Below are 56,236 nucleotides of genomic sequence, written 5' to 3'. Positions count from 1 at the left end.
GGCCGCGTACATGTCAATTAACGGGAATAAACGTTCATGCCGGGGAAGAAGAACGCCACTTCCACAGCGGCGGTCTCAGCGGCGTCAGAGCCGTGCACGGCGTTGGCGTCGATGCTGTCAGCGAAGTCAGCGCGGATCGTGCCCTTGTCAGCCTTCTTAGGGTCGGTAGCGCCCATCAGCTCACGGTTCTTCAGGATGGCGTTTTCGCCTTCCAGAGCCTGGATCATCACAGGACCGGAGATCATGAAGTCCACCAGATCCTTGAAGAAAGGACGGGCAGCGTGCACAGCGTAGAACTGCTCAGCGTCTTGACGCGACAGTTGCACCAGCTTGGCGGCCACGATCTTCAGGCCAGCAGCTTCAAAGCGGGCGTAGATTTGACCGATAACATTCTTAGCCACTGCATCGGGCTTGATGATCGAGAGGGTACGTTCGATTGCCATAATAAATTTCCTGTTGATGGATTTTTTGCTCTAAAAGCAAACCTTTGATTGTACGGTGTCCTGGAAGTCAGCGGCGTGACTACGACCTTCCACCGCGCTTGAATCCGCCACCGCTCTTGCGTTGGCCCTGGCGCTGACGCGTCAGGCTGTCATGACCGATGTAGCCCAGCGAGGTCTTCATAGGATCGGGCTGGGTGTTGCGCTTCTCGGGCGCCTTGCGCAAGCCACCACCCCGGGTGTTCTTGGCCGGGCCCACCGATGGGCGCGGGCCGTTGTGCTGGGGGCGGTTGTCACTGCGGCCACCGCGTCCGGCGGAATTCTGCTCACGCGGCTTGCGTTCAGCAGCGCCACCGGCAGCAATCGTCAGCGCCTGGATATCGTGCTGGTCCAACTCGACCCAGGAGCCACGGCGCAGACCGCGCGGCAGCACCATGGCGCCGTAGCGGATACGGATCAGGCGGCTGACCGCGTGACCCACCGACTCAAACATACGGCGCACTTCGCGGTTGCGGCCTTCGGAGATGGTGACCCGGTACCAGCAGTTGGCGCCTTCGCCACCGCCGTCGTCGATGGAGCCAAAGCTGGCCACACCGTCTTCCAGGTTCACACCGGCCAGCAGCAAGGCCTTTTCTTCATTGGTCAGGGCGCCCAGCACGCGCACCGCGTACTCACGCTCCAGGCCGAAGCGCGGGTGCATCAGGTTGTTGGCCAATTCACCGGAGTTGGTGAACAGCAGCAGACCTTCGGTGTTCAGATCGAGACGGCCAATGGACTGCCACTTGCCATGCGAGACGCGCGGCAGCTTGCGGAACACCGTGGGGCGGTTCTGTGGATCGTCATGCGTCACCACCTCGCCCACGGGCTTGTGGTAGGCCAGCACGCGCGCTGGCGGCTGCTCGATGCGGAAGGTGATCAGCTTGCCGTTCACACGGATCTTGTCACTGTGCAAAATGCGCTGACCGACGTGGGCGGGCTCGTTGTTGACGGAGATGCGGCCTTCCAGAATCAGGCGCTCCATCTCCAGACGCGAACCCATGCCAGCCTGGGCCAGCAGCTTGTGCAGCTTGGGGGCTTCCACATGGGGCTGCAGCACGCGCTTGACCGGTGCGGGTGCATCTGAGTCTTCCGCTGCTTCCAGCGCGCCGGCCACCACGTCTTCGAAGGCATAGCCTTCGGTGTCGGCATCGCGTTGCGGACGGCCTGCAGGACCACGGCCACGGGCGGGAGGCGCGTCGCCTTCTGCGCTCTGCGCATCACGCGGCTGTCCATCACGCTCGCGGAAACGGCGGGCACGGGCCGGGTAGCGGCTCACGCGCTGCTCGCCATCGCGGCGCGCACGCGGCTCGGCGGGCTGGGCATCGCCATCAGACTCGCCGGCATCGGCGCCAGCCGCCTGGGATTCGTCGGCCGCTGCCGCTTGCGCGGGCACGGCACGCTTGCGCGGCGCACGGCGCTTTTCTGACGGGGCAGCACCTTCTTGCAAGGCCTTATCTCCGTCCTGGGGCGCATTCATATCGCTGGTATCACTCATCATCTTTTTGCTTTTCTACCCCGCCTGCTGCGGAATTATGTGCATCGTCATCACGGTCCAAAGGATCCGCATCTTTGTCTTCAACCCCGGCGGTGGCGGCATCTGCCTCGCCACCGGCCTCCAGAGCCTCGGCCGCCCTAGCGGCGGTCGCATCTTCTTCATTAGCAGACCCAGCCTCAGGCAAAGTCTGCGCATCCTCTGCGTCTTGCAACGCATCGCCACCGGCAACCGGCGCTGCCATGGCCATGGACTCACCCACCAGCTCGAAAGCCTCGGCATCCGCTGGCCCTGCCTCCTGCGGCGCGGCCTCGTCTTGCGGCGCTTCCAGCGGCAGGCTGTCAAACATGGTCTGCGACTGGTTGCTGCTGTCCAACTCGGGCAACTGGTCCAGCGATTGCAGGCCCAGGTCATCCAGAAACTGCCGGGTCGTCGCCAGCAGCGCAGGCCGCCCGATGGTCTCCCGGTAGCCAATCACTTCCACCCAACCCCGGTCTTCCAACTGCTTGATGATCAAGCTGTTGACGGTAACCCCCCGGATATCTTCGATATCGCCACGGGTCACCGGCTGCCGATAGGCAATGATGGCCAGGGTCTCCAAGGTCGCACGCGAGTACTTGGGGGGCTTCTCCGGGTGCAGGCGATCGAGGTACTCGCGCATCTCCGGCCGGCTCTGAAAGCGCCAGCCCGATGCCACCTGTACCAGTTCCACCCCGCGGTGCGCCCAGTCCAGCTGCAGCTCCTGCAGCAGCACCTTGAGCGTGTCCGTTCCCAAATCATCCGCAAACAATCCCCGTAGCTCACGCACGGTGATGGGCTGGGGCGCGCAGATCAGCGCAGTCTCCAGCACCCGTTTTGCTTCCAAAGTATGCATGCGATAAATCCCTGTTGGCACGCCAGCGCGCAGCTGCGTGTTGAGACAAAGGAATGCGTATCAAGAGGGCCGCGTTTGCATGGCCAAGATCACGGCGAAGGCATAAGCGCCCATAGCCGTCGGCACTGGGCGCCACCGATGCAGTGTGCAAACCAGGTGTTTGCGCTGGCTGAAAAACCAGACCTGCAGGGGTAGCGCTTAGGCCAATTCCGCCAAATTATACCGAAGATCCCAATTTTCCATCGCCGAGGTGATATCGGCAGGTGGCATGGCGAACCAGGACATGCTCTGCCCGGTGACCGGATGCACAAAGGCCAGCCGCAGCGCATGCAGGGCTTGGCGCTCCATGCCGGCGACTGGTGTGCCGCCGTAAAGCGTATCGGCCAGCAGCGGATGCTGGAGCGAGGCCATGTGCACGCGGATCTGGTGGGTGCGACCGGTGTGCAGGCTGCAGAACACCGCGCAACCTTGCTGGCCATTGACCAGCAGGCGGATATCGGTACGCGCCGGTTTGCCCGGGTGTTGGGCCAGATCGACCGCCGCCATGCGCAGGCGGTTGCGCGGATCGCGGCCAATCGGCAGGCTGACCGAGGTCTGCGCCGCACCCTGCCAGGGCTTGTGGCCCAGTGCCAGGTAGTTGCGGCGCACATCGCGTGCAGCAATCAGCTTGACCAGCGCATCCATGGTCTGGCGCTCGCGCGCCACCACCATCAGGCCACTGGTGTCTTTGTCCAGCCGGTGCACGATGCCCGCGCGCGGCAGCTGGGCCGCCTTGGCGTCATAGGCCAGCAAGGCATTGAGCAAGGTACCGCTCCAGTTGCCTGGTGCGGGATGCACCACCATGCCGGCCGGCTTGTTGATGATGAGCAGGTGCTCATCCTGGTAGACCACATCCAGCGGAATGTCCTGCGGCAAAAAGGCCTGGCTTTGCTGCGTGGGACGCAGCTCAACCACCGCCTGATCCCCGGCCTTGACCTTGGCGCTGGGCTTGAGGCCCGATTTGCCATTGACCAGCACCGCGCCTTGCAGCAGTAAGGCCTGCAGGTAGCTGCGCGAGAACTCCGGCACCCACAGCGCCAGCGCCTTGTCCAGGCGCATGCCGTGTTCATCCACACCGGCCACGACCGTGCGGCTTTCCCAGGTCTGCGACTCGACCTCCGCCGACTCTTCATCCCCTTCTGTCGACACCAAGGCGGTGTCCTCCAAATGGGAAAAGCCGACATCGTCGGCGGGCGGCGATGTCGACTTCGAGGAAGTGCCCGGCATCAGCGGGAAGGCAGGTAGCGCGATGGATCGACCGGCTTGCCCTGGCGGCGCACCTCAAAGTGCAGCTTCACGCGATCAGCGTCGGAGCTGCCCATCTCGGCAATCTTCTGGCCCTTCTTGACCACCTGGTCGTCCTTCACCAGCAAGGTCTGGTTGTGGGCGTAGGCAGTCAGGTAGGTGTTGTTGTGCTTGATCAGAATCAGGTTGCCGTAGCCGCGCAGGCCGGCACCGGAGTAGATCACGCGGCCATCAGCGGCGGCCACCACCGGGTCGCCGGCCTTGCCACCAATGTCCAGGCCCTTGTTGCGCGCATCGTCAAAGCCGGCAATCACGGCGCCCGACGAAGGCCAGATAAAGCCCAGGTTGCCATCGGCTGCGGCGGGTGCAGACGCTGCTGCCGCAGGTGCGGGAGCTGGTGCAGGCGTAGCCGCTGGCGTGTTGGCGCCCGTCACCGCAGGCGCCGTGGCTGCCGGGGCAGCGCTGGCAGTAGTGGTCACCGGTGGCACCACGCGCAGTACCTGGCCCACTTCGATCACGTTTGGATTTTCCAGATTGCTCCAGCGGGCGATGTCGCGCCAATTCTGGCCGTTGTCGGCGGCGATGCGCATCAGGGTCTCGCCGGGCTTGACGGTGTAATAACCGGGCTTGCCAGCGTTTTCTGCGCCAGGCAGGGTTGCGGGATCGATGCGCGGCGGCGTGGCCGAGGTCGAGGTCGGCGCGCGGCCGGCCGAAGAGCCCCGATCTTCCACGGGCGCCTGGTTCAGCGATGTACTACCGCATCCTGCCAGCACCATGGCTGCCACCACACTGGCACCCCACGTCAAAACACCACGTGAATCCAACATACCTATCCTTCTTAACCAAGCCCCGATTTTAGGGGCACGAAATGAACATGCTCCAGAACCGTGCGCTGAAACCCATCAGCGCTGCGGTCCACGACGAGCAAAACCTGTTGCTGGCCCGGCCCCATCACCGGGGCCACGAGCCGGCCGCCTTCAGCCAGTTGGTCACACCAGGCCTGGGGGATCGAATCCCCACCAGCCGCTGCGATGATGCCGGCATAAGGCGCGCCTTTTTCAAAACCCAGCATGCCATCACCGAGGATCAGGTGCACATTGGCCAGCCGCAAAGGCCGCAGGTTGACCCGCGCCTTTTCATGCAACGCACGCAGCCGCTCAATGGTATACACCTCCTTGGCCATCAGGCTCAGAACTGCCGCCTGGTAACCGCAGCCGGTGCCGATTTCCAAAATGCGGCCCAGGCCCATTTTCCCCGCCGGTGATTGCAGCAGCAATTCACACATCCGCGCCACCACGCTGGGTTTGGAGATGGTCTGCCCCAATCCTATAGGCAAACTGGTGTCCTCATAGGCCTGAACCGCCAGCGCACTGTCAACAAACTGGTGGCGCAGCACGGAATTCATCACTTTGAGCACCCGGGTGTGCTCCACCCCCGATGCCGCCAGGCGCTGCACCATGCGCAAGCGCGCCGAGGTGAAATCCACGCTTTCCGGCCCCAGCGACTCGCGCACCGCCATCGGCACGGGCGACAGCTCTGCCGGCAGCCGGGCCCATTGCCGATGCACGTTGCTGGCCTGCGGCTTGGTGCTGACAGGCATGGCACCACGGGCAGGAAAGCCGGGCTTGCGCAAGGTCACCCTGGCACCTCCAGGTCCTTGCGCAGGCTGGTGGCCGTCTGCGCCCAGTAGGCCAGGCTCTCATGGTCGGTCAAGTCCACCTTCAGTGGGGTCACCGCCATATGGCCTGCCGCCGTCGCATGGAAGTCGGTTCCTTCGGCATCGTCCAGTGCCAGACCGGCATTGCCAATCCAGTACATGGTCTCGCCCCGGGGGCTGGTCTGGGTGATGACTTTTTCCGCCGAATGCCTGCGCCCCAGGCGGCAGAGCTTGAGCGGCTTGATCTGCGCAAACGGCAGGTTGGGAATATTGATATTGAGCAGCCAGGGCTTGAGGGTCACGAGCTTGGAGGCTTCAAACTGCTGCACCAGCTCGCAGGCCTTTTTGGCGGCTGATTCCAGCTCGCCCCAGCCCTTGTCGATCTGGGAGAAGGCCATCGCCGGAATGCCGAACAGATAGCCTTCCATCGCCGCGCCCACGGTGCCGGAGTAGATGGTGTCATCGCCCATATTGGCACCGTTATTGATGCCGGAGATGACCAGATCAGGCCGATAACCCAAGAGGCCGGTCAGTGCGATATGCACGCAGTCGGCCGGAGTGCCGTTGACATAGCGAAATCCATTGGCGGCGCGCTGCACATACAGCGGCGAATGCAAGGTCAGCGCATTCGATTTGGCACTGTTGTTGTGTTCTGGTGCCACCACCTCGACATCGGCGACGGCCTGCAATGCAGCATACATCGCCACAATGCCGGGCGCCTGATAACCATCATCGTTACAAAGCAGTATCTTCATGTCATTGAATCAGTTGCACTGCATTGTAGAGGTGCCAACACAGAACCCGAGCGGAGTGTGGCAGCAAAGCGACCTCCGGGCTGCACCTGCGGACGCTGTCCCGCTGAAACGGGTCCATGCACAGGGCTTCCGCATTGTAGTGAGGCCCGCCACCCTGCCCCGGTGCAGCCAGCACATTGCTACACAAAATTACGATGAAACCCAGCCTGGGATGACTCTGCCCTGCCACGGCAGGAACAGCCTAGGCCGATTCGCAGACCTGGGTCGTCAAATGGTGCAGCACGGCGGCGGTACAACGGACCAGCGGCGTGGTTTTGCGTTTCGCGGACTGTGCCAGGCACAGGTTGATCATCACGGCCGGCGCTTCGATCGGTGCCACTGCCAGCTGCGCGCCCAGCTCTTGCCCGTCCAGTGCGCTTTGCGTCAAGGCTGCGTAGCCATAGCCGCCCCGCACCAAATCCAATATGGCGGGCACGCTGGACACCTCCCACACCACATTGAGCTTGACCTGCGACAGCCGAGCCTGGGCCTCCATCAATTTGCGAAAGATCTGGCCGTACTGCGGCATGATCAACGGAAAAGCGGACAGATCTCCAAACGCCAGTGATGAGCGGTCGCCCAGCGCGCAGACTGGCCCGACCAGGCACAAACGCTCCTGAAGCACCGGCGCCGTTTCAATATGCGGCTGGGGTTCGGGCGAGTAGACCAAGCCCAGATCCATACGTCCAGAGGCCAGCCACTCCGCCATCTGTACTGACAGGCCTTCCACGATGGCGACGCGGGCCTTGGGCATCTGACGGCTGAACGCATCGATCAGCGGCAAAGTTAAGCGCCGGGCCAGGCTGGGGGGCAGGCCAACCACGATACGCCCTACCGGTTCATCGCGCTCGCAACCTAGGTCCTCCTTGGCTTGCGCCACATGCTGCAGGATGGCATGGCTGTGCTCCAGCAACCTGCGCCCAGCCTCCGTCAAGGTCACGCCGCGCCCGGTTCGGATCAGCAAAGTCTCCCTCAGCTCCATCTCCAATGCCCGCACTTGGCGACTCAGCGCTGGCTGCGCCGTATTGGACAGCATGGCCGCCTTGCTGAAGCTACCGGTTTCTGCGACCGCAACGAAGGTTTCAATTTGCTGCAAGTTCATAGCTAACCCCTGAAATTAATGGATTTTTAATAATTTTTAACTATTATTATGCCATTTTGCTATAGCTGCTAGCTTTGCTGCCACCTAGATGCCTAGGGTCATCTTCCTCAGAATGAGGCTCTGTTAAACGCACACAAGAGAAGGAGGCCCTCGGATGACACACACCTGGTTCCATGCCCTCAGAGGCAGCACGTTCACCAGCACGAACCCCAAACCCGCCATTCAAACGCCCAAAGCGGGCTGATGCGCGTCCGGCGGACAAGTCACGCGCGCTAGCTCAGTCCCCAAAGCGCAATACCAGGACATCCGGGCGCCACCCCAAGCCGCGCGACTTCATCACGGCAAACGGCTGCACCGCTCTCGCCCCTCAAGGGCAACACAGCAGCCCTAGCAACAGCCCCACCCTTACCCAAGGAGACACCCATGGTCGAAAAAGCCAATACCGAGTTCTGGCAAAGCCTCAGCCCCATCGCCAACCCCTTCATGCCTGACGCACTGCCCGAGGTCTACACCCCGAACGCAGTCCCCGACGACGAACGCCTGTACGTTCCCTTCACCGACACCGTGTTCTCCCGCCCCCTGTGGATTTCGCCCTCACAAAACAAATGGTGCGACATTCTGATGGCCAAGAAAGCCGGACTGGTCAACCGCCACTACCACCCACATGAAGTCTTTGCCTACACCATCTCCGGCAAATGGGGCTACCTGGAGCATGACTGGACAGCCACCAAGGGCGACTTTGTCTATGAGACGCCAGGCGAGGGCCATACCCTGGTCGCCTTTGACCACCCAGAACCCATGCGTGCCTTTTTTATCGTCAAGGGACCACTGATCTGGCTAGACGAGCAAGGCAAACCTGATGGCTACTTTGATGTGCACTCCTATATCGCCATGTGCAAGGCCCACTATGAAAAAGTGGGTCTGGGCGCGGAGGCCGTCGAAAAGCTCTTCCGATGACTGCCCATCTGGAGAACGCCATGCCCCCATCCCCTAACCGCTCTTGGTGGAGCTATGAGAACCGTCTGCTGCTGATCCTCTTCGTGACCTTTGGCTTTGTCTTTTTTGACCGCCTGGCCTTGTCCTTCCTCTTCCCCTTCATGCAGGAAGAGCTGGACCTGAGCCAAACCCAGCTGGGCATGATCTCCTCGGCCCTGGCCCTGACCTGGGCCATCTCCGGAGCGATTGCAGGTGCCTGGGCAGATTCGCGTGCCAAGCGCAAGGCGCTGCTGGTAGTGGCCGTGCTGGCTTTTTCCATCTGCTCAGCCCTGTCCGGGCTGGTGGGGGGCTTTGTCAGCCTGTTGGTGTTCCGTGCACTGATGGGCCTGGCCGAAGGCCCGGTGCTGCCAATAGCGCAGTCGCTGATGATCCAAAGCTCCACCCCATCCCGGCGCGGTCTCAACATGGGCCTGCTGCAGGGCTCATCCGCAGGCCTGATTGGCGCGATGATCGGCCCGCCCGTGGTCATTGGCCTGGCCACGCATTTTGGCTGGCGCATCGCCTTTTATGTCACCGTCATCCCTGGCATCCTGATCGCCCTGTCCATCTGGCGCTGGGTGCATGAGCACCCCGGAAAAGCCCCGGCAGCTGCACAGGCCAAGCCAGCACCCATCGACCGCTGGGCCCTGCTGCGCGAGCGGAACGTGTTGCTGTGCATGCTGATCAGCTGCTTTTTTCTCACCTGGTTCATCATCATCATCTCGTTCGCGCCCACCTTCCTCATCCAGTACCGCGAGTTTTCAGCCGGCGACATGGGCTTTGTGATGAGCTGCCTCGGCGCTGCCTGGGTGTTCTGGGGCTTTGCCGTACCCGCCATCTCCGACCGGATTGGGCGCAAGTCAGCCCTGGCTATCTTTGCGCCCATTGCAGCGCTGTGCCCCATCGCCCTGATCTATGGCGACTCCGTCACCGCGCTGGGCATGGTGGTGTTCGTCACCTATACCGGCTTGGGCTGCTTTACGCTTTTCATGGCCACGATACCGGCCGAAACCGTTCCACCGCAAGTGCTGACCGGTGCACTGGGCCTCATCATGGGCGCGGGAGAACTGGTCGGTGGTTTCCTGGCCCCGACGGTTGCAGGACTGGCGGCAGATCTCTACGGCCTTCCCGCTGCCATGTGGATATCGGCAGGCGGCGCACTCGTTGCAGGTGTGCTCTCCCTGGGCTTGGAAGAAACAGCACCCTTGGTGGTGTCAAAAAGTGCAGCTACAGAAGGCAGGCAATAACGCGCCCCCCGGACGGTGTCGACCCTCCCAGAGTCGTGCATGAACGGGCAGCGCAGCGCTTGAGGGCCATGAGCGTCCGCTCGGCCATACCGCAATAGAAACACGCACAGACCACGATACTGACGTCCCGTCAGCCACCGGATCGATACCAACTGATGCAGGAAACCCATGAACCTACTGTCAAACAAGCCATTCATTCTCGTGACCGGAGGGACCTCCGGGATTGGCGCCAGCACGGCTCTCCACTTCGCCGATGCAGGGGCATCGGTGCTGGCCTTGGGGCTGGATGCACAAGGGCCGCATGCACCATGCCATCCTCGGATTCAATGTCTGGAGCTAGATGTCTGTGACAGCGCGCAGCTGAAACAGACCATTGCCGAGCTGCCCAGACTGGATGCACTCATCAATGCGGCAGGCATCAGCCGGCATGAGCAGGAATACCAGCCAGAGGCTTTCCAGCAAGTGCTGCACATCAACTTGACAGCAGTGATGCAGGCATCCATGGCGGCTGCCACCCATCTGCTGCAAAGCAAGGGCTGCATTGTTAATGTGGCCTCCATGTACAGTTATTTCGGAAGCAAGGACCGCCCGGCCTACAGCGCCAGCAAAGGCGGCATTGTGCAGCTGACACGGTCGCTTGCCCAAACCTGGGCCGAGGCGGGGGTACGTGTCAATGCCGTCGCCCCAGGCTGGATTGCTACCCCATTGAGCGAAGGCTTGATGGCCGATCCCGACGCCTCAGCAAGCATTTTGTCGCGAACCCCTATGCAACGCTGGGGCCAGGCCTCAGAAGTGGCATCGGTGATCGGCTTTCTGTGTTCACCGGCGGCATCCTTCGTCAATGGTGCAGTCATTCCGGTCGATGGAGGCTATCTGACAGCCTAGGCCAGAGCGGTAGAGCTTGGAGGGCCGTTGTATCCGACGCCAAGCTCTAGACCACGCCTTTCCCTCCTGGAGGATCAGCGCTGTTCAAACGCATACTTTTCGGTATCCACCTCGCGCTGCGCAGCCAACGCATAGCGGTCTCCGGTGATGGCCTCTGGCGCGAAAAGCGCATCAAGCTCGGCCAGCAATGCGGCATCCAGCCGAACATGCCCACCTCGCAGATTTTCATGCAGATGGTTGATACTTGTCGTGCCCGGCAGCGCAATCACATGTTCGCCCTGGTGCAAGACCCAGGCGATGGCCAGCTCGGCCAGACTGCAGTCCACGCGCTCGGCAAGCGCTTGCATGGGTGCCAGCAACCGCAGGTTTTTGGCATAAGCTTCGGGCTGAAAACGCGGCATGCCGGCACGGATATCACCCGCCGCCCAGGTGGTGCCAGCGGGCAATTTACCGGAAAGAAAAGCCCGGCCCACAGGGCTGAAGGCCACATAGGCAATGCCTAGCTCGCGGCAGGCCTGTAAGGTGCCCAGCTCTGCATTGCGCGACCACAGCGAGTACTCGCTCTGCAAAGCCGCAATCGGGTAGGTAGCATGGGCGCGCCGCAGGGTATCGCTGCCCACCTCTGACAGACCGATAGCCCTGACCTTGCCCTCTTCCACCAGGCGCGACATCACACCGACCGATTCCTCGATCGGCACCCGAGGATCCCAGCGGTGCAGGTAGTACAGGTCAATGACATCGGTGCCCAGGCGCTGCAGACTGTCTTCGCAATTGCGGCGCAAAGTTTTGGGATGGCCATCAATCACACGGCGCACCACACCATCATCACCTCGGACACCGGCCATACCCCCCTTGCTGGCCAGCGTAATACGGCTGCGATGGGGCTTGAGCACCGGCCCCACCAGCGATTCATTGGCACCAAAGCCATAGAGTGCGGCCGTATCAAACAAGCTGACACCAGCATCCAGCGCCGCATGCAGCAGCGCTTGGGCCTGCGCTGCTGTGGCTGGGTGGCCATAGGCATGGCTCAGATTCATGCACCCCAGGGCGACAGGGTTTACCTGAAAAGGGCCAATTGGACGCTCACTCATCATCTCTCCTCAAAAACCAAAACCGCCCGCTGGAACTGGGGCGGGCGGTCAACAACGCGTCGAGCTGATGTTACTGCAACTGCTGCTCCAGCGCATGCAGAACCTGGTAGCAAGGCAGCACCTGCGTGATGCTCGACCTGGGATGTCGCCCTTCTCGAATCGCAGCAAAAAACTCGCGGTCCTGCAATTCAATGCCGTTCATCGATACATCCACCTCGGATACATCAATCGCTTCGTCCTTGCCATTGACCAGCTCATCGTAGCGCGCAATATAAGTGCCGGTATCGCCGATATAGCGAAAGAAGGTACCCAATGGCCCGTCATTGTTGAAAGACAGACTCAAGGTGCAGATGGCACCGCTTGCTGCCTTGAGCACAATACCGATATCCATCGCAATTCCCAGTTCCGGGTGCTTTGGGCCTTGCACCGCATGGGCTTGCACGATGGGGCTATCCGCCTGGTGGGCAAACAGGTCCACCGTGTGCGCGGCATGGTGCCACAGCAGATGGTCGGTCCAGCTTCGCGGCTGGCCCAGCGCATTCATATTGCTGCGGCGAAAGAAGTAGGTCTGCACATCCATTTGCTGGAGCTTGAACTTGCCCGCCTGCACCCTTTGCTGTATCCACTGGTGGCTAGGGTTGAACCGGCGGGTGTGCCCACACATCGCAACAAGGCCACTGGATTTTTGCAATTCCACCACCGCCAATGCCTCTTCCAGCCGGTCCGCCAGCGGAATCTCTACCTGCACATGCTTGCCGGCCAGCAGACACTGTCGAGCCTGGCTGGCGTGCATCTGCGTGGGCGTACACAGAATCACCGCATCCACCTCCGGCCCCGCCAGGCTGTCCTGCAGGTTGGTGGCGACATGTCCAATGCCATATTGCTCAGCCACCTGGCGCGCTTTGGACAGGTCCGGATCCACCAACGAGACCACCTGGATCCCGGGAATATGCTCGATACCATCCAGATGCTTTAGACCAAAGGCGCCCGCTCCGGCGAGCGCCACTTTGAGGGTGCGAAGTGTCATAACAAGCTCCAAAGGATCTGAGTGCCCAGGTCAGCGCCCGAGCTGTGCATACCGAAAATCGAAGACATCAACATCTCTCAACCGTTCTCTAGAATCAGGTGGCCAACGGCCGTGTTGGAGGCCGGCACATGGTAGAAGCGGTGTTTGACTGTGGGCAGCCTCGCGGGGTCCGCCACATCAGCCATGGCGCCACGGGCAATCAGCCACATCACCAGCTCAATACCCTCCGAGCCCGCCTCGCGCACATAGTCGATATGGGGCACCTTGGCCAAGGTCGCAGGGTGGTGGATGAGCTGGTCGAGAAAGCAGTTGTCCCACTCCTGGTTGATCAGCCCGGCACGTGCACCTTGCAGCTGGTGGCTCATGCCTCCCGTCCCCCAGATCTGTACGTTGAGGTCCTCGTCAAAGCTCTCGACCGCCTTGCGGATCGCACGGCCCAGATTGAAGCAGCGCTGGCCCGAGGGCACGGGGTACTGCACCACATTCACCGCAAAGGGAATCACCGGACAAGGCCAGGCACCCTCCGCGGGTTGCTCTCCGCACATCAATGACAACAGCACCGTCAGCCCATGGTCCACGTCCATCTGGTTGACGATGGTGAGGTCAAAGTCCTGCTGTATCACCGACTGCGCGATATGGGATGCCAGCTCTGGATGGCCGGCCACTGGTGGCACCGGACGTGGCCCCCAGCCTTCATCAGCAGGTTGGTAGCTTGCCGCAGTGCCTATCGCAAAAGTGGGAATCAGGTCCAGACTGAAGGCTGTGGCATGGTCGTTGTAGATCAAAAAGATGACATCAGGTAGGTTGTCACGCATCCACTGGCGCGAGAATTCATAGCCTTTGAAGAGCGGCTTCCAATAGGCTTCCTGGGTCTTGCCCTGGTCAATGGCCACGCCAATGGCGGGGACATGGGAGGTATAGACCGATGCGCTGATACGAGCCATTTCAGATCACCTCCTTGTCGCCACCGATGGATTGGGCAGTTGTGCCAGCGTCCTCGTGCATAAACCGATTTCCCTCCACCGAGCGGCCACCAGCAATCATCATTGCGCGGTATGCGTCTTCACTCATCCCCGTCATCGATCCCGCCATTTGCTGAAAGCTCTTGCCATCGGTGGCGCCGATCTTGACCAAAAAATAGATATTGCCTCCCGTGCGTATGCACCAGTTCAGATCCCGGGCCATTACCGCCTGCCGTTGCTCTTCGGTCATCTCCCATTCGTCAAGATAGGCCCGCTCGTCCGCCTTGAAGCGTTCACGGTTCTCGGCCTTCATCAAGGACATGCAAAACTGGTTGAGCCAGTAACCCATGCGTGACTGGTCCGCATCAAAAATGACAGTGCCGGGCACATCGAGATAGGGTTTTTCCAAAGCCATATTTTTCTTTCCATGTCTGTTATTGGTTCCTGGCCTGCATCTAAGCAGTGGACAGATACGGATTTCGTCAATGACCTCATGCGTCCTCAGGCCAGTACAGGCGCAGCGGGTTGTCCACCAGCAATTGCTGCTGTAGTGCCGGCGTGGGGGCGATTTGGGCGATGAAATCCACCAAAAGTCCGTCATCGGGCATATGGCCCTTCAGATTGGGGTGTGGCCAATCCGTCCCCCAAAGCACGCGGGTGGGAAATGCCTCAACCACCCGGCGCGCGAAAGGGACGACATCCTGGTAAGCGCGCTGCTCGCCTTGCAGAGCCTGTGGGCCGGTCAGCGACAGACGCTCCGGGCAGCTGACCTTGCACCAGATGTTGTCGTGCTCCTGCATCAGCTGCAGAAACAGGCCAAACTCGGGCCCATGCGCGGGTTTGCTGACATCCGGGCGCCCCATGTGGTCAACCACAACAGGGGTCGGCAGGCGGCTGAAGAAGTGCCACAGATCTGGCAAGTCTTCCGCTTCAAAATAGACCACCACATGCCAGCCCAGGTTAGCAATGCGCTCAGCAATCTCCTGCAGCTCATCTTGCGGTGTCACGTCCACCAGCCGTTTGACAAAGTTGAAGCGCACGCCCCGCACGCCGGCCAGATGCAACCCCTGCAGCTCCTGGTCGCTGACATGGCGCGTGACCGTAGCCACGCCCCGGGCCTTGCCGCCAGACGCCTTGCAGGCGTCGACCATGGCCCGGTTGTCCGCACCATGGCAGGTGGCCTGCACAATCACATTGCGCGCAAAGCCCAGATGGTCTCGCAGCGCAAAAAGCTGCTGCTTGCTGGCATCACATGGGGTGTACTTGCGCTCAGGCGCAAAGGGGAACTCAGCCGCCGGGCCAAACACATGGCAATGCGCATCCACCGCGCCGGGCGGCAAGGCCAAACGGGGCTTTTCAGGCCAAGGATGCCAGTCCAACCAGCCGGGGGTTTTGTGGGGAAAGGACATCGTGCCGCCCTCCTCAGTCGATATAGCGCAGGCCGGAGCCTGCCAGCGGGGCGCGCATCTGGTACAGATCCAGACCCAGGACACCCGCCGCCAACTGCACCCGCTTGGCTGCCTCCAGCCGCTCACGTTCCAGTGCGGTCTCCAAGGTCTTCATGGCCCTGGCTGCGGGAACGCAAACCACTCCGTCGTCGTCAGCCACCATCACATCCCCTGGGGTCACCCACATGCCGCCACACACAATGGGGATGTTGACAGACCCCAGCGTGGCCTTGATCGTGCCCTTGGAGGAAACGGTTCGGCTCCAGACCGGGAAACCCATCTCCTGCAAAGTCTTGGTATCACGGACACCGGCATCAATCACCAGGCCACGGGCGCCACGCGCCTGGAAGCTGGTGGCCAGCAGATCACCAAAATAGCCATCGCTGCAGGGCGAAGTCACCGCCGCCACGACGACGTCACCCGGCTGGATTTGCTCGGCAGCCACATGCAGCATCCAGTTGTCGCCCGGCTGCAGCAGCACGGTGACGGCTGTCCCGGAGACCTGCTGACCAGCGGCGATGGGACGCAGCGCCGGCCGCAGCAAGCCCACGCGGCCCATGGCCTCATGCACGGTGGCCGATCCTAAAGATGCCAACCCATCGGCAGCAGCACGATCTGCACGCTGGATGTGGCGGTAAACAACGCCGAGTTCATACATAAGCATTTCCTTGTCCATGGTGGGCGCTCTACCGCCCCTGATTGCGAAGTACGGCATCCAGACGCGGAAACACGCGGCGCGCGTTGCCTTCGTAAACCTGCCGGCGCTCTTCGTGGCTGAGATGGGGCGTTGCCTCGATGTAGCGTTTGGTGTCGTCAAAGTGGTGGCCAGTTTGCGGATCGATGCCGCGCACCGCACCCACCATCTCGCTGGCAAACAGAATGTTCTTGGTAGGCAGAACGCGGGTCAGCAGGTCAATGCCGGCCTGGTGGTAAACGCAGGTGTCAAAAAACACGTTCTGGAGCAGGTGCTCCTCCAGCAACGGCTTGTTCAGCGCCTGTGCCAGGCCCCGGAAACGCCCCCAGTGGTAGGGCACCGCCCCACCGCCATGGGGGATCAGAAAGCGCAAGCTGGGAAAATCCTTGAACAGATCACTGTCCAGACACTGCATGAAGGCCGTCGTGTCCGCATTGAGGTAGTGCGCGCCCGTGGTGTGAAAGCAGGCATTGCAGCTGGTGGAGACATGCACCATGGCGGGAATGTCGTACTCCACCATCTTTTCGTAGATGGGGGACCAGGAGCGGTCGGACAACGGCGGTGCCGTCCAATGCCCGCCGGACGGATCGGGGTTGAGGTTGATGGCCACATTGCCGTACTGCTCCACACAACGGACCAGCTCGGTAATGCAGCTACGGGGATCCACACCCGGGGATTGCGGCAGCATCGCGGCGGGCACAAAGTGCGCGGGGAACAGCTCGCTGACGCGAAAGCAGAGTTCATTGCAAACCTCCGCCCAGGCGCTTGAGGTTTCAAAATCGCCGATGTGGTGGGCCATGAAGCTGGCACGCGGGCTGAACAACGTCAGATCCAGGCCGCGCTCGCGCATCAGCTTGAGCTGGTTGTTCTCGATCGTCTCGCGGATCTCGTCATCGCTGATGCGCAGATCCGCAGCCCGGGGCGTATTACGCGAGTCTTTGATGGCAGCCATTTGCAGGTCACGCCAATGACCCAGGGCCGCTGGAGCGGTCGTGTAATGACCATGGACATCAATGATCATGCGGGTTCACTCCCTGTGTGTTGCAAGCCATCGCGCGGGCTGCGCGGCGGGGCATCGTGTGGCGCCGCATCATGCGGCCCCTTCCCAGACAGCGCTGGGCACCATCACCTCCCCGCGCATCAGCACCCGCGCGGTGCGCAGCAAGGCCACCTGGGGCGGCTCATCGGGCTGCGACGCGCTGCGGCTCAGCGTGACCGACATCAGCCCCGAGGGATGTTCGATGGCGATGGTCTCCACCGCAGCGCCGGCTTGCCGCTGGGCGATGCCTTCGCAAATAGAGCCCGGCAAGTGGATGGCGGTACCGACCGTGACGGCAGCCAAAACGCCGATACTCTCGTGGCAAACATGGGGGATAAAGCTGCGCGTGCAGATCGCGCCGCCTTGCCGGGGCGCCGCCACCATGGTCATCTTGGGATAGTTCTTGGCGGAAACATTGCCCAGACCCATTACTTGCGCTGCCTGCAAGCGCAGCGCCTCTACCCGGCGGCGCAGCTCGGTGTTGGCGTCAAGTTCAGCAACAGACTCATAGCCGCTGGCACCCAGGTCAGCCGCCTTGAAGATCACCAGCGGCATGCCGTTGTCGATGCAGGTCACCTCCAGGCTGAAAGGTTCAAAGCCCTCACCGGTCACGTTGATCCGCTCACGCGAATTGCCGGTGGGCAGCAGGCGCTTGCACACCGATCCAGCCGTTTCCAGAAAGCAGATCTCGATGGCTGCGGCAGTACCCGGTACACCATCGATGCAGGCGTCGCCGCCATCGATCAGCTGGCCGGCGGACAGCGGCAACGTGATGTCGGCCAGCATGCCGGTATTGCGTGCAAGTACGCGGAAGGTGGCCGTGTGGCCTTGGGCCTGGAGCATGCCCGTGGCCAGCGCAAAAGGTACTGCAGCGGCCAACATATTGCCGCAGTTGGGGCGGGTGTCGACCGTGTCCCGATCGGGCTGCACCTGGGCAAACAGAAATTCCAGATGCACCCCTGCTTGCGCCGATTTGCTGACAATGCCAATCTTGCTGGTCAGCGGATGCCCGCCGCCGATGCCATCAATCTGACGGCGGTCGGGGGACCCCATGGCCGCCAGCAGTACCCGGTCACGCGTGGCCACATCCTGGGGCAGATGGACGGCGTTGAAGAAGGCCCCCTTGGAGGTGCCGCCCCGCATCAGCAGGCAAGGAATCGCTGTTGGCATGGATGGTTCCCTCAGTGTTCTGTTGGCATCCATTCTGGAGACACAGACCGCAAAGAGCCACCGGTATAGCGGCCTAGCAGCTATAACCTGCGGGCATATCTCTGGCGTCATGGCACAGCAGTGGGCGCGACTCGTCCTACGGCAGATGGCTGATGCTGCCGTCAGGCTTGCGCCCGCCTTTCTCCTAGCATGGACGCATGCTGATAACGAAGGTAAACACCTCTTTTTTGCCCAAAGTCGCGCTGGCGCTGGTGAGCCTGTGGGCCGCTGCCACCGTGTCTGCAATGAGCAATGAGGAAATCCGTGCAGAAACGGACCGCATCGCCGCCCAATACGCCGCCGCCATGGCCCATTGCCAGACCTTGCAGGGCAACGACAGAGATATCTGCAGTGAGGATGCCAAGGGCATCCAGCGGGTCGCCCAGGCTGAGCGCGACGCCAAGCTACTGGGCGATGCCGACCACAACTACCAGGTGCGCGTAGCCAGGGCTGAGGCGGACTACCGCGTGGCCAAGGAGCGCTGCAATGAGATGCGCGGTGATGCCATCGGCATCTGCAAGAAGGATGCCGAGGCTGCCTACCGCAAGGCCCAGCAGGATGCGCAGGTCAAACGGGTGGAAGCGCCCCCTGCTACATCAACCGACCAGCCCTTGACCCCGATCGCGCCAGCGCGCAGCGAGATCCCGCTCGCCAACCCCGGCCGTTGATGCTGCATCCTTGAAGCCAGTTACAGAGCCGCAAAAAAAACTGCCGTGACTATATTCGGTCACGGCAGTTTTTTGCGTTCATCAAGGGGGCGGCATCGCCCGCCCCCTGCATTCGGCGATCAACGACGGCAGGCCGCGTAGCCCAGCACCACACCAATGGCCAGCGCCGCCCCGGCGATGTGCCAGGGCTCGTCATGCGCGTACTTGTCGGTGCATGCGGCGGTGTGCTTAGTTTGTTCGATGGCACGGGCAGCGGAGTCACGGGCGATACCCATGCCTTCATCCATGCGCTCACGGATGCGCTTGATTTCGGGGATCGCGTCGAACTCCTTGACGGAGAGCAGTGCGCGCACATCGCCCACCAGCTGGTCGACATCGCCCTTCACGTCGGAGAGGCTGACGGGTCGCTTCTTGAAAAACATACTTGTTCCTTTCTTGTAGGGAAGCCCAAAATGTGCTCTGGCTATTACCTTATAGAAAGACAAACTAGCGCCATGTAGGAAAGCGGCCCGGATCTGCGTGCAAGGGTCTTGGTAATGGCAGCCGTAATGGCAGCCGCTGCGCAAGACCATGCATTGGCGCACAGCCGCTGCCCCCGGTTTTCCTACACGCACCTGTCCTGGCCTGGGCGACCATGCATCCTGAGTTCCACGAACCTGGAGGATCCATGCCAGACCAAGCCCCCGACAAAACCAACCCGCCTGCCAGCGAGGAAACCAAGATCAACACCACCCGCAAGCAGCAGCCCCATGACCCGGGCAGCCAGGCCAAGATGCCGCATGAAAAGGACCAGTCGGTGGGAGAGACCAGCAAGCAGCCTTCACCCGAAATTGCCCAAGCCCATGCCGATTTGAAGCGGGGCCTCGTCGATACCGATGCGCGCGCCACGGATGGCCGCCCAAAGGGCAGCAAACACCCGGCCAACTAGATCAATTTGGCGCGTATTGCCCCTCACTACCTAATGTTCCAATCCGTAACATCATCGGATATTCAAATGCATCTATAGGATAAATCTTGCTTTCGTACTAAGCTGTCCATGTTGGAGCCCGTTTATGTGGCCCTGACAGGAAGGTATGCCGTGTCGCAACGAAAGCAGGAGGTTGCTGCCAAAGACGATTACCTCGAACAGCTCAAAGCCGAAGGTGCCAGTCTATTGATGCAGAACCCACAGGAAGGAACGCCCGAGCACGCCAAGATGATGCTGATCGACGCCAAGATTGACCAACTCACCAGCCCCATCACCGTCCCCAATTGGAAGGACTCCAGCTTGTGAAAAACAGCCCGCTATCAAAATAAGCGGGCTTTTTGTTGCCCGGCGCAGCCCCCGCATCGGGGCCGGCCGGGGCGGCTTGTCAGCCGCGCTTATGGCTGGGTCTCCAGCGCCTGCTGCTCTTCGGCACTCGGCAAGGTGACCCAGCGGGCCAGCTTGGGCCGCAACCAATTCTCGAAATCATCCATCACCGCATAGACCACCGGCACCAGCACCAGCGACAGCGCCGTGGACGACACCAGCCCGCCGATGACGGCGACGGCCAGCGGCTGACGAAACTCCGAGCCGCTGCTCACGCCCAGCGCCGTCGGCAGCATGCCCATGGCCATCGCAATCGTCGTCATGATGATGGGCCGGGTCCGCTCATGCGCGGCTTCCAGCAGGGCCTCCGTCTGGCTCTTGCCCATGCGCTCGGCCTCTACCGCATGCTCCACCAGCAGGATGGAATTCTTGGCCGCCAGGCCCATCAGCATCAGCAAGCCAATCAGCACCGGCAGGTTCAGCTCCCCACCCGTCGCCAGCAAGGCCAGAAAGGCGCCCGCCAAGGACAGCGGCAGCGCCGCCAGAATGACCACCGGTTTGACAAAGCTGCGGAACAGCAGAATCAGCACGCCAAAGATCAGCCCCACCCCCGCCATGATGGCCAGGCCAAAGCTGGCAAACAGCTCCTGCATGCCTTCGGCATCGCCATAGAGCGGGCGCGATACACCCTCGGGCAGGTGCTTCAAGAACGGCAGCGCATCCACGGCCGCATTGGCCTGGCCCAGCGACACGCCATTCACCTCGGCCTCCAAAGTGATGCGGCGCTCGCGGTCAAAGCGGTCGATATGCGATTCACCCACCTGGAAATGCATGTCCGCCACCGCCGACAAAGGCACCGTGCCGCCCTGCCCCGTGGGCACCCGCAGCGCGCCAATGGCGTCCAGGTCGCGCAAGGCATCCTGCGGCAAGCGCACCCGCACTGACAGGCGCTGGCGCCCAGTGTTGAACTTGGAGGCCGTCGCATCCAGATCACCCATGCTGGCCATGCGTGCCACCTCGGCTACCACATCAGGGGTAACGCCCAGGCGCGCGGCGGCATCGGGCTTGAGCCGTATCACCAGCTCGGGGCCCGGGTTGGGCGCCACCTGGTGCACATTGGCCAGCATCGGCAGGCTGCGCAGCTCGCGCTCGGCATCGGCGGCCGTGCGCCGCAGCAGGTCGCCATCATGGCCACCCAGGATCACCTGCAGGTTCTGCGTGCCACCGCCCTCGCTTTCGCTGTAGCTCAGCCGCACATCCGGCACCTGCAGCAGCAGCGGCCGCATATGGTCCTGGAAGGCCTTGGTCGTCATCGAGCGCGGCGATTTCAGCTGCACAATCACGCTGCCCTTGCGCGGGTCGCCATCGCGCTGGCTGCTGCCCACGCTGACAAACACATCCTGCACATCGCCTTGCTGGCGCAGCAAACGCGTCAGGCTGGCGGCCGAGGCGCGCATGTCTTCCGTGGTGGCGCCCGGCGCGCCTTGCAGGCTGATCTGCACCGTGCCGCCATCGCCCTTGGGCGCAAAGCCGGTGGGCAGTAGCGAGGCCAGCATCAGCGAGCCGACAAAAATCAGCACCCCGGCCGTCAGCGACAGCCAGCGGTGCGCCAGCGCCCATTCCAGCAGCCGGCGGTAGCGGCCCACAAAGGGCTTGTGCGGATGGGGCTGCGCCGAGGGCTTGAGCAAATAGGCGCACATCAGCGGCGACAAGAGGCGCGCCACCAGCAGCGAGAACATCACCGACACGGCCACCGTCACCCCAAACTCGCGGAAATATGGCCCGGCATAGCCGCCCATAAAGGCGACCGGCAAAAACACCACCGCAATGGCCAGGGTCGTGGCCACCACCGCCAGGCCAATCGCGTCCGCCCCCTCCATCGATGCACGCCAGGGCGATGCCCCCGCCTGCACCCGCTTCTGGATGTTCTCCACCTCGACGATGGCGTCATCGACCAGCACGCCAATCACCAAGGTCAGCGCCAGCAAGGACAGCATATTGAGCGAATAGCCCAGCCAGTGGATCACCGCAAACGTGGGGATCAGAGAGATCGGCATGGCCACGGCGGCAATCACCGTCGCGCGCCAGTCGCGCAGGAACATGAAGACGACCACCGCCGCCAGCAGCATGCCTTCAAGCAAGGTCGCCACCGTGGCATCAAAGCTCTCGCGCGTGTTCTTCGCACCCGATGACACCAGCTGGAAGGAGACACCCGGCTGCTCCTTGGCCAGGGTCGCCACCGCCTTGGCCACCGCCGTTTCCACATCCACGTCCGACGCGGCCTTGGTCTTCATCACCTGAAAGCCCACCACCGCCTCGCCATTCAAGGCCGCAAAACCGCGCCGGTCGCTGGCGCCGCTGGCCACGGTGGCCACATCGCCCAGCCGCAAATGGCGGCCGTCGCGCGTAGCAATCACCAGCTGCTCCAGCTCCTGTACCGAGGGGGCTGCAGCGAGGATACGCACCTGCTGCTCCTGCGCGCCAATCTGCGTACGGCCGCCCGATGCATCCAGGTTGTGGGCACGCAGCGCATCGTTCACGGCCACGGCCGTCAGGCCCAATGCCTGCAAGCGGGCAGGGTCCAGGGTCACGGTGATATCGCGCGCCACGCCGCCGACCTGGGTCACCTGGCCCACCCCCGGCTGCGCCACCAGCTTGCGCGCCACCACGTCCTCGATGAACCAGTTCAGCTCCACATCGTCCATGCCCGGCGCCGATACTGCATAGGTCAGCAAGGGCAGCGCATCAAAATCCAGGCGCTCCACAATCGGCGGCTCAATGCTGGCCGGCAGATTGGCACGCACCCGGTCAATGGCGGCCCGCACCTCGTCCACGGCCCGCTGCGGGTCCAGCCCGATCTCGAACTCCACCAAGGTCAGCGACATACCCTGGGTAACGGTAGAGATCACATGCTTGACCCGGGCCACATTGGCCACGCCGTCCTCCACCACGCGGGTGACCTGGGTTTCCACCTCGGTCGCTGCCGCGCTGGGCAAGGCCACTGCCACCTGCACGATGGGAAAGGACACATCCGGGTAGAGCTTGATCGGCATGACCCGGTAGGCCATCAGGCCGGCCACCATGATGGCGATGAACAGCACCACCACGGGGATCGGGTTCTGGATGGACCAGGCGGAGATACGCAGCTTCATGGCTGGCCTCCGGCCGCTGCAGCATTGTCTGCCGCCTTAGCAGGCTCTACCGCCGGTTTGACCGCCGTGCTGACCTGTACCCGGTCCCCATCCAGCACAAAGGCGCCACCGCCCAAGGCCAGGCGGGTGCCCACCGGCGGGCCATCGCGCAAGGCCACCCAGCCCTGGGCGCGGGCACCCAGGCTCACCGGCAGCTTGCGGATGCGGCTGTCGGCATCGATGGTGGCCAGTTGCGGGCCACCGGCTTCAAAGTGGATGGCTTTTTCCGGCACGGCGGCCACCGGTGCAGCGGCCTGCGCAAAACGCGCCTGGGCAAAACCGCCCGGGCGCAGATCGGCCCGCACCGGCAGCACCACGCGCACCTGGGCCAGCTTGGTCTTGTCGTCCACCCGGCGCGACAGCAGGCGCACCTGGCCCTCCAGCTCAACGCCCGAAGCCAGGGTCACGGCCACCTTGTTCCCGGGCTGGATGCGGTCCACCTGGTCCTCGGGCACCTCGGCGGCCAGCTCCACCATGCCGTCCCGCGCCAGGCGGAACATCGCTTCGCCGCCCGAGCTGGCCACATCGCCCCGGCGCACATTGCGCTGCAGCACCACGCCGGCCACAGGCGCGCGCAGCACCATGCGCTCGGCCTCCACCCGCAGCCCGGCCAGGTTGGCAGCGGCCACATCAGCATTTGCATTGGCGCTGGCTGCGGCCGTGCGCCGCTGCTGGATCTGCTCGTCCGACAGCACGCCCTGGCCGTCCAGTCCTTCGACCCGCGCCGATTCGGCCTGGGCCTGCTTGGCCTGGGCCCGGGCCTGCACCAGGCTGGCCTGGGCCTGGGCAATCTTGGCTTGCAGCAAGCCATCGTCCAGCCGCGCCAGTGGCTGGCCGGCACGCACCGTGTCGCCCTCATCGGCCAGCAATGCTGCGACCCGGTAGCCACCCAGCTCAGGGCCAATCGCAATTTCTTCGCGCGCCACCAAGAGGCCCGATGCCTGTTGTACCCCGCCCATGGGCCGCAGCTCCACCTGGGCCACGCTCACCGTGCGCACCACCTCGGCCACGGCTTTGGGGGCCTTGTTGGCCGTGCCTTCCGAGCAGGCCAGCAGCCCCAGCAGCGCCACCGATCCCAGGCCCAGCCCTAGGCCCACACGCCATCCGCTTGTCATTGATTGCAGCATTGCATCCCTCTCAATTCGTCTTCTGTGTTTCGGCGCCCAGCGCATCCCGGGGCCAACCGCCGCCCAGCGCCTGGAACACCTGCACCGCATGCGCCAGCGCCTCGGCGCGCGCCTGGGTCAGGCCTCCGCGCGAATCGCGGTAGACCTGCTCGGCATCCAGCACCACGACCAGGTCAAAAAAACCGGCCTCATAACCTTTGCGTGCCGCTTCATAAGCGGTCTGCGCGCGCGCCTCGGCCTGCGCCAGCACCTGCAGCCTTTGCTGATCCGGCGCCATGCGCAGCAGCGCCTGGTCCGTTTCGGAGAACGCGCGCTGCACCACCTGCTCGTAGGCAATCACCGCCTGCTCGGCGCGGGCGCCCTGGGCGCGGGCATTGGCCAGCAAGCGCGGCCGGTCCAGCACCGGCATGGCCAGGTTGCCTGCCAGCGACCACAGCCCGGTGCTGAGCGACGCGCCCTGCTTTTGCCAGTTCAGCCCCAGCCCGGGGGTCAGGGTGATGCTGGGCAGCAGCGCCAGGCGCGACAGCTCCAACCCACCAGCGGCCGCATCCATCTGCGCCTGGGCCTGCAGCACATCGGGGCGCCGCGCCAGCAAATCCGCCGGCAAGGCTTGCGGCAGCGCCGGCGCCTGGGTCTGGCTGTCGTCCAGCACCAGGGCGGACAAGGGCTGGTCGCCCTGCCCCACCAGCACCAGCAAGGCGCGGCGCGCGGCATCCAGTTGCGATTGCAGCACCAGCGCATTGGCCTGGGCCGCCAGCAAGCTGGCATCGACCCGCGCCACATCGGCCAGCGCCACCAGGCCACGCTCCAGCTTGCGCGCCAGCACCTGCTGCAGCCGCGTCTGAATGGTGATCGTCGCCTGCGCATCGGCCAGCGCGGCGGTCAGGCGCTGGGCCTCAAACATGCTGCGCGCCACTTCGGCCACCAAGGTGGCCCGCTCGCCATAGGCGCCATAGAGTGCAGCACCATAGTCGCCATCGGCCTGGCGCGAAAGCGCATCGCCCCGGCCCAGCACATCCAGCTCCCAGGACACCTGCAAGTCCAGCCCGGCGCTGCTTTGCCGGCCCAGGCCAACGCCGCCCGTCGATGCACCGCCCAGGCGCTGCACCTTGCGGTGGTCGCCGCTGGCGCGCAGCCCCCCTTGGGGTTGGTACTGCGTCAGCGCGGCTTCGCGCAGCGCCCGGGCCTCGCGCACCCGCGCCAGGCCCATGCGTACTTCCGTGCTGGCCGCCAAGGCCTGGTCCACCAGGCGGTTAAGCAGTGGCTGCTCAAACAAGGTCCACCAGGTATCCAGCTGCGGCGTGGCCTGCGCCGCCTGAGGGTCAGCCGCAGCAGGCGCGACCGAAAACTGCGCGGCCACCACCGGCGACGGCGCACGCGCATCCGGCACCGAGGAGCAACCCGACAAAGCCGCCAGGCACAGCGGCGCTGCGGCCCATAGAACATGTTTCATCGCGGGGACCTCAGTCTTTGCTGCTGCGGCGGGCTGCCGTGCTGCGCGCTGTGCGGGCTTTCGGTGCAGCCGCAGGGGCCGGGGCCGCAGCGCCGGCCTTCCGCTTGGCCGGCACCGCCTGGGCGGCCGTCTGTTTTTGCCGCTCGGCCAGCTTGGCCAGCAGCTCCTGCAAGGTTTGGGCCGTCACCGCATGGAAATCCTGCGCCTGCTGCAGGCGCGCAGTGGCGTCGGCGGGCAGCGGGCTGGCTGCCAGCAACTCGTCCACATAGGTCGTGAAGCGCTGGCAATCGGCAATGCTCTGCTCCAGCACGATCAAGAAGGGATTGGCCCGCAGGCTGAAAAAATCCTGGCGCTCGCCGCGCATTGCCACCCGCTCAATGATGCCCAGGCGCTCCAGCAAACGGGTATTGGTGCTCACGCTGGCCCGGCTGGCCTGCATGCGATCGGCCAGTTCGGCAAAGCTGATGGGCCCGCCGTCGAGCAAGAAAATGCCGATCAGGCGCCCTGCAATACGGGGCAAACCTCCCGTTTCCGCCTGGATCGCATTGCGCTCGATAAACAGCTCGCGCGCCTCCAATGCCGCTTTTGCCTTGTCCTGCTGGGTCACAGCCACCGCCCTTCATTCATATTGTTCAGTCACCGCTGAACAATATAAACGAATTCGGGTTGACCCTAGTTATTAGACGTAACGCGCGCTCAAAAAGAAAAAGGGCCGTGGTGTACGGCCCTTGGGTTGTGGTGCTTTGAACAGGTTCTTAGGACTGCCGCAAGGCCAGCCGCGCGGTCAGCAGGGTGCGCCCCGGCTCGGAGTCGATCTCCAGCACACCGCCGACGCGGCCGATACGCACGGCCATCGAGCGCATGCCAATGCCCAGGCCCGAGGCGTCCACGGCGGCCACATCAAAGCCCACGCCATCGTCCTCGATCTCCAGCACCAGGTCATCGGCCCCGGGCTGCAGGAAGGACAGGCGCACATTTCGCGCCTGGCTGTGCTTGATCACATTGGTGAGGGCTTCTTCGACCAGGCGCGTCATCGCCAGGTACTGCAGCGCATCGGGCGGCGTGCGCCAGGCGGGCGCATACTGCCAGTCGCAGCGAATGTCGAGCGCATCGAACAGATTGGCAAAGCGGTGGCGCAACGGTGCCAGCCACTCCTGCGGAGAGGCAGGCACGCGCACCTGGGCGGAGGAGTTGCTGTCGATGGTCTGGCGCAGGTCATCGCGGATGTGCTTGAGCATGGACAGCACCTGGGGCCGCGTCAGGCCGCCATCGCCGCCCTGCTCCACGGCGGCAATCATGTGCACCAAGGAGCCACCCAGCCCGTCATGCAGGTCATGGGTCAGGTTCAGGCGCTCCTGCAGGCGTGCATTCGACACCTTCTGCGCATCCAGCTCGGCGCGCAGCTGCTCGGCTTTCTTCTGCTCGGTGATGTCAAAGGTGAAACCGATCAACCCCGTGGTCTCGCCCTGCGCATCGCAAAGCACATGCACCACCTCGCGCACCCAGACAAAGTTGCCATCGCTGGTCAGCGCGCGGTATTCGGCCTCGTGGTCCACGCCAGCCAGGCACAGCCCCACGCAGCGGTTGACGGTCGTGTCGCGCTCGTCGGGGTGGATACGCTCGGCCCAGTCGTTCACCGTCTGCCAGCTGTCCGGCGTCCAGCCCAGCAGCGCCTCGATCTGCGGCCCCACATAGGTGTACTTCTTGCTCGCCCAATCGATGCGGAAGGGAATCGCCAAGGTGGATTCCAGCAGCGTTTGGTAAAGACCGTTGTTGGTGTCTGGCTCCAGAGTGCGTAGGCGGGGCTGCGTATCGAGCATAGAGGTATCAGGGTTACGTCAACATAGGATGAACCGTCGGCAACGCATTCCAGAACCAGTAGAAGTACCCGCTGTCTTTGGGCAGCAAGGTCAGGGTCTGCACGCTTCTTTGCGTGCCACCGCGCCAACAGGCCAGGGCTGAATTGCGATTGCCGTGCAGATCGATATAGGCCGCATAGGGATTTTTGGGCCTTGGCGGAATGTACAAGGCCACGCCTTGCGGCACCCAAAGATCGGCGAGAAAGATTTTAGCCCGCTGCGGCCAATAGCGCCCCACGGAAATCACCAGCGGAAGCTGGGGATCTACCGAGGAGAACACATGCGGAAAATCATGGTGCTCCAGATCGGTGCACACCGTGGGCTGCAGCTGGTTGCGGTGCGCATCGTCCAGATAGGGGCATTGCTGGCCGGCAAACATGCCGTACTTGAACGGGGTGTTCTCCAGATGGCGGATCGGGCTTTGCATGCGCAGGCCCTGGCCCGGCTCGATCAAGGTGATGCCAAACGCAGCCGCTGCGTCCCGCGTGGCCCAAAGAGGTTCATAGACAACCTCGCGGGCATCAAACGCCATCTGGGTCTCTTCACCATTGGGCGTTGGCGGCAGCGTATGCGCCCCTTTGACCTGGTAACCGCGCCCCCAAGACGGCTCAAGAGTCCCGGCCGGCGGAGTGACGGCCACCGGCTGCAGTTCCTTCACCCCTGCAGGAAGCGTTTTCTTGAATTCGGGCATCCCTCCGATGTTGCAGACATACGGCGTTGTCTGCGTATCGACCTCGGTACCAAGGCTCTCTCGAATCAGCAAAGGCGCATCAAAAAAAGTGTGGGGCACGGTCAATCACTCCAGATCGGATGGGTAGACGATTTCGGGAAAAGCGAGAAAGGGCTGAGCGCTGCGCGGATCAATCCACCAGGCGGCGCCGGCGCGCTTCCTGCGCTGCCTGGGTGCGCGAGGAAACCGACAGCTTGCGGTAGACATTCTTGATGTGCGATTCGACCGTGTAGCGCGACAAAAACAGCCGCTCGGCAATCTCGCGGTTGCTCAGGCCCTCGACCACCAGGTGCAGGATGGTGTGTTCGCGGGCGCTCAAGCCGGGGTCGTCCGCCGCCTGCACGGCAGGCGGGGCTTGCAGCGGCAGCTCCTCAATGATGCGCCGCGCAATAAAGGGGTCGATGGGCGCGCCGCCGCGCAGCACGCTGCGCAAGGCCATGGCCATCTCCATGTCGTCGCGCTCCTTGAGCACATAGCCCACGGCGCCGGCGCGCAACGCGGCCCAGATCATCTCCTGCGTGCTCCAGGCCGATACCACCAGCATCGGCAGGTTGGGCGCCTGGGCATGCAGCTCTTCAATCAGCTCCACACCGCTGCCATCGGGCAGGCCCAGGTCGACCAGCACCAGCGATACCGTGTGCGCCTCGCCCGCCAGGTAAGCGCGCGCTTCGGCCAGCGAGCCGGCCATCACCAGCGCATCGCTGCTATAGCCCAGCTGCTGCAGCAGGCCCTGCAGCCGGTTGCGCACCAGCGGGTTGTCCTCCACCACCAGTACGGGTGCGGGCAGTGCGAGATCGGCGGTGAGCATCTGGGTGGGCATGGGGTCCGTTCAAATTCCAAGTGCTGCAATTATTCCGCAAGCCCAGGCCCTTGCCCCTCACTGAAACTGGTGAATTTCAGCGCCATGACAGTTTCATGACCACCGCATGGCGGCGGCCAGCACGGAACTATCAGCTAAAGCGCTTCTCCAGCGCATCCCAAGCCGGCTTGCCCACCAGGCGCTGGCGCTCGGCAAAGGTCGCCACCAAACCGCTGGACTCCTGCACCGCCTTCTCGTCGCGCAGCACAGTCAAGGTTTTCTGCATGCCGGCCACGGCGCCCTGCAGCGCCGCATTGGCATAGAGCACGATGCCGTAGCCCAGTTCGCCCAGCTGCTCTGCATCAAAAATGGGGGTCTTGCCGCCAATCACCATGTTCATCAGCTGCGGGGCGGCCAGCCGGGTCGGCAGCGCACGGATCTCTTCGGCCGTGGTAACGGCCTCCACAAACAGAATGTCGGCCCCGGCTTCAGCAAAGCGCTGGGCACGCTCCACGGCCGCCTCAAAGCCATGGGTGGCCGCCGCATCGGTACGGGCCATGATCAGCAGGTTGGGGTCGCGCCGGGCATCGACGGCAGCCTTGATCTTGCTCACCGCCTCTTCGGTGGAGATCACCTCCTTGCCGTTGAAATGCCCGCAGCGCTTGGGCGCCACCTGGTCCTCCAGCTGGATGCAGTCGGCGCCGGCGCGCTCCAGGGTGCGCACCGTGTGGTAGACATTGAGCGCATTGCCAAAGCCGGTATCGGCATCCACCAGCAAGGGCACACTGACCGTATCGCGAATGCGCGCCGTGTGGTCGGCAATCTCGGCCAGCCCCATAAAGCCCTGGTCTGGCATGCCAAACCACATATTGGTCACGCCCGCGCCCGTGACATAGATGGCCTCAAAGCCCAGGTCCTCGATCACCTTGGCCGACAGCGCATTGAAGGCCCCCGGCACCAGCACGCCCCGGCGTGCCGCCACCATGTCTTTCAGCAGTTTCTTGGTATCCATTCCACAGTCCCCTGTTCAAAAACAATCGCCCGGCACCCGCACGGCGCCTTCCATCAAAATGCGTGCGCTGCGGCTCATCAGCGCCTTGGCCACCATCCACTGGCCATCCTGCAGACATGCCTCCGCCCCCACCCGCAGGCTGCCCGAGGGGTGGCCAAAGCGCACCGCGCTGCGCTCGCCCCCGCCGGCGGCCAGGTTGACCAGGGTGCCCGGCACTGCTGCTGCCGTGCCAATCGCCACCGCTGCCGTACCCATCATCGCGTGGTGCAGCAGGCCCATCGACAGTGCCCGCACCAGCAGGTCCACGTCCTGCGCCTCTACCGCCTTGCCGCTGGATGCCGTGTAGCTGGCCGGCGGCGCCACAAAGGCAAGTTTGGGCGTGTGCTGGCGGCTGGCGGCCTCGCTCAGGTCCTGGATCAGGCCCATCTTCAGCGCGCCATGGGCACGAATGGTCTCCAGCCGCGCCAAGGCCTGGGCGTCGCCATTGATGTCGCCCTGCAGCTCGCGGCCGGTGTAGCCCAGGTCTTGTGCGTTCAGAAAGATCGTCGGGATGCCCGCATTGATCAAGGTGGCGGCAAAGCTGCCTACCCCTGGCACATCGAGCTGATCCACCAGCTGGCCGGTGGGGAACATCGCACCACCATCCTCGCCCTCGTCGGCAGGATCCATAAAGGCCAGCTGCACCTCGGCGGCAGGAAAACTCACGCCATCCAGCTCAAAGTCTCCAGTCTCCTGCACCTCTCCGTTGCGGATGGGTACCTGGGCAATGATGGTCTTCCCAATATTGGCCTGCCAGATGCGCACCGTGCACAGGCCGTCCTGCGGGATGCGGGCCGGGTCGATCAGGCCCATCGCGATGGCGCAAGGGCCCACCGCTGCCGACAGGTTGCCGCAGTTGCCGCTCCAGTCCACAAAGGGCTTGTCGATAGCGACCTGGCCAAAGAGGTAGTCCACATCATGGTCCGGCTGCGTGCTCCTGGCCAGCAGCACCGCCTTGCTGGTGCTGGACGACGCATTGCCCATGCCATCGATCTGCTTGCCATAGGGGTCGGGGCTGCCCAGGGTGCGCAGCAGGATGGCGTCGCGCGCCGCGCCGGGCTGCTGCGCGGGCAGCGGCAAATCCGGCACATGGAAGAACACCCCCTTGCTGGTGCCACCACGCATATAGATGGCGGGGATCTTGATCTGGGGAGGATGGGCGGTCAGGGTTGTCATGGTCGTTCAGAAAAAAACTGGGCATTCACACCGGGGCGACTTGCGCAGCGCGGGATGCCAGAAAATCCTGCGCAAAGCGCTGCAGCACACCGCCTGCCTCGTAGACAGACAGCTCCTCGCCGGTATCCAGGCGGCAGGTCACCGGCACGCGGTCGATCTGGCCGTTGCGGCGCCGGACCACCAGGCTCAGCGTGGCCAGCGGTGTGCGTTCACCTTCCACATCATAGGTCTCCGTGCCGTCCAGCTGCAGCGTCTTGCGCGTGGTGCCGGGCTTGAACTCCAAGGGCAGCACGCCCATGCCGATCAGGTTGGTGCGGTGGATGCGCTCAAAGCCCTCCGCCACCACCGTCTCCACCCCGGCCAGGCGCACGCCCTTGGCGGCCCAGTCGCGGCTGGAGCCCTGGCCGTAGTCGGCGCCGGCAATGATGATCAGCGGCTGGCGGCGCGCCAGATAGGTCTCCATCGCCTCCCACATGCGCACCACCCGGCCCTCAGGCTCGATGCGGGCCAGCGAGCCCTTTTGCACCTGGCCATCGACCACGGCCATCTCGTTGACGAGCTGGGGGTTGGCAAAGGTAGCGCGCATCGCCGTCAGGTGGTCGCCCCGGTGGGTGGCGTAGGAGTTGAAGTCCTCCTCGGGCAGGCCCATCTTGGCCAGGTACTCCCCGGCGGCCGAGCTGGCCAGAATGGCATTGGACGGCGAGAGGTGGTCGGTGGTGATGTTGTCCGGCAGCAGCGCCAGCGGCCGCATGCCCTGCAGGCTGCGCGGGTGGGCGGCCAGCGCGCCCACGCCTTCGGTATCCCAGTACGGTGGTCGGCGGATATAGGTGGACTCGGGGCGCCAGGCATACTGCGCCTCGGCCTGCTCGCCATCGTCCACGCGCAGCGCAAACATGGGCTCATACACGGCGCGGTACTGCGCTGGCTTCACAGCCTGGGCCACAACAGCATCGATCTCTGCATCGCTGGGCCAGAGGTCTTGCAGACGGATCTCCCGCCCATCGACGATGCCCAGCACATCCTTCTCGATATCGAAGCGCACCGTGCCTGCAATCGCATAGGCCACCACCAGCGGGGGCGAGGCCAGAAACGCCTGCTTGGCATAGGGGTGGATGCGGCCATCGAAATTGCGGTTGCCCGAGAGCACGGCCGTTGCATACAGGTCGCGATCGATGATCTCCTGCTGGATGCGGGGATCTAGCGCGCCGCTCATGCCATTGCAGGTGGTGCAGGCAAAGGCGACGATGCCAAAGCCCAGCGCCTCCAGGTCCTCAAGCAGCCCCGCCTCTTGCAGGTACAGCTCCACCGCCTTGGAGCCAGGCGCGAGCGAGGTTTTCACCCAGGGCTTGCGCACCAGGCCCAGGCGCCGGGCATTGCGCGCCAGCAGCGCCGCAGCCATCACATTGCGCGGATTGCTGGTGTTGGTGCAGCTGGTGATGGCGGCGATGATGACGGCGCCATCGGGCAGCAGGCCCTGCGCCTCCTGCGCGCGCGCCAGCGCCAGGGGCTCGGTGCCGGCAATGCCGCGCTCGGCCAGCTGCGAGGTCGGCAGGCGGCGGTGCGGGTTGGAGGGGCCGGCCATATTGCGCACCACGGTGGACAGGTCAAACTGCAGCACCCGCTCGTAGCTCACCTGGGCCAGGCTGTCGGCCCAGAAACCGGCGGTCTTGGCATAGGTCTCCACCAGCTGCACCTGCTTTTCATCGCGGCCGGTCAGCCGCAGGTAGGCCAAGGTCTGCTCATCCACCGCAAACAGCGCGGCAGTGGCGCCATACTCCGGGCACATATTGGCAATGGTGGCGCGGTCGCCAATCGAGAGGCTGCGCGCACCCTCGCCATAAAACTCCACATAGGCGCCCACCACCTTTTGCTGGCGCAAAAACTCCGTCAGCGCCAGCACAATGTCGGTCGCGGTAATGCCCGGCTGGGGCCGTCCGCTCAGGGCCACGCCGACAATGTCGGGCAGCCGCATCCACGAGGCCCGGCCCAGCATCACGTTCTCGGCCTCCAGGCCGCCCACGCCCACTGCAATCACGCCCAGCGCATCCACATGCGGGGTATGGCTGTCCGTGCCCACGCAGGTATCGGGAAAGGCGACGCCATCTTGCACATAGACCACCGGGGACATCTTCTCCAGATTGATTTGGTGCATGATGCCGTTGCCCGCCGGGATCACGTCCACGTTCGCAAAGGCCTTCTTGCTCCATTCGATGAAATGGAAGCGGTCCTCGTTCCGGCGGTCTTCGATCGCGCGGTTCTTCTCAAAGGCTTGGGGGTCAAACCCGCCGCATTCCACGGCCAGCGAATGGTCCACGATCAGCTGCACCGGCACAACAGGGTTGACGGCGGCCGGGTCACCGCCCGCCTGGGCAATCGCATCGCGCAGGCCCGCCAGGTCCACCAAGGCGGTCTGGCCCAGGATGTCATGGCAGACCACGCGCACGGGGAACCAGGGAAAGTCGATATCGCGCCTGCGCTCGATGAGCTGGCGCAGGTAATCCGGCAACTGGGCCGGGTCGGCGCGGCGCACCAGGTTTTCGGCATGCACCCGCGCCGTGTACGGCAGCCGGGTCCAGGCGCCGGGCGCCAGCGCATCGACTGCCGCCTGCGCATCAAAATAATCCAGGCCGCTGCCGGCCAGTGCTTGTCTGTAATCGGTGTTCATGGGGCAGTGCAAACCGGCGGGCAGGCCACCCGCACGGTGTCGCTATTTCTATAGGGATCGGGAGAAAGTCGGGTCGGCCGGCAGCCGCTCAGCCGCGCTGTTCGATGGGCTGGAACACCTGGTCTTCCGGCCCCGTGTAATGCGCGCTGGGGCGGATGATCTTGTTGTCCACGCGCTGCTCGATCACATGCGCCGCCCAGCCGCTGGTGCGCGCAATCACAAACAGCGGCGTGAACATGGCAGTGGGCACGCCCATCATGTGGTAGCTCACGGCGCTGAACCAGTCGAGGTTGGGGAACATCTTCTTGACCTCCCACATTACCGTCTCCAGGCGCTCGGCAATGTCGTACATCTTGGTGGAGCCGGCCTCCAGCGACAGCTCCTTGGCCACGCCCTTGATGACGACATTGCGCGGGTCGCTGACGGTGTAGACGGGGTGGCCAAAACCAATCACCACTTCCTTGTTCTCCACCCGGCGGCGTATATCGGCCTCGGCGGCATCGGCGCTGTCGTAGCGCTTCTGGATCTCGAAGGCCACCTCGTTGGCGCCGCCGTGCTTGGGGCCACGCAGCGCGCCAATCGCGCCGGTGATCGACGAATACATGTCGCTGCCGGTGCCAGCCACCACGCGGGCGGTGAAGGTCGAGGCGTTGAACTCATGCTCGGCATACAGGTTGAGCGAGGTGTGCATGGCCCGCTCCCACAGCGCACTGGGCTTCTTGCCATGCAGCAGGTGCAGAAAATGCGCGCCGATGGAGTCGTCATCGGTCTCCACATCGATGCATTTGCCCGAGGTGCTGAAGTGGTACCAGTACAGCAGCATCGAGCCCAGCGAGGCCATCAGGCGGTCGGCAATATCGCGAGCGCCGGGCAGGTTGTGGTCGTCCTTCTCGGGCAGGGTGCAGCCCAGCACCGATACGCCCGTGCGCATCACATCCATCGGGTGGCTGGCCGCAGGCAGCTGCTCCAGCGCCTGCTTGACGCTGGCGGGCAGGCCGCGCAGCGCCTTGAGCTTGTCCTTGTAGGCCCGCAGTTCTGCCCGATTGGGCAGCTTGCCGTGTACCAGCAGGTGGGCAATCTCCTCAAACTCGCAGACCTGGGCCATGTCCAGAATGTCATAGCCCCGGTAGTGCAGGTCATTGCCGCTGCGGCCCACCGTGCACAAAGCGGTGTTGCCCGCCGTCACTCCCGAGAGCGCAACCGATTTCTTGGGTTTGAAGGTCGAAGGTGTGCTGGGCGCAGTGGCCTCGGTGGTCGTGGTGGTCATAGCGGGGTTTCCTGGTTCAAATATGCGCAATCAAGAGAGACTGGCCGGCCTTTGGCATCGACGGCCACCATTTCAAACAAACCTTTGAGAATTTCCTCTGGTGGGGTACCGGGCAGGTCCGCCAGGCCAGTGACGCAGACGGTCATCGAGCTGCGCCCCACCCGGCTGACCCAGGCACGCAGGGTCAGCCCATGGCCTACTGGTGCCGGTGCCACAAAGTCCACCCGGCTGACGGCCGCCATCACCACCTCACGTTGCGCGAGGCTGCGGGCCGCCAGAAACGCGGCCTTGGCCATCAACTGCAGACCTTGGCCCGCAAACAGCGTGCCGTGGTGGTTGGCCAGCGCCGGCAGTACCAGTTCCTGCAGCTCAACAATGCCGATGGGTTTTGTCATGCTTCGCAATTTACGCAAAATGCCATGCGGTGGATAGCACTGAAATGGCGAATTTCTGCGAATGAAAATTGCCATTTTGCGAATTTTGCGAATTGATAGAATCCACAAAATTGGCAAACCCTAGTCGCGGCTACCACCCCCGATGAAACAAGAGACCTGGCTATGAAAAAAACCTTCATGGGCGTGAAGCTGCGCAAGCTGCGTGCCGAGCGCAACCTGTCGCAGATTGCGCTGGCCCATACGCTGGGCCTGTCGCCCAGCTACCTGAACCAGCTGGAGCAAAACCAGCGGCCCTTGACGGTGTCAGTGCTGCTTAAGCTGCACCGCAGCCTGGGGGTGGACATCCAGCAGTTTTCCGAAGACGAAGAGGCACGTCTGGTGGCCGGCCTGCGCGAAGCCCTGGCCGATGCGCCCGAGACCATCGCCCTGCCCGAGCTGCAAGAGGTGGCCGCGCAAATGCCGGCGCTGGGCGCGGCGGTGGTGGCGCTGTACCGCCGCCATCTGGACACCATGGAGCGGCTCGAAGCGCTGTCGCTGCAGTTGGGTGACGACCGCAGCGATGAGCGCGCCCATGCCAAGGGGCCGGCCGCCATGCCGTTCGAGGTGGTGCGCGATTTCTTCTTCTCGCACCAGAACTATTTCGACGCGGTGGACCGCGCAGCCGAAGACCTGTCGATGCAGGCCCAGGCCCAGGGCGGCCCCTTGGTGGACTGGCTGGTGCAGCGCCTGGAGTACGAGCACCAGGTCCAGGTGCAGCAGGTGCAAAGCGCAGGCGCCAGCAAGCGGCAGTTTGACCCGGCCTCGCGCCTGCTGCAGCTGTCACCCACGCTGGCGCCCGCGCAGCAGGCCTTTCAGTTGGCCACGCAGCTGGCACTGCTGGAGATCGGCCCCCAACTCGACAGCCTCATCCGCGTGCCCGCGCTGGCCGGCGACCCTGCCGCGCAGCGACTGGCGCGCCTGGGCCTGGCCAACTACTTTGCCGGTGCGCTGCTGCTGCCCTATGGCCCGTTCTTGCAGGCGGCCCAGGCGCTGCGCTACGACATCGACCTGCTGGGCCAGCGCTTTGCCGTCGGCTTTGAAACCGTCTGCCACCGGCTCAGCACCTTGCAGCGACCGGACAACCCCGGCGTGCCCTTTTTCTTTGTGCGCGTGGACCGGGCCGGCAATATTTCCAAGCGCCAGTCGGCCACGCATTTCCATTTCAGCCGCACCGGCGGCACCTGCCCGCTGTGGAATGTCTACGAGGCCTTTGGCCAGCCCGGCCAGGTACTCGCGCAGCTGGCTGCCATGCCCGATGGCCGGCGCTATCTGTGGATCGCCCGCAGCGTCTCCGGCGGGCAGCGTGGCTATGGCGCGCCTCGCAAAACCTTTTCCATCGGCCTGGGCTGCGACCTGCGCCATGCCCCGCAGCTGGTCTATGCCAAGGGCATCGCCTTGGAAGACCCGGAGGCCGCCACCCCCATCGGCATGGGCTGCAAGGTCTGCGAGCGCACGCAGTGCCCGCAGCGGGCTTTTCCGTATGTGGGCAAGGGGCTGGATGTTGATGAGAACGCCAGCCGCTTCACCCCCTACGGCTCCCACTAGATCGCCGCCAACAACTGGCCGAAGCGCGTCTCCACATACTGTGCTGTCTGGCTGCGCTGCGCGCCCTGTCGCCAGAGCATTCGTACTGACAGCCGGGGCAGTGCCAACGCCGGGCAAGGCACTTCGCGCAGCGCCTGGCGGTTGCCTTCGTAGTGCGCAATATTGACGGGCAGCACCGCCCAGCCCAGGTTGTCGGCCACCATATCTGCAATGTTGTGAAGCTGTCCGAGCGCCAGACGCGTGGGCTATAGGCGCGCTCATGCACATCCTCGGTATGCATCAGCAGCTGGCGGTGCTGGGCCAGCGCCTGCAGGCTCACGGCCTGGCCATCGGCCAGCGGGTGGTCGGCGGCCACAAACACGCCCTGGGGCACGGTGCCCAGGTGGCGCTGCTCAAAATGCTGCTGCACCGGTCCTCGGTCGATCTGCAAGGCCATGCCCGCCCGGCCCTGCGCCACATAGTCGGCCACCTCGGTGGCGGTGCCGTTGAGCAGCAGCAACTCAAGCGCCGGATACTGCTGCGCAATCTCCCGCAACAGGCTGGCCACGGCCGTATAGGGCAGTGCCTCGTCAATGGCCATCGAGAGCTCGGCATCGGCCCCGCCGCTGAGCGCCTGCGCGCGCTGGTCCAGCTGCTCGGCCTGGCGCAGCAGCTCGCGCGCCTCCAGCAGCAGCACCCGCCCCGCATCGGTGAGCTGGGCATTGCGGTGCGAGCGGTCAAACAGCACGACACCCAGGTCCACCTCCAGCATGCCCACAGCAGTGCTGACAGCGGACTGCGCCTTGCCCAAGCTGCGTGCAGCGGCAGAGAAAGAGCCACTGTCGGCGGTGGCCACAAACTGCCGCAATTGTTCAACGGTCCATTCCATAGCCTGGCACTGTAATGCATCCATCTACTTTATTGATGGATTCCAACTTTATCGATCTATTTTTATGGAGCAATATCCCGGCCATGCAATCGATCAACACCACAGCACCCGCCCTGACGATGGCCTGGTGCCATGACCCTGCACAGTCGCCAGCGATCCTGGCGCTGTTCATGGGCCAGCTCATTCCCCATTACATCTCCCATGGCGAGCTGCAGTCCCCGCGCGCCATCGCACCGGGCCAATGGAGCCCCCAGCTGGCCGACCACATGGCCCGGCAGATTGAGACTACCCTGGCCGCGCCCGAGGCTAACGCGATGCAGCGCATCGCCACCGCCTACCAGGGCGACGCGCTGGTCGGCATCGCCTTTGTCTCGCTCGACGAGGAGCAGCGCGCGCCCACCCCGTTTGCCACCTTGGATGACCTGGTCGTCAGCCCCGCCGCACGCGGCCAGGGCCTGGGCCAGGCGCTGTTTGGCTGGGTCTGCACGCAGCTGAAGGCCGAAGGGGTACAACGCCTGTTTCTGGAAAGCGGTATCGGCAACCAGGGCGCGCACCGGCTGTTCGAGCGCCTGGGCTGCCAGCCCGTGTCCGTCACGATGATGAAAGAACTGGGAGTCTGACCATGGCACTGCATTCCAGAAGATGGCTGGTGCTGGCCATCGTATCCATGGCCCTGCTGTTGATCGTCGTCGACATGACGGTGCTCTACACCGCCCTGCCCACGCTCACCCATGACCTGGCCGCCTCCACCTCGATGAAGCTGTGGATCGTCAACGCCTATGCGCTGGTGGTGGCCGGCCTGCTGCTGAGCACCGGCGCCTTGGGCGACCGCCTGGGCTACCGGCGCATGTTCATGCTCGGCCTGGTGGTCTTTGGCATCGCCTCGCTGGCGGCCGCCTATTCGCCCAATGCAGGCATGTTGATCGCCGCCCGCGCGCTGCTGGGCGTGGGCGCGGCCATCATGATGCCCGCGACCCTGGCCATCATCCGCATGAGTTTTCCCGACCAGCGCGAGCGCTCGGTGGCCATTGGCATCTGGGCCTCGGTCGCCTCGGGCGGCGCGGCGCTGGGCCCCGTCGTCGGCGGCGTGCTGCTGGAGTACTTCTGGTGGGGCTCGGTGTTTCTGGTCAATGTGCCCATCGTGGCGCTGGCCCTGGTGCTGACCGTGTGGCTGATTCCCGCAGACCGCCTCAAGCACAAGGCCAGCCTGGCCGGCTGGGACTACACCAGCTCGCTGCAGGCCATGGTGGCCATGGTCAGCTTGGTGCTGAGCATCAAGGAACTGGCCAATCCTGCGCCGTCACTGGGCTTTGCCGCGCTGATGGGCGTCCTCAGCGCCGTGGTGCTGGCCGTCTTTATCCGCCGCCAGCTCAGCCGTCCCCAGCCGCTGATCGAGCTGCGCCTGTTCCGCATTCCCACGTTCTCGGGCGGTGTGATTGCCGCCGTGGTGGCCGCCGTTGCCTTGGTGGGCGTGGAGCTGGTGTTCAGCCAGCGCCTGCAGCTGGTGCTGGGGCTGAGCCCGCTGCAAGCGGGGCTGGCGATCTTGCCGATCCCGGTGGCGGCCTTTGTGGCCGGCCCCATCGCCGGCTGGGCGCTGTCGCGCTTTGGCACGCAGCGGCTGATTCTGGCGGGCCTGGTGGTCAGCGCAGTGGCGCTGTGTGCCTTGACGATGAGCCTCAACTCGGGTGCCCACAGCCTGCAGAAAATCGCCGTGCTGGCCGTCCTGGGCCTGGGTGTGGGTGCCACCATCACCGCCGCATCCAATGCGGTGATGAACAGCGCGCCACCCGAGCATGCCGGCATGGCCGCCTCGGTCGAAGAGGTGTCCTACGAGTTTGGCGGCGTGCTGGGCGTCGCGCTCCTGGGCAGCGTGCTGTCTTGGCGCTATACCAGCAGCCTGGTGCTGCCGGCCAACCTGCAGGCCACCGGCGCCAGCGATGGCATCGATGCCGCATTGCTGGCCGCAGAAAAGCTGCCGCCCGAGGCCGCCACCCAGCTGCTGGGCCTGGCCCATGCCGCCTTTGACCAGGGCTTTATGGCGGTCATGGCCACCGCCGTGGGGCTGGTGCTGGCCTCCGCACTGGCAGTGGTGCTACTGCGCAGCCGTGGCCAGCCCCAGGCCACGGCGGGGCATGGCAGCGGCACGGTGGCCAGCGAAGGCCATTGACTTAGAAGAAGTCCTTGTCGGGCAGGGGCTCGCCATGCACGGCCAGCTTGCCCAAGGCCAGCGCCTTGTACAGCGCCGGGTTGTGCGATGCCACCGTGCGGGCATTGCGCCAGTGGCGGTCCAGGTTCTGCGTGCGCAGGGTGGACGAGGCACCACCCAGGTCAAACACCGCCGTGCCGGCCTGCAGCACCAGGCCATCGACGATGAGCTTGGCCTTGGCGGCCAGCACGGCGGCGTGGTGGGCTGTGTCCTTCAGCGCGGGGTCGCCCTCGGTCGTGGCCAGCGAGGCATCCTGCGCATGGCTGGCCGCAGCCACCACCGCTTCAGCGGCAAACAGCTGGGCCGACAGATCGCCAACGATCTTCAGCAGCAAAGGGTCTTCCGCCGGCGTATCGGCCGCAGCAAAGAAGAAGCCCTTGCGCGATCGCTTGTGCAGCATCGCCGACGCATCACGCACAATGGCCCGCAAGATGCCGGTGTTCACCGCCGTCAAAAACAGCTGCGGCAAGGTGCTCTTGTAAGGCCGGCTGTAGCCGGTGCCGGCGCTGTCCACGATGATTTCCTCAGGCTCCACCCGCACGTTCTCGAACAAGGTGGTGCCGCTGCCAGTCATGCGCTGGCCCATGGCATCCCAGTCATCGACCAGGTTCACGCCTTCGCGCCTCGTGGGGATGATGGCGGTCACATCGCGCTCCTGTGCATCGCGCGCCCGCACGATGACGAAATCCGCATACAGGCTGCCGGTGCTGTAGAACTTGGCGCCCGTCATGCGGAAATGCGCACCGTCGGGCACCAGGCGCGTGAAGGTCTTCTCGCCGCTTCTGGCCTGTGCCAGCTCGGTATTGGCCAGGCCGAAGATCGCCCCCTGGGCCACCTGCTCGCGCCAGAAATGCGCCTGCGCGCTGACCGGGTTGCGCGCAAAACGCTCCACAAAGACAAAGTGGTTGCGCAAGATATGCGCGACATTGGAATCGGCTGCGCCCAGCGCAATCACCTGCTCCATCAGCCCCGCAATGCTGGCGCCCGTGCCGCCCTCGGCCTGCGGCAGGCGGTAGGCGCCAAAGCGCTGGTCCTTCAAGGCCTGAATCTGTGCAAACGGCAGAATGCGCTTTTCCTCGCGCTCGGCCGAGCCGGCGGCGATCTCGTCAAACAGCGCTTGCCAATCGCTGGTGGCGTTCTGCGCGGCGGGGGTCAGGGTCTGGGGGGAGTCGATTTTCATAAACGGTTCTGCAAAAGGCGCGGGCCGGGCCCGGCGGGTGTGTTGTAAGAGGGGCTCAGGCTGCAGCCAGCCCCAGGTTGCCGCGCAAGGTGCTGGCGTTATAGGTTTCGCGGTAGACCCCTGCCTTGCGCAGCAGCGGCACCACCTGGTCGACAAAGTCCTCCAGGCCCGAGGGCAGCACGTCATGCATCAGGTTGAAGCCATCGATGGCGCCACTGCGGAACCAGCTCAGCATGTAATCAGCCACCTGCTCGGGCGTACCGACGATGGTGTTGTGGTTGCTGCCGCCGCCGTTTTGCGCGCGGATCAGCTCGCGCACCGTCCAGCCATGGCTGCGCGCCTTGTCCACCACGTTCTTCGCAAAGGTGGTCATGCCGTTGTCGGGCAGTTGCAGGTCAGCGGGCAGCGGCTGGTCGAGGTCGGCATGGCCAAAGCGGGTTTGCAACAGGTCGGACAGGTAGTTGAGCCCCTGCTCAATCGGCACCAGTTCGGCCAGCGCCTCGGCGCGCTGCTGCGCGGCTTGTTCGGTGGCACCCAGCACGGTGACCAGGCCGGGGAAAACCTTGACGGCGCTGCTGGCACGGCCCAGCGCCTTGAGCCGGGCATCCAGCGCCTGGCGGTAGCTTTGCGCCTGCGCCAGCGATGGCGCCAAGGTAAACACCGCATCGGCATGCAAGGCGGCCAGGTCCAGGCCCGCATCCGAGCCACCGGCCTGCACCACCAGCGGCCGGCCTTGCGGGCTGGGCGGCACATTGATGGGACCTTCGACCGAGAAGAACTCGCCCTGGTGCGCAATCGGGCGGATCTGCGCCGGGTCAAAGTACTGGCCCGTAGCGCGGTCGGCCACAATGCCGCCCGGGCCCCAGCTGGCCCAGAGGTCCTTGAGCACCTGGCTGAACTCTGCCGCGCGCCGGTAGCGGTCGGCATGCGCCAGCGGCGCGCTGCGGCCAAAGTTGCGGGCGGCCTCCACATCGGCCGAGGTGACGATGTTCACCCCCGAGCGCCCGCCACTCACCAGATCCAGCGACGCAAAGCGCCGCGCAATATTGAAGGGCTCGTTGTACGAGGAGGACACGGTTGCCAACAGGCCGATGTGCTGGGTCTTGGCCGCAACCAGGGCCAGCAGAATGCTGGGCTCGATCGCCGGAAACGGGCGGTGCAGGCTGTTGCCGGGAAAGGCCGCGCGGTCCGAGAAGAACACCGCATCAAAGCCGCCCCGCTCTGCCGTCTGCGCCAGGCGCACAAAGTAGTCGGGGGTCACCGGCCACAGCGGGTCGTTCTGCGGCCACAGCCAGGCAGCGGCATGGGCCCCTGCGCCGTAGATATTGAGGTTGAGGTGGAGTTGGGTGGGCTGGCTCATCGTGTTCTACACACTGTGGAAATCAAAAAGGGATCAGCGCAGGCGCGGCGCGGCATCAGGCCACCCGGGCCAGCGCGGGGCTGTCCGGCTCAGTCTCAGCCGGCCGGGTCTTGAAGCGGCTACGCGCGGGGTCTATATCGAGCATTGCGTCCAGCAGGCTGCGGGTATAGGCATGGCGCGGCGCGCCAAAGATCTGGTCACGCGGGCCGGCTTCCACCACCCGGCCTTTTTCCAGCACGACAATGTCGTCCGAGATCGCGTAGACGCTCTCCAGCCCATGGGCGATGAACACCATGCTCAGCTGCAAGTCCTTTTTCAGGCGCTGCAACAGCGCCAGGATTTCGGCCTGCACCGACACATCGAGCGCGGAGACGGGCTCGTCGCAGATCAGCAGCTGGGGCTGCACGCTGAGCGCCCGCGCAATGCAGACGCGTTGGCGCTGGCCACCGGAGAGCTCATGCGCAAAGCGGTCCAGGGCCGAGGCTGGCAGGCCCACCATCTGCAGCAACTGCGCCGCTTGCGCCCGCAGCTGTGCTGCCGTCCAGCCTGGTAGCTCGGCCAGCGGCTCGGTGATCAGCTGGCCAATGCGCATGCGCGGGTTCAGCGATGCATAGGGGTCCTGGAACACCATCTGGATGCTTGCGCCCGCGCGCACTGCCGGGTCGCCCAGATCCGCGCCGTCAAAACGCAGCTGGCCGCCATCGGCCTGCGCCAGGCCGGCAATGATGCGCGCCAGCGATGATTTGCCGCTGCCCGACTCTCCGACCAGGCCCAGGGTGCGGCCGCGTTGCAAAGAGAAGGACACGCTATCGAGCGCCAGGTGCTTCTGGGCTTTGAAATGCCAGGCGCGGGGCTGCTGGTAGTACTTGCTCACGGCATCCAGCTGCAGAATCGCGGGCGCCTCTTGCGCAAGCTGCGGCGCTTGCAAGCCGGCCTCTGCCAGCGGCTGGCGCACCACGGCAGGAATGCGCGGCGCCAGCGCCAGCAGCTGGCGCGTATAGGCGGCCTCGGGCCGGGCAAACAGCTGCTGCACCGGGGCCGACTCAACAATCTCGCCCTGGCGCATCACATGCACCTGGTCGGCCACCTGGGCGACGACCGACAGGTCATGGGTGATCAGCAGCACGCCCACATCCGATTGTTCGGCCGTGCGCACCATCAGCTCCAGCACCTGGGCCTGCACGGTGTTGTCCAGTGCGGTGGTGGGCTCATCGGCAATCAGCAAGGCCGGCTCGCCCGCCATTGCAATGGCCAGCATCACCCGCTGGCGCATGCCGCCCGAGAGCTGGAAGGGGTAGTCCTGCAGCAGCTGCGCTGGCCGGGGCAGGCCCATGCGGGCCAGCAGGTCAATGGCCTCGGCCCGGCGCTGGCGCCGCGTCAGCTGGCGCTTGTAGTACAGCACCTCTTCGATCTGGTCGCCAATGGTCAGCACCGGGTTCAGCGACGACAGCGGCTCCTGGAACACAATGCCCACATCGGCTCCGCGCAGGCTGCGCCATCCAGCCTTGTCCAGCTGGCGCAGATCGCGGCCGTTGAGCATGGCCTCATCCGCGCTGAAGCGGGCATTGCCCGGCAGCAGGCCCAGCACGCTCAAGGCCGTCAAGGTCTTGCCCGATCCGCTCTCGCCCACCAAGGCCACCACCTGCCGGCGTTGCACCTCCAGATCCACCCCGCGCACCAGGCGTAGCGGCTCGCCGCCATCCTGCGGTTGCAGCGTGACAGCGGCATTGCGGTAGCGCAGCACGGTATCTGCCGGGCTGGCCTGCAGCGCGGCGGGCCGAATGATGGCGCTGGCCGGGTTGGCCAGCTGGGCAAGGTTTGGGGCAGCAGTCATGGCAGGCGTGGATCCAGGTAGTCTCTGAGCCAATCGCCCAGCAAGATGATGCTAAAAACCGTGGCCTTCAGCGCCACGCCGGGGAAGGTGCTGATCCACCAGCTGGTGGCCAGCTGCTGGCGTCCGTCGGCCAGCATCTGGCCCCAGGAGATATCGGGTGGCTGGATGCCAAAGCCCAGAAAGCTCAGCGAGGACTCCGTCAGGATGACGGTGCCGATGTTCAAGGTGGCCACCACGACCAGGGCCGGCAGGATATTGGGCAGGATGTGGCGCAGCAGCAGGCGCGAGGTGCGCACCCGGCTGACCCGCGCCGCCGCCACAAACTCCAGCTCCTTGACGCGCAGCACCTCAGCCCGCGCAATGCGGGTGTAGATCACCCAGTTGGTGAGTGCTATCACCACGATCAGCGGCGCCAGGCCAGCGCCGGCCACCAGGGCCACCACCAGCATGAACAGCATGGCCGGAATCGCCAGGATGGCATCGACCACGCGCATCAGCACCTGATCCAGCCAGCCGCCACGCAGCCCTGCCAGCACACCAATCGCCACCCCTACCGCCCCCGACAGCGCGACCGCTGCCAGCCCCACCATCACCGAGCTGCGCGCGCCATAGATGATGCGCGCCAGCATGTCGCGGCCCTGGCCATCGGTGCCCAGCGGATAGGCCCACTGGCCCTTGTCCAGCCAGACGGGCGGCAGGTAGCGCAGCGACAGATTGCGTTTGACCGGGTCGGCCAGCGGCAGCAGATCGGCGCCCAAGGTGGTCAGCAAGATCAGCAGCAGCAAGATGGCGCCAAAGCGGCCGCTGCGGCTGCGCCACAGCGCGCGCAAAAAGCGCTGCAGGCGCGATGGCTGGGCCGCCACCGCTGGCGCATCGGCCTGCAGGGCCGTGCCGGTGTTCAGAACCACGCCGCTCATAGCTTCATCCTCGGGTCAATCAGGCGGTAGAGCACATCGGTGAGAAAGTTCACCAGCAAAGTCATCGCAGTGATCACCAGCACACTGATCTGGATCACCGCCATGTCCTTGGTGTTGATCGCCTGCACGATCAGCTGGCCCAGGCCCGGCCAGGCAAAAATGGTCTCGGTCACCAGCGCGCCGCCCAGCAGCGCCACCACGTGCAGCGAGGTCATCGTCACCGTCGGGATCGCCGCATTGCGCAGCGCATGCTTGCCAATCACCAACCAGTCGGGGATGCCTTTGGCATAGGCTGTTCGCATATAGTCCTGGCCCAAGGTTTCGAGCATGCTGGCGCGCACCAGCTTGGCCAGGTCACCGGCAAAGGCGGTGCCCAAGGTCAATGCCGGCATTACCAGGTGCGCCCAAGTGCCACTGCCCGATACCGGCAGCCAGCGCAGGCTGACGCCAAACACCAGGATCAGCATGATGGCGACCCAGAAATTGGGCATGGCCTTGCCCAGCACGGCCACGCCGGAGACGGCATGATCCACCCAGCTGCCGCGCCGCAAGGCCGCCGCCATGCCGGCGGGCACCGCGATCAGCACGGCCACCAGCATCGATGCAGCAGCCAGCAGCAAGGTGGCGGGCAGGCGCTCGAGCACGATGGGCAGGGCCGAGCTGCCATAGCGGTAGGAGGTGCCAAAGTCGCCATGCAGCAGGTTGCGCATGTAGTTGAGGTACTGCATGTGCACCGGCTGGTCCAGCCCCCAGGCGGCCACCATGGCCAGGCGGTCTGCCTCCGAGGCCTGGTCCGGAATCATCATCACGGTCGGGTCGCCGGCCAGAAACACCAGTGCAAACACGATCAAGGTGACCGTGAACAGCACCGGCACCGCCTGGAGCAGCAGCCGCCACAAGGCCGAGAAAATCATGCGCGCCGCACTTGTTCAGCCGGGATCATCTCGTCAAAGCGGCCGGCAAACTGCACCCGCTTGTTGACGCTGTAGATCGCCTTGGGGTACAGCACGCCGATGCGGGCGCGGTCCTGGGTGATGATCTCCTGCGCACGCCAGATGATGGCCTGGCGCTCCTTCTCGCCCGTGGTGGCGGGCAGCTCGGCCGCCAGGCGTTCGAACTCGGCATTCTTCCAGTGCGGGTTGAAGCGCTTGAGCGAGCCCATGTTCAGGATGAAGGAGGCATCGGTGTAGGAGCCCATGCCCCAGAAGTAGATCTCGCCATGCGAGTCACTGCCCACGCGGGCGTTGTAAATGCTCCACTCCTGCACTTCGAGCTGCGCATTCAGGCCCACATCCTGCAGGTAGCCGACGATGGCCTCGGAGACCTCGCGGTCCTTGATATAGCGGCCGCTGGGCGAGCCAAAGCGTATCTTGGCCCCCTTGGCGCCGGCCGCCTGGATCAGCTGGCGCGCCTTGTCGGGGTTGAAGGAATTGGTCGCCGTCAGGCGCGTATTGGCATTGGGGATCTCGGGCGGGAACAGGCCGCGCGTGGCGGTGGCATAGCCATCGGCCACCACATCGGCCAGCTCCTGGCGGTTGATCGCCAGGTCAATCGCCTCGCGCACCCGTGCATCGTGGGTGACCACACCGGGCTCGGTGCGCAGATGCAAACCAAAGTTGCGCGCAATATTGAAGGCGACGATGCCGGTATCGGCATTGGACTTGAGGCGGCCAATGTCCTCGGGCGGAATGTTCACCGCCAGGTCCACGCCGCCAGACAGCGCCTCCGCCACCCGGGTTGCCGTCTCGGGGATCGCACGGATCACCACACGCTCCCAGTGCGGCGCCCCACCCCACCACTGCGGATTGCGCGCCAGAACCAGGCGGTCGGCTTTTTTCCACTCGACAAACTTGTAGGGCCCCGTGCCGATGGGCTTGGCAAAGAAGGCCTCTTCGCTGCCAGCGGCCTTGAAGGCATGCTGGGGCAGGATGGAGCCGCCATTGCCGACAAAGTTGTGCAGGAAGAGCGGATCGGGCTTGTTGGTGACCAGGCGCACCCGGTGTGGGCCCAGCACCTCGACCGTCTCGACCGAACGGAACTTCTCCACCGCGCTCAGCAGCTTGGGGTTGCCCTTCATGCGTTCGACAGTGAACTTCACGTCCTCCGCGGTAAAGGGCTTGCCATCGTGCCACTGCACATCGCTGCGCAGCTCAAACACCCAGGTGCGCGGGTCTTCCTGCTTCCAGGACTTGGCCAGGCCCGGCGTGAAGGCCATCTTGCCGTTCGGAAATTCCTTGTTGACCAGGTATTCGTAAAGATTGACCAGCGCCGACTGGGTGCTGTTGTTCTCATGGTTGGCCGGGTCCAGAGACAGGATGTCGTTGCTCTGCGCAATCGTCAACGTGGTGGATCCTGCGGCAAAAGCGATCTGCGGCAGCGCAAAGGGCAGCGCGGCCAGGCTGGCCGTGGCGGCGGCGTTCTTCAGAAAAATACGGCGGCTGGTGGACATGGGGGATTCGATTCAAAGAGAAAAAAGGGACAGGCGGGGCCAAGGCCGCTCTGCGGGCCTTGGTGGATACCAACAACAGAGAGCGCGGATCAGCCCAGACAGAACAGCGCGCGTTCTTGCGCATCAATCTGGGCCAGCAGACCGGTTTCCCATTCCAGGTAGGCACGGGCTGCCGCCTTGTTGCCGCTGTGGCGGTCATGCACAAAAAACAGGTAGTCAATGCGCTCGGCATCGCTAGGGGCATCGGCACTGGCGACCACGGTCAGCCCTGCGCGCAGCCACTGCTCGGGCCCTTCAGTCAGCAACAAGCTGTTGCCGCCCACATCGCGTGCAGCGGCCGCAGCCAGCGCCGGCTCGGGCGTGACGAAGACCGTTGCACGGTGGCCATCGCCGCGCTGCAGCAGCGGCCGGATGGACCAGCGCGCAGCGTCAATATGGCCCGCGCGGTAGCTGGCGCTGTCGCGCAGATCGACCAGGTCGTAGGCGTCAAGGTTCGCAGCCAGCGTGGCACTGCTGATGCGTGGCAAGGCCGCTTCGGCTGGTGGCGTGGCGGGGGTGGCCGGCAATGCATCGGGCGTGGCCAGATAGGCCTCATGCCCCAGGCGCCGCAGCCAGACCGCTGTCATCGGCGCGCGCAGGCCATCGGTATCCACCAGCACAATGCGCGCATTGCGCGTGCCCAGGTACTGGTCGGTGGCCTGCACCAGCTGGCCGCCGGGCGCATGGGCCGCACCCGCAATCGGGCTGGCGGCAAATTCTTCGGGCGAACGCACATCCAGCAGGTAGGTGGTGCGCTCGGGGTCGGCCAGCCAGGCGCTCAAGCGGGCCGCATCGATGCGCGCTGCACCCTGCTCAGCACTCAGCTGGGCCAGGCGGGCCGCGACCTCGGGCGCCGGTGCACGGCGGTGTTCGGGGTAGCTGCGGTTTTGGCCATGGTCGAGCGGCAGGTCGTTCAAATACCAGCCCTGGGTGCCGTTCTCCAGCGCATAGATGGGGTTGGGCAGGCCCAGGTCGCGCAGGGTCTGCGCTCCGACAATGGAGCGGGTGCGGCCCGCGCAGTTGACCACCACCGTCGTCTCGGCATCCGGTATCAGGTCGGCATGGCGCAGCGCCAGCTCGCCATTGGGGCAGCTGATCGCGCCGGGAATGCTCATCTTGTTGAACTCTGCCAGCGGCCGGCCATCCAGCACCACCAGCTTGCTGCCGGATGCCTGCAACTGCTGCAATTGCTGCGCGCTGATATGCGGGGTGCCCAGCGCAGCCTCGGCCAGCTCACCAAAGGTTTTGGACGGCAGGTTCACGCCCTTGAACAGCACCAGGCCTGCGGCCTGCCAGGCGGCCACGCCGCCCTCGGTAATGGACAGATCGCTATACCCCAGCGCTGCCAGCGCCCGAGCGGCCCGGCGGGCAACACCGTTGCCGCCATCGATCAAAACGATGCGTGTGGACAGCCTGGGCACCAGGCGGGCAATATCGGCTTCAAGCCGGCTGTAGGCCAGCGGAATCGCCAAAAACGGATGCCCCTCCCCAAACTCGCCAGCTTCGCGCACATCCAAAAACGCGAACTCTTGGCCGTCCGCCAACAGGGCTTTCACGGACAGGGGACTCAGTGCTTGCATAAAAACCATCATCTCTCGAACACAGCCCCAGACGCAAAGGGGCATGGGGGAGAGCTGCGATTGTGCGCAAGGGCCCACTCACCGAAAACGAATTAAATCTACTTAGCATATTTGCTCAGCGAGTATGGGCGCAGGCATGCGGCACCGTGCTCAGCGGCAGTACGGGCGCCTCTCCAGCACGCATCCAACCACCACCAACACCAAGGCCGCCGCCGCCAAGCCGGTGGCCGGCCACAGCATGGCAGACAAGCCCCATGCATCGACCACCGCCCCTCCTCCCCAGGCACCCAGCGCAATGCCGGTGTTGAAGGCGCCTACATACAGCGCCGCTGCCACCTCCATCGCCTGGGGCGCGGCCTTCATCATCCAGGTCATCAAGGCGACGGACACCCCGCCATAGGCCAGGCCCCAGAACAACAGCAGCACGAGCCCACCCGTGGGGGAGCGGCCAAACACCAGCCACAGCAGCGGCACCAGCAGCAGCCCCAGGGCAATGGCGGCCACTGTCAGCTCGGTTGTGCGCGCCGCCGCCAGCCCTGCGTTGAAATTGCCTGCCATGCCCGCCAGCCCATAGGCCAGCAACAAGGCCGCGATCCACTGCGCATCAAAGCCCGAGACCACCAGCAGCAGTGGCCGCACAAAGGTAAAGGCCATAAAGTGCCCTGCGACCAGCAGCAAGGTCAATACCAGCCCCGCTTGCAACGCGCGGTTGCTGCGCAGTGCCCAAAACTGCCGCAGCCCGACCGCGCTGCGGACCGGCAAGGCCGGCATCACCCACAGATGCAGGGCCAGCACCAGCACGCTGAACAAGGCCATCACGCCAAAGGCCCAGCGCCAGCCGGCCCCCTCCCCGATCAGCGCACCCATGGGCACGCCCAGCACCGATGCAGCAGCCACCCCGCCAAAGATGATGGAGGTGGCAAGCCCGACGGCAGCCGCTGGCACCAGGCGCGCCGCCAATCCCCCCGCCACCGCCCAGATGCCGCCGATGCACAAACCCAGCAGCACGCGGGCGGCCAGCATCCAGCCCCAGCTGGGTGCCAGCGCCGATGCGGTATTGGCCAGCACCAACAGCGCCAGCAGCGCTGCCAGAATCCGGCGCCGGTCCATATTCCCAGCCAGCAGCACCACCAGTGGCGCAAACACCGCTGCGAGCAAGGCCGGCAGCGACATCATCCAGCCGGCCTGGCCGGTAGAGATGCCCAACGCAGGCGCAATCGCCGTCAGCAGGCCGACCGGCAGCATCTCGGTGGTGACGACGGCAAAGGTCGCCAGGCCAGCGGCGATCACCGCAGGCCAAGGGTTGCGGGATGGATCTTGTGGGTGGGTGGAGGTAGATAGAGACATGTGGGGGTTCCTGGTCATGGCAAAGACGTCGCCGTATCAAGCGGCATCGGAGGCAGGGGCGGCACTGCCATCGGCCACCGCAGGCAAGGGCTGCCGCAGACGCCTTGCAGCCCACAGCGCCAGCAGCAGCACCAAGGCACCAGCCACCAAGGCCACGGCAAAGGCCGCCCGCGCGCCAAAGCCATCCACCAGTTGGCCCGATGCCGCTGCGCCCAGGGCCACGCCCATATTCAGGCCTGCCAGCAGCCAGGTCATGCCCTCGGTCAAACGTGGCGCAGGCACCAGGCGCTCGACCAGCGACATCGCAACGATCATCGTCGGCGCAAAACACAGGCCGGCCAGCAGTACCGCAGCGGCCAGTGCCGGGATGCTTTCCACCAGCAGCAGCGGAAAGGAGGTCAGCGCCGTGGCCAGCCCGCCCAGCGCCAGCTGCTGCGGCAAAGGCCTCTGCAGCTGGAGGGCACCAAACAGCAGGCCCGCCACGCAAGAGCCCAGCGCATAGGCGGCCAGCACCCCGCTGGCCCAGGCGGGCTGGCCCAGCATGCGTGCAAAGGCCACGCTGGCGATGTCGACCGTGCCGACGATGGCTCCCATTGCCGCCATCAACAGCGCCAGCAGGCCCACATGGGGCAGGCGAATCACCGACACAGCGGCCGCATGCATGCCGGGGGGCTGCACAGCGGGCTCGGTCGCGCGCTGCGCCACCAGTGCAGCCACGCCCAGTGCCAGCAACAAGCCCGCCGCCAGCGGCCCCGCCTGCGGAAACGCCGCCACGCACAGCCCCACCGACAGCGGCGGCCCGGCGATAAAGCTCAGCTCATCGAGCACCGCCTCCAACGAATAGGCGGTCTGCAACTTAGGCGATCCCCGGTACAGCGCCGTCCAGCGCGCGCGCAGCATGGCCGGCATGCTGGGCATGCCACCGGCCAGCACCGCGCCGATAAACAGGGTCCCGTCCGGCAACTGCCACCAGGTGGCATCCAACAAGAGCAGCAGACCCAGCAGGCTGATGCCGGTGGCCAGCGGCAGCACCCGGCGCTGGCCATGGCGGTCCACCAGGCGCGATGTCTGCGGCGACAGCAACGCATAGCTCAGCACAAAGGCCGCAGACACGGCCCCCGCCAGCGCATAGCTGCCGCGCAGTTGGGACAGCATGGTGATGATGCCGATGCCCATCATCGGCAGCGGAATGCGGGCCAGCAGCCCAGCCAGGCAAAAGCCGGTGCTGCCGGGCGCGGCAAAAAGTGTTTGGTAGGTCTGGAGCATGGCTTCTTTCTGCGCCCCGGCTTGCCAACGCAAGCCGAGGTGGCGACAATACATACAAGGCGTATGAATAAAAATCTTATATACATACGCCATGTTTGTAAATAATCATACGCATTGTATGTAAGGAGATTGCGCATGGTTCGACGCACCCGCGCCGAGATGGAAGCCACCCGCGCCAGCCTGTTGGCCACCGCCCGCCAGGAGCTGGCCAAGCACGGCTATGCCGATACCTCGATGGACGAGCTGACCGCCCAGGTCGGCCTGACCCGGGGCGCGCTTTACCACCACTTTGGCGACAAAAAAGGCCTGTTGGCCGCCGTGGTGGCGCAGATTGACGACGAGATGGACGCGCGCCTGCAAGCCATCACGGACCAGGCCGACGACCCCTGGCAAGGCTTTCGCAGCCGCTGCCGCGCCTATCTGGAGATGGCCCTGGAGCCCGAGATTCAGCGCATCGTGCTGCGCGATGCCCGCGCCGTGCTGGGCGGCGCATCACCCGATTCACAACGCCATTGCCTGCACTCGATGCAGACCTTGATCAGCGCACTGATCGCGCAAGGCATCGTCGCGCCGGCCGATGCGCGGGCGCTGGCGTCGCTGATCTACGGCAGCCTGGCCGAAGCGGCGTTCTGGATTGCTGAGGGCGACGATGGCGCTGCACGCATGGAGCAGGCGGCTGTGGGACTGGATTTGTTGTTGCGGGGCTTGCTGGTGCAGGCAAACCAGGGCAAGGCAGGCTAGCCCTGGTTTGGACGTTTTCTGCTCTCTGGCGCCCTCAGACGCCGGCGCATATCAAATAGCTACCCGTTGGCTGCTCGCTTGGCTGTTGCCGTGCAGGCGATCAAGCCCGCAGCCAACAGCAGCACACCGGCACTGGCGATGAAGGTGCCCTGGTAGCCTTGCCGGTCAAACAGCAAACCACCGGCGGTTGAACCCAGTGCAATGGACAGCTGGATCACGGCCACCATCATGCCTCCACCCGCCTCTGCGTCAGCGGGCAGCGTTTGGGCCAGCCACAGCCACCAGCCTACCGGCGCGGCCGTGGCCAGCAGCCCCCACAGAGCCAGCAACACACTGGCCGAGTTCCGGCTATTTCCCCAGCCAGCCAGCGCCAGTGCAATCACCAGCATCAGCAGTGTGATACCGCACAACGTCCGGTAGAGGCCTTTTTTCAACACCGCGCCAACCAGGCTGGTACCGACGAAGCCTGCCCCACCCATCAGCAGCAACACCAGCGAAAGATGCATGGCATCCACCTGCGTCGCAGCCTCCAGAAACGGGCGGACATAGGTGAACAGCATGAACTGCCCCATGAAAAAAGCGCCTGCCGCCAACATGCCCCAACGCACCACAGACCGGCGCAGAATGCCGAACAGACCGAAGCGCTGCGCCAGGTGCACCCCATCCGCAGGTGGCTCAGCCTGGCTCGGCATCGCGCGCATCGACGGCAAGGCGAACCACTGCCAAACGAAGGCCAGCACGGCCAGTGGCACCAAGCAGAAGAATGCACCGCGCCAGCCGATGACACTGCCCAGATAGCTGCCCAGCGGCGCAGCGACCACGGTAGCCAGCGCATTGCCAGCATTGAAGATCGCCAGCGCTTTGGCAACGCTGGGGGCTGGCACCAGCAGCATCGCAACCGCTGCCGACATGGCCCAGAATCCTCCCACCACCACGCCGATCAGCGCGCGGCCAACCAGGTAGACGGGATAGCTGGGCGCCATGCCGACCACCAAACCGGAAACGCCCATCAGCGCGGTCAGACCCAGCAATAGCGTCTTGCGGTTGGAAGATCCGGCCAGTGTCGGTATCGACAGGCTGGTCAGCACCGCAAACGCGCCGGAAATGGCAATGCCGTAGCCGATCCAGCCCTCGCTCACGCACATGTCGGCTGCCATCGGCGTCAACAGGCTCACCGGCATGAACTCGGACGCTATCAATACAAAGACGCAGAGCGTCATCGCCAACACGCCGCTCCAATGGGAAGGGGTTTCAGTCAACGCAGGCACGCCGATGGCATCGCCTGCCGCAGTACAAGAGGCTGGAGGATTCATGGAGGGTCGAAAAATAGAAAAGCGGCGCAGCCAGCCCTGCTGGCACGCCGAATGCACCGCGAGCTTGTCTCCGGCTGGTCCTCAGGCAGCCAGGTGCTGGTTGAAAAACGCCGTGAGCTTGTTCCAGGGGATCAGGTTCGCCCGGTCGTACAGGTCCACATGGTTGGCGCCCGGCACCCAATGCAGTTCCTTGGGCTCGGCAGCGCGCTGGTAGGCGTCTTCGCTGAACTCTTTGGAATGTGCCTGGTCACCGGCGATGAACAGCAGCGGGCGCGGCGAGATCGTCTCGATGTCGTTGAAGGGGTAGAAGTTCATGAACTTCACCTCGCTGGCCAGGGTGCGGTTCTGCGTCTGCTCCAAGGTGTAGCCCGCCGGAATCGCCATGCCGCGCGGCGTGCGGTAAAAGCTGTGGTACATGGCGGTGACCGGATCGGCATCCTTGGGCAACACCACGGGCAAGTAGTTCTGAAAAATCGGCTGGCCACTGCGGTACTCCGCGTTGCGCAGCTCAGCTGCCTTTGCCAGCTTGGCTTTGCGCTGCACCAGCGTCTGCGATTTGCCATAGCCATTGCGGGTGACAGCGCCCATGTCATACATGCTCACCGTCGCAATGGCCCGCAAACGCGGGTCGATCTTGGCGGCGCTGATGATGAAGCCGCCACTGCCGCAAATGCCGATGCCGCCGATGCGTGCAGCGGCCACCCGTTCGTGCGCGATCAGAAAATCCACCGCCGCGCTGAAGGCTTCTGCATACAGATCCGGCGCCACGGCATTGCGGGCCTTGCCCTCACTCTCACCCCAGAACGGCAGGTCGATGGACAGGGCCGCAAAGCCTTGCTCGGCCATCTTGGTCGCATACAGGTTGGCGCTCTGCTCTTTGACTGCCCCCATCGGGTGGCCGACCACCAGCGCGGGCATTGATCTGGCAGCTGCCGCCTTGGGCAGGAACAGGTTGCCGACGACCTGCATTCCATACTGGTTTTGGAAGCTCACTTTTTGCAGGCTCACCTTGTCGCTGCGGTAGAAGTTGTCTGCCCCCTCAGGAAGCGCTGGCTCCGAAGAGGATGCGTACGCCGAGGTGCTGCTGACCGAGAGCAAGCCCAGCGCTGCGGCGCTGGCCCCTGCGGTCTTGATAAAGGCACGGCGGTCTGCGTCATCAGGGGCTTGCAGCGCTTGTGGCTGGCGAGAGAAATGGGAAGGCGTTGTCATGGTCAAAGTCCGTTGAAAGATCAGTGACCGCATCTTGCGGGAAGCTCAAGACTTTGATTAGAGGGTGTAATCTTTATGTGCTTGTGAGAAAATTTCAGCAATGGCACCCAACAAAGTCAATGATCTCCAAGCCTTTGTGGCCGTCGCCCGGGCACAGAGCTTTACCAAAGCCGCTGCCCAGCTGCGCGTCACACCCTCGGCCCTGAGCCATGCGATGCGTGGCCTGGAAGAGCGCCTGGGGGTGCGGCTGCTCGCCCGCACCACCCGCAATGTTGCCCCCACCGAAGCCGGTGAACGACTGATGCTGGCCATCGCGCCCCTGTTTGACCAGATCAGCGCTGAAGTCGAAGCGCTCAGCAGCGCACAAGACCGCCCGAGAGGCACCCTGCGCATCAGCTGCACCGATGACCAG

The 56,236-nt window shown here is 64.3% G+C and carries 52 protein-coding genes and 1 pseudogene (1 of these 53 running past the window's edge); 11 read left to right on the top strand and 42 right to left on the bottom strand.

Going from position 1 to position 56,236, the window contains the following annotated elements; translation table 11 throughout:
- Positions 1 to 17: 17 nt before the first annotated feature.
- The 8 genes from ndk to EDF71_RS10925 form a co-directional block, all read right to left on the bottom strand.
- Positions 18 to 443: a nucleoside-diphosphate kinase gene (ndk, locus tag EDF71_RS10960; RefSeq protein ID WP_021027513.1), complete on the bottom strand. Its 426-nt coding sequence runs from the start codon at positions 441 to 443 to the stop codon at positions 18 to 20.
- Between the two features lie 79 nt (positions 444 to 522).
- Positions 523 to 1,977 (bottom strand): pseudouridine synthase, encoded by a 1,455-nt coding sequence (locus tag EDF71_RS10955; RefSeq protein ID WP_133856617.1) that lies wholly within the window; start codon positions 1,975 to 1,977, stop codon positions 523 to 525.
- Positions 1,967 to 2,845: an SMC-Scp complex subunit ScpB gene (gene scpB, locus EDF71_RS10950; RefSeq protein ID WP_133856616.1), complete on the bottom strand. Its 879-nt coding sequence runs from the start codon at positions 2,843 to 2,845 to the stop codon at positions 1,967 to 1,969. Before scpB ends, EDF71_RS10955 begins: the two co-directional genes overlap by 11 nt.
- 198 nt (positions 2,846 to 3,043) lie before the next feature.
- Entirely contained in the window at positions 3,044 to 4,111 is a 1,068-nt protein-coding gene (locus EDF71_RS10945; protein ID WP_133856615.1) for an RluA family pseudouridine synthase, read from the bottom strand.
- Entirely contained in the window at positions 4,111 to 4,956 is an 846-nt protein-coding gene (locus EDF71_RS10940) for a peptidoglycan DD-metalloendopeptidase family protein (RefSeq protein WP_133856614.1), read from the bottom strand. The genes EDF71_RS10945 and EDF71_RS10940 overlap by 1 nt, the downstream gene beginning before the upstream one ends.
- Before the next feature lie 11 nt (positions 4,957 to 4,967).
- On the bottom strand, positions 4,968 to 5,648 hold the full coding sequence (locus tag EDF71_RS10935; RefSeq protein WP_243854263.1) for a protein-L-isoaspartate(D-aspartate) O-methyltransferase: 681 nt from the start codon (positions 5,646 to 5,648) through the stop codon (positions 4,968 to 4,970).
- A gap of 116 nt (positions 5,649 to 5,764) precedes the next feature.
- Complete coding sequence (surE, locus tag EDF71_RS10930; protein WP_133856613.1) at positions 5,765 to 6,541, bottom strand: 5'/3'-nucleotidase SurE; 777 nt, start codon at positions 6,539 to 6,541, stop codon at positions 5,765 to 5,767.
- A 241-nt stretch (positions 6,542 to 6,782) separates the two neighbouring features.
- On the bottom strand, positions 6,783 to 7,682 hold the full coding sequence (locus EDF71_RS10925; RefSeq protein WP_133856612.1) for a LysR family transcriptional regulator: 900 nt from the start codon (positions 7,680 to 7,682) through the stop codon (positions 6,783 to 6,785).
- Positions 7,683 to 8,105: 423 nt separating this feature from the next.
- Here EDF71_RS10925 and EDF71_RS10920 point away from each other — a divergent pair, with 423 nt between their 5' ends.
- The 3 genes from EDF71_RS10920 (at position 8,106) to EDF71_RS10910 (ending at position 10,789) form a co-directional block, all read left to right on the top strand.
- The gene (locus EDF71_RS10920) at positions 8,106 to 8,639 is read left to right on the top strand and encodes a 2,4'-dihydroxyacetophenone dioxygenase family protein (protein ID WP_133856611.1); all 534 of its coding nucleotides are present in this window, start codon (positions 8,106 to 8,108) and stop codon (positions 8,637 to 8,639) included.
- Between the two features lie 20 nt (positions 8,640 to 8,659).
- Positions 8,660 to 9,904: an MFS transporter gene (locus EDF71_RS10915; protein ID WP_243854258.1), complete on the top strand. Its 1,245-nt coding sequence runs from the start codon at positions 8,660 to 8,662 to the stop codon at positions 9,902 to 9,904.
- Between the two features lie 168 nt (positions 9,905 to 10,072).
- Positions 10,073 to 10,789: an SDR family oxidoreductase gene (locus EDF71_RS10910; protein ID WP_133856609.1), complete on the top strand. Its 717-nt coding sequence runs from the start codon at positions 10,073 to 10,075 to the stop codon at positions 10,787 to 10,789.
- A 74-nt stretch (positions 10,790 to 10,863) separates the two neighbouring features.
- Here the strand turns inward: EDF71_RS10910 and EDF71_RS10905 are convergent, their stop codons facing one another.
- The 8 genes from EDF71_RS10905 to EDF71_RS10870 form a co-directional block, all read right to left on the bottom strand.
- Positions 10,864 to 11,880 carry an aldo/keto reductase gene (locus EDF71_RS10905; RefSeq protein WP_133856608.1) on the bottom strand — a complete coding sequence of 339 codons (1,017 nt, stop codon included), beginning with the start codon at positions 11,878 to 11,880 and terminating at the stop codon, positions 10,864 to 10,866.
- A gap of 70 nt (positions 11,881 to 11,950) precedes the next feature.
- Positions 11,951 to 12,907: a Gfo/Idh/MocA family oxidoreductase gene (locus tag EDF71_RS10900; protein WP_133856607.1), complete on the bottom strand. Its 957-nt coding sequence runs from the start codon at positions 12,905 to 12,907 to the stop codon at positions 11,951 to 11,953.
- A 77-nt stretch (positions 12,908 to 12,984) separates the two neighbouring features.
- Positions 12,985 to 13,851: a class III extradiol dioxygenase subunit beta gene (locus tag EDF71_RS10895; RefSeq protein ID WP_133856606.1), complete on the bottom strand. Its 867-nt coding sequence runs from the start codon at positions 13,849 to 13,851 to the stop codon at positions 12,985 to 12,987.
- A 1-nt stretch (position 13,852) separates the two neighbouring features.
- Positions 13,853 to 14,284: a protocatechuate 4,5-dioxygenase subunit alpha gene (ligA, locus tag EDF71_RS10890; protein ID WP_133856605.1), complete on the bottom strand. Its 432-nt coding sequence runs from the start codon at positions 14,282 to 14,284 to the stop codon at positions 13,853 to 13,855.
- A gap of 76 nt (positions 14,285 to 14,360) precedes the next feature.
- Positions 14,361 to 15,278, bottom strand: coding sequence for an amidohydrolase family protein (locus EDF71_RS10885; protein ID WP_133856604.1), 918 nt, complete (start codon positions 15,276 to 15,278; stop codon positions 14,361 to 14,363).
- A 13-nt stretch (positions 15,279 to 15,291) separates the two neighbouring features.
- Positions 15,292 to 15,975, bottom strand: a complete 684-nt coding sequence (ligK, locus tag EDF71_RS10880; RefSeq protein WP_133856603.1) for a 4-carboxy-4-hydroxy-2-oxoadipate aldolase/oxaloacetate decarboxylase — start codon at positions 15,973 to 15,975, stop codon at positions 15,292 to 15,294.
- 28 nt (positions 15,976 to 16,003) lie between these two features.
- A complete protein-coding gene (locus EDF71_RS10875) occupies positions 16,004 to 17,032 on the bottom strand; it encodes an amidohydrolase family protein (RefSeq protein ID WP_133856602.1) in 1,029 nt (342 codons plus the stop codon).
- Between the two features lie 69 nt (positions 17,033 to 17,101).
- Positions 17,102 to 18,220 (bottom strand): 4-oxalomesaconate tautomerase, encoded by a 1,119-nt coding sequence (locus EDF71_RS10870; RefSeq protein WP_133856601.1) that lies wholly within the window; start codon positions 18,218 to 18,220, stop codon positions 17,102 to 17,104.
- 197 nt (positions 18,221 to 18,417) lie between these two features.
- Here EDF71_RS10870 and EDF71_RS10865 point away from each other — a divergent pair, with 197 nt between their 5' ends.
- On the top strand, positions 18,418 to 18,927 hold the full coding sequence (locus EDF71_RS10865) for a hypothetical protein (protein WP_133856600.1): 510 nt from the start codon (positions 18,418 to 18,420) through the stop codon (positions 18,925 to 18,927).
- Between the two features lie 119 nt (positions 18,928 to 19,046).
- On the opposite strand, the gene EDF71_RS10860 is transcribed toward EDF71_RS10865, so the two are convergent.
- Positions 19,047 to 19,349, bottom strand: coding sequence for a DUF883 family protein (locus tag EDF71_RS10860; protein WP_133856599.1), 303 nt, complete (start codon positions 19,347 to 19,349; stop codon positions 19,047 to 19,049).
- A gap of 245 nt (positions 19,350 to 19,594) precedes the next feature.
- On the opposite strand from EDF71_RS10860, the gene EDF71_RS10855 reads away from it, so the two are divergent.
- Positions 19,595 to 19,855, top strand: a complete 261-nt coding sequence (locus EDF71_RS10855; RefSeq protein ID WP_133856598.1) for a hypothetical protein — start codon at positions 19,595 to 19,597, stop codon at positions 19,853 to 19,855.
- A 150-nt stretch (positions 19,856 to 20,005) separates the two neighbouring features.
- Positions 20,006 to 20,200, top strand: coding sequence for a hypothetical protein (locus EDF71_RS10850; RefSeq protein WP_133856597.1), 195 nt, complete (start codon positions 20,006 to 20,008; stop codon positions 20,198 to 20,200).
- Between the two features lie 89 nt (positions 20,201 to 20,289).
- On the opposite strand, the gene EDF71_RS10845 is transcribed toward EDF71_RS10850, so the two are convergent.
- The 12 genes from EDF71_RS10845 to EDF71_RS10790 form a co-directional block, all read right to left on the bottom strand.
- Positions 20,290 to 23,370: an efflux RND transporter permease subunit gene (locus EDF71_RS10845; protein WP_133856596.1), complete on the bottom strand. Its 3,081-nt coding sequence runs from the start codon at positions 23,368 to 23,370 to the stop codon at positions 20,290 to 20,292.
- A complete protein-coding gene (locus EDF71_RS10840) occupies positions 23,367 to 24,524 on the bottom strand; it encodes an efflux RND transporter periplasmic adaptor subunit (RefSeq protein ID WP_166656514.1) in 1,158 nt (385 codons plus the stop codon). The genes EDF71_RS10845 and EDF71_RS10840 overlap by 4 nt, the downstream gene beginning before the upstream one ends.
- Positions 24,525 to 24,546: 22 nt before the next feature.
- Complete coding sequence (locus EDF71_RS10835) at positions 24,547 to 25,989, bottom strand: TolC family protein (protein ID WP_133856594.1); 1,443 nt, start codon at positions 25,987 to 25,989, stop codon at positions 24,547 to 24,549.
- 10 nt (positions 25,990 to 25,999) lie between these two features.
- Entirely contained in the window at positions 26,000 to 26,602 is a 603-nt protein-coding gene (locus EDF71_RS10830; RefSeq protein WP_166656513.1) for a transcriptional regulator, read from the bottom strand.
- Positions 26,603 to 26,744: 142 nt separating this feature from the next.
- Positions 26,745 to 27,809, bottom strand: a complete 1,065-nt coding sequence (locus EDF71_RS10825) for a PAS domain-containing protein (RefSeq protein WP_133856592.1) — start codon at positions 27,807 to 27,809, stop codon at positions 26,745 to 26,747.
- Positions 27,810 to 27,822: 13 nt separating this feature from the next.
- A complete protein-coding gene (locus EDF71_RS10820; RefSeq protein WP_133856591.1) occupies positions 27,823 to 28,638 on the bottom strand; it encodes a hypothetical protein in 816 nt (271 codons plus the stop codon).
- Positions 28,639 to 28,708: 70 nt separating this feature from the next.
- Positions 28,709 to 29,398, bottom strand: coding sequence for a response regulator transcription factor (locus EDF71_RS10815; RefSeq protein WP_133856590.1), 690 nt, complete (start codon positions 29,396 to 29,398; stop codon positions 28,709 to 28,711).
- Positions 29,399 to 29,528: 130 nt separating this feature from the next.
- Complete coding sequence (locus EDF71_RS10810) at positions 29,529 to 30,389, bottom strand: isocitrate lyase/phosphoenolpyruvate mutase family protein (RefSeq protein WP_133856589.1); 861 nt, start codon at positions 30,387 to 30,389, stop codon at positions 29,529 to 29,531.
- Positions 30,390 to 30,404: 15 nt separating this feature from the next.
- The gene (prpF, locus tag EDF71_RS10805) at positions 30,405 to 31,604 is read right to left on the bottom strand and encodes a 2-methylaconitate cis-trans isomerase PrpF (protein WP_133856588.1); all 1,200 of its coding nucleotides are present in this window, start codon (positions 31,602 to 31,604) and stop codon (positions 30,405 to 30,407) included.
- A 25-nt stretch (positions 31,605 to 31,629) separates the two neighbouring features.
- A complete protein-coding gene (gene acnD, locus EDF71_RS10800) occupies positions 31,630 to 34,269 on the bottom strand; it encodes a Fe/S-dependent 2-methylisocitrate dehydratase AcnD (protein ID WP_133856587.1) in 2,640 nt (879 codons plus the stop codon).
- Positions 34,270 to 34,357: 88 nt separating this feature from the next.
- Positions 34,358 to 35,536, bottom strand: coding sequence for a 2-methylcitrate synthase (prpC, locus tag EDF71_RS10795; protein WP_133856586.1), 1,179 nt, complete (start codon positions 35,534 to 35,536; stop codon positions 34,358 to 34,360).
- Entirely contained in the window at positions 35,533 to 35,931 is a 399-nt protein-coding gene (locus EDF71_RS10790; RefSeq protein ID WP_133856585.1) for an acyl-CoA thioesterase, read from the bottom strand. Before EDF71_RS10790 ends, prpC begins: the two co-directional genes overlap by 4 nt.
- A 162-nt stretch (positions 35,932 to 36,093) precedes the next feature.
- Between EDF71_RS10790 and EDF71_RS10785 the strand changes: the two genes are divergently transcribed.
- Positions 36,094 to 37,515: a short-chain fatty acyl-CoA regulator family protein gene (locus EDF71_RS10785; RefSeq protein WP_133856584.1), complete on the top strand. Its 1,422-nt coding sequence runs from the start codon at positions 36,094 to 36,096 to the stop codon at positions 37,513 to 37,515.
- On the opposite strand, the gene EDF71_RS25635 is transcribed toward EDF71_RS10785, so the two are convergent.
- Positions 37,512 to 37,718: a hypothetical protein gene (locus EDF71_RS25635; protein ID WP_347876665.1), complete on the bottom strand. Its 207-nt coding sequence runs from the start codon at positions 37,716 to 37,718 to the stop codon at positions 37,512 to 37,514. The genes EDF71_RS10785 and EDF71_RS25635 overlap by 4 nt on opposite strands.
- A 119-nt stretch (positions 37,719 to 37,837) precedes the next feature.
- A pseudogene (locus EDF71_RS25630) lies at positions 37,838 to 38,383 on the bottom strand (LysR family transcriptional regulator); the annotation flags it as partial.
- 83 nt (positions 38,384 to 38,466) lie between these two features.
- Here EDF71_RS25630 and EDF71_RS10775 point away from each other — a divergent pair.
- Positions 38,467 to 39,003, top strand: a complete 537-nt coding sequence (locus EDF71_RS10775; RefSeq protein ID WP_166656512.1) for a GNAT family N-acetyltransferase — start codon at positions 38,467 to 38,469, stop codon at positions 39,001 to 39,003.
- A gap of 2 nt (positions 39,004 to 39,005) precedes the next feature.
- A complete protein-coding gene (locus EDF71_RS10770; RefSeq protein WP_133856582.1) occupies positions 39,006 to 40,550 on the top strand; it encodes an MFS transporter in 1,545 nt (514 codons plus the stop codon).
- Position 40,551: 1 nt separating this feature from the next.
- Here EDF71_RS10770 and EDF71_RS10765 read toward each other — a convergent pair whose 3' ends face one another.
- The 9 genes from EDF71_RS10765 to EDF71_RS10725 form a co-directional block, all read right to left on the bottom strand.
- Positions 40,552 to 41,769, bottom strand: coding sequence for an acyl-CoA dehydrogenase (locus EDF71_RS10765; protein ID WP_133856581.1), 1,218 nt, complete (start codon positions 41,767 to 41,769; stop codon positions 40,552 to 40,554).
- 55 nt (positions 41,770 to 41,824) lie between these two features.
- The gene (locus EDF71_RS10760; protein WP_133856580.1) at positions 41,825 to 43,129 is read right to left on the bottom strand and encodes an LLM class flavin-dependent oxidoreductase; all 1,305 of its coding nucleotides are present in this window, start codon (positions 43,127 to 43,129) and stop codon (positions 41,825 to 41,827) included.
- A 55-nt stretch (positions 43,130 to 43,184) separates the two neighbouring features.
- The gene (locus tag EDF71_RS10755; protein WP_133856579.1) at positions 43,185 to 44,963 is read right to left on the bottom strand and encodes an ABC transporter ATP-binding protein; all 1,779 of its coding nucleotides are present in this window, start codon (positions 44,961 to 44,963) and stop codon (positions 43,185 to 43,187) included.
- Positions 44,960 to 45,880 (bottom strand): ABC transporter permease, encoded by a 921-nt coding sequence (locus EDF71_RS10750; protein WP_133856578.1) that lies wholly within the window; start codon positions 45,878 to 45,880, stop codon positions 44,960 to 44,962. The genes EDF71_RS10755 and EDF71_RS10750 overlap by 4 nt, the downstream gene beginning before the upstream one ends.
- Positions 45,877 to 46,794, bottom strand: a complete 918-nt coding sequence (locus EDF71_RS10745) for an ABC transporter permease (RefSeq protein ID WP_133856577.1) — start codon at positions 46,792 to 46,794, stop codon at positions 45,877 to 45,879. Before EDF71_RS10745 ends, EDF71_RS10750 begins: the two co-directional genes overlap by 4 nt.
- A complete protein-coding gene (locus EDF71_RS10740; RefSeq protein WP_133856576.1) occupies positions 46,791 to 48,329 on the bottom strand; it encodes an ABC transporter substrate-binding protein in 1,539 nt (512 codons plus the stop codon). Before EDF71_RS10740 ends, EDF71_RS10745 begins: the two co-directional genes overlap by 4 nt.
- A gap of 89 nt (positions 48,330 to 48,418) precedes the next feature.
- On the bottom strand, positions 48,419 to 49,960 hold the full coding sequence (locus EDF71_RS10735) for a rhodanese-like domain-containing protein (RefSeq protein ID WP_133856575.1): 1,542 nt from the start codon (positions 49,958 to 49,960) through the stop codon (positions 48,419 to 48,421).
- Positions 49,961 to 50,098: 138 nt separating this feature from the next.
- Positions 50,099 to 51,295, bottom strand: a complete 1,197-nt coding sequence (locus tag EDF71_RS10730; protein WP_133856574.1) for an MFS transporter — start codon at positions 51,293 to 51,295, stop codon at positions 50,099 to 50,101.
- 36 nt (positions 51,296 to 51,331) lie between these two features.
- Positions 51,332 to 52,561 (bottom strand): MFS transporter, encoded by a 1,230-nt coding sequence (locus EDF71_RS10725; protein ID WP_133856573.1) that lies wholly within the window; start codon positions 52,559 to 52,561, stop codon positions 51,332 to 51,334.
- 135 nt (positions 52,562 to 52,696) lie between these two features.
- Here EDF71_RS10725 and EDF71_RS10720 point away from each other — a divergent pair, with 135 nt between their 5' ends.
- Positions 52,697 to 53,302, top strand: coding sequence for a TetR/AcrR family transcriptional regulator (locus tag EDF71_RS10720; RefSeq protein WP_133856572.1), 606 nt, complete (start codon positions 52,697 to 52,699; stop codon positions 53,300 to 53,302).
- Positions 53,303 to 53,361: 59 nt separating this feature from the next.
- On the opposite strand, the gene EDF71_RS10715 is transcribed toward EDF71_RS10720, so the two are convergent.
- Entirely contained in the window at positions 53,362 to 54,522 is a 1,161-nt protein-coding gene (locus tag EDF71_RS10715) for an MFS transporter (protein WP_133856644.1), read from the bottom strand.
- Between the two features lie 174 nt (positions 54,523 to 54,696).
- Positions 54,697 to 55,824, bottom strand: a complete 1,128-nt coding sequence (locus EDF71_RS10710; RefSeq protein ID WP_133856571.1) for an alpha/beta hydrolase — start codon at positions 55,822 to 55,824, stop codon at positions 54,697 to 54,699.
- Between the two features lie 100 nt (positions 55,825 to 55,924).
- On the opposite strand from EDF71_RS10710, the gene EDF71_RS10705 reads away from it, so the two are divergent.
- A protein-coding gene (locus EDF71_RS10705) for a LysR family transcriptional regulator (protein WP_133856570.1) crosses the window boundary here: on the top strand, positions 55,925 to 56,236 show its 5' end (the start). It continues 582 nt past the right edge of the window; the window shows 312 of its 894 coding nt (coding positions 1-312); its start codon is at positions 55,925 to 55,927; the stop codon falls past the right edge of the window.

Source organism: Comamonas sp. JUb58 (assembly GCF_004364775.1).
Lineage (GTDB): Bacteria > Pseudomonadota > Gammaproteobacteria > Burkholderiales > Burkholderiaceae_C > Comamonas.
The sequence above is the reverse complement of the archived record's forward strand: the minus strand, read 5'-3'. Positions and strand labels throughout refer to the sequence as shown.

What these genes read in the sequence shown, in the direction of transcription:
- EDF71_RS10915 (WP_243854258.1), top strand. Translation starts at nt 8,660, where the DNA reads ATGCCCCCATCCCCTAACCGCTCTTGGTGGAGCTATGAGAACCGTCTG.
- EDF71_RS10715 (WP_133856644.1), bottom strand. Translation starts at nt 54,522, where the DNA reads ATGACGCTCTGCGTCTTTGTATTGATAGCGTCCGAGTTCATGCCGGTG.
- EDF71_RS10725 (WP_133856573.1), bottom strand. Translation starts at nt 52,561, where the DNA reads ATGCTCCAGACCTACCAAACACTTTTTGCCGCGCCCGGCAGCACCGGC.
- prpF (WP_133856588.1), bottom strand. Translation starts at nt 31,604, where the DNA reads ATGACAACCCTGACCGCCCATCCTCCCCAGATCAAGATCCCCGCCATC.
- EDF71_RS10765 (WP_133856581.1), bottom strand. Translation starts at nt 41,769, where the DNA reads ATGAAAATCGACTCCCCCCAGACCCTGACCCCCGCCGCGCAGAACGCC.
- EDF71_RS10790 (WP_133856585.1), bottom strand. Translation starts at nt 35,931, where the DNA reads ATGACAAAACCCATCGGCATTGTTGAGCTGCAGGAACTGGTACTGCCG.
- EDF71_RS10940 (WP_133856614.1), bottom strand. Translation starts at nt 4,956, where the DNA reads ATGTTGGATTCACGTGGTGTTTTGACGTGGGGTGCCAGTGTGGTGGCA.
- EDF71_RS10845 (WP_133856596.1), bottom strand. Translation starts at nt 23,370, where the DNA reads ATGAAGCTGCGTATCTCCGCCTGGTCCATCCAGAACCCGATCCCCGTG.
- EDF71_RS10740 (WP_133856576.1), bottom strand. Translation starts at nt 48,329, where the DNA reads ATGTCCACCAGCCGCCGTATTTTTCTGAAGAACGCCGCCGCCACGGCC.
- ligA (WP_133856605.1), bottom strand. Translation starts at nt 14,284, where the DNA reads ATGGCTTTGGAAAAACCCTATCTCGATGTGCCCGGCACTGTCATTTTT.
- EDF71_RS10810 (WP_133856589.1), bottom strand. Translation starts at nt 30,389, where the DNA reads ATGGATACCAAGAAACTGCTGAAAGACATGGTGGCGGCACGCCGGGGC.
- EDF71_RS10855 (WP_133856598.1), top strand. Translation starts at nt 19,595, where the DNA reads ATGCCAGACCAAGCCCCCGACAAAACCAACCCGCCTGCCAGCGAGGAA.
- EDF71_RS10710 (WP_133856571.1), bottom strand. Translation starts at nt 55,824, where the DNA reads ATGACAACGCCTTCCCATTTCTCTCGCCAGCCACAAGCGCTGCAAGCC.
- EDF71_RS10775 (WP_166656512.1), top strand. Translation starts at nt 38,467, where the DNA reads ATGCAATCGATCAACACCACAGCACCCGCCCTGACGATGGCCTGGTGC.
- EDF71_RS10770 (WP_133856582.1), top strand. Translation starts at nt 39,006, where the DNA reads ATGGCACTGCATTCCAGAAGATGGCTGGTGCTGGCCATCGTATCCATG.
- EDF71_RS10745 (WP_133856577.1), bottom strand. Translation starts at nt 46,794, where the DNA reads ATGATTTTCTCGGCCTTGTGGCGGCTGCTGCTCCAGGCGGTGCCGGTG.
- ligK (WP_133856603.1), bottom strand. Translation starts at nt 15,975, where the DNA reads ATGTATGAACTCGGCGTTGTTTACCGCCACATCCAGCGTGCAGATCGT.
- EDF71_RS10945 (WP_133856615.1), bottom strand. Translation starts at nt 4,111, where the DNA reads ATGCCGGGCACTTCCTCGAAGTCGACATCGCCGCCCGCCGACGATGTC.
- EDF71_RS10920 (WP_133856611.1), top strand. Translation starts at nt 8,106, where the DNA reads ATGGTCGAAAAAGCCAATACCGAGTTCTGGCAAAGCCTCAGCCCCATC.
- EDF71_RS10835 (WP_133856594.1), bottom strand. Translation starts at nt 25,989, where the DNA reads ATGAAACATGTTCTATGGGCCGCAGCGCCGCTGTGCCTGGCGGCTTTG.
- EDF71_RS10735 (WP_133856575.1), bottom strand. Translation starts at nt 49,960, where the DNA reads ATGATGGTTTTTATGCAAGCACTGAGTCCCCTGTCCGTGAAAGCCCTG.
- EDF71_RS10840 (WP_166656514.1), bottom strand. Translation starts at nt 24,524, where the DNA reads ATGACAAGCGGATGGCGTGTGGGCCTAGGGCTGGGCCTGGGATCGGTG.
- EDF71_RS10750 (WP_133856578.1), bottom strand. Translation starts at nt 45,880, where the DNA reads ATGAGCGGCGTGGTTCTGAACACCGGCACGGCCCTGCAGGCCGATGCG.
- EDF71_RS10895 (WP_133856606.1), bottom strand. Translation starts at nt 13,851, where the DNA reads ATGGCTCGTATCAGCGCATCGGTCTATACCTCCCATGTCCCCGCCATT.
- EDF71_RS25635 (WP_347876665.1), bottom strand. Translation starts at nt 37,718, where the DNA reads ATGGTGGCCGACAACCTGGGCTGGGCGGTGCTGCCCGTCAATATTGCG.
- EDF71_RS10785 (WP_133856584.1), top strand. Translation starts at nt 36,094, where the DNA reads ATGAAAAAAACCTTCATGGGCGTGAAGCTGCGCAAGCTGCGTGCCGAG.
- EDF71_RS10760 (WP_133856580.1), bottom strand. Translation starts at nt 43,129, where the DNA reads ATGAGCCAGCCCACCCAACTCCACCTCAACCTCAATATCTACGGCGCA.
- scpB (WP_133856616.1), bottom strand. Translation starts at nt 2,845, where the DNA reads ATGCATACTTTGGAAGCAAAACGGGTGCTGGAGACTGCGCTGATCTGC.
- EDF71_RS10825 (WP_133856592.1), bottom strand. Translation starts at nt 27,809, where the DNA reads ATGCTCGATACGCAGCCCCGCCTACGCACTCTGGAGCCAGACACCAAC.
- EDF71_RS10755 (WP_133856579.1), bottom strand. Translation starts at nt 44,963, where the DNA reads ATGACTGCTGCCCCAAACCTTGCCCAGCTGGCCAACCCGGCCAGCGCC.
- EDF71_RS10870 (WP_133856601.1), bottom strand. Translation starts at nt 18,220, where the DNA reads ATGCCAACAGCGATTCCTTGCCTGCTGATGCGGGGCGGCACCTCCAAG.
- acnD (WP_133856587.1), bottom strand. Translation starts at nt 34,269, where the DNA reads ATGAACACCGATTACAGACAAGCACTGGCCGGCAGCGGCCTGGATTAT.
- EDF71_RS10935 (WP_243854263.1), bottom strand. Translation starts at nt 5,648, where the DNA reads ATGGCGGTGCGCGAGTCGCTGGGGCCGGAAAGCGTGGATTTCACCTCG.
- surE (WP_133856613.1), bottom strand. Translation starts at nt 6,541, where the DNA reads ATGAAGATACTGCTTTGTAACGATGATGGTTATCAGGCGCCCGGCATT.
- EDF71_RS10955 (WP_133856617.1), bottom strand. Translation starts at nt 1,977, where the DNA reads ATGATGAGTGATACCAGCGATATGAATGCGCCCCAGGACGGAGATAAG.
- EDF71_RS10860 (WP_133856599.1), bottom strand. Translation starts at nt 19,349, where the DNA reads ATGTTTTTCAAGAAGCGACCCGTCAGCCTCTCCGACGTGAAGGGCGAT.
- EDF71_RS10875 (WP_133856602.1), bottom strand. Translation starts at nt 17,032, where the DNA reads ATGATCATTGATGTCCATGGTCATTACACGACCGCTCCAGCGGCCCTG.
- EDF71_RS10730 (WP_133856574.1), bottom strand. Translation starts at nt 51,295, where the DNA reads ATGTCTCTATCTACCTCCACCCACCCACAAGATCCATCCCGCAACCCT.
- EDF71_RS10925 (WP_133856612.1), bottom strand. Translation starts at nt 7,682, where the DNA reads ATGAACTTGCAGCAAATTGAAACCTTCGTTGCGGTCGCAGAAACCGGT.
- EDF71_RS10720 (WP_133856572.1), top strand. Translation starts at nt 52,697, where the DNA reads ATGGTTCGACGCACCCGCGCCGAGATGGAAGCCACCCGCGCCAGCCTG.
- EDF71_RS10865 (WP_133856600.1), top strand. Translation starts at nt 18,418, where the DNA reads ATGCTGATAACGAAGGTAAACACCTCTTTTTTGCCCAAAGTCGCGCTG.
- EDF71_RS10900 (WP_133856607.1), bottom strand. Translation starts at nt 12,907, where the DNA reads ATGACACTTCGCACCCTCAAAGTGGCGCTCGCCGGAGCGGGCGCCTTT.
- prpC (WP_133856586.1), bottom strand. Translation starts at nt 35,536, where the DNA reads ATGACCACCACGACCACCGAGGCCACTGCGCCCAGCACACCTTCGACC.
- EDF71_RS10815 (WP_133856590.1), bottom strand. Translation starts at nt 29,398, where the DNA reads ATGCCCACCCAGATGCTCACCGCCGATCTCGCACTGCCCGCACCCGTA.
- EDF71_RS10910 (WP_133856609.1), top strand. Translation starts at nt 10,073, where the DNA reads ATGAACCTACTGTCAAACAAGCCATTCATTCTCGTGACCGGAGGGACC.
- ndk (WP_021027513.1), bottom strand. Translation starts at nt 443, where the DNA reads ATGGCAATCGAACGTACCCTCTCGATCATCAAGCCCGATGCAGTGGCT.
- EDF71_RS10905 (WP_133856608.1), bottom strand. Translation starts at nt 11,880, where the DNA reads ATGAGTGAGCGTCCAATTGGCCCTTTTCAGGTAAACCCTGTCGCCCTG.
- EDF71_RS10885 (WP_133856604.1), bottom strand. Translation starts at nt 15,278, where the DNA reads ATGTCCTTTCCCCACAAAACCCCCGGCTGGTTGGACTGGCATCCTTGG.